This window comes from Paraclostridium sp. MRS3W1 (genome assembly GCF_032465715.1).
GTDB lineage: Bacteria > Bacillota > Clostridia > Peptostreptococcales > Peptostreptococcaceae > Paraclostridium > Paraclostridium dentum.
This window is the reverse complement of sequence record NZ_JAWDJM010000105.1, coordinates 1-48,432: the sequence shown is the minus strand read 5'-3', so window position 1 is coordinate 48,432 and position 48,432 is coordinate 1. Positions and strand designations below refer to the sequence as shown.

47 protein-coding genes, 1 pseudogene and 1 riboswitch are annotated in these 48,432 nt (G+C 28.6%); of the genes and pseudogenes, 41 read left to right on the top strand and 7 right to left on the bottom strand.

What is annotated here, in order from left to right; all coding sequences use genetic code 11:
- Positions 1-273: 273 nt before the first annotated feature.
- Positions 274-1,077 carry a hypothetical protein gene (locus RWY47_RS08555; protein ID WP_168932723.1) on the top strand — a complete coding sequence of 268 codons (804 nt, stop codon included), beginning with the start codon at positions 274-276 and terminating at the stop codon, positions 1,075-1,077.
- 52 nt (positions 1,078-1,129) lie between these two features.
- Here the strand turns inward: RWY47_RS08555 and RWY47_RS08550 are convergent, their stop codons facing one another.
- On the bottom strand, positions 1,130-2,233 hold the full coding sequence (locus RWY47_RS08550; protein ID WP_021428559.1) for a DEAD/DEAH box helicase: 1,104 nt from the start codon (positions 2,231-2,233) through the stop codon (positions 1,130-1,132).
- Between the two features lie 254 nt (positions 2,234-2,487).
- Positions 2,488-3,192: a MurR/RpiR family transcriptional regulator gene (locus RWY47_RS08545; protein ID WP_168932722.1), complete on the bottom strand. Its 705-nt coding sequence runs from the start codon at positions 3,190-3,192 to the stop codon at positions 2,488-2,490.
- Positions 3,193-3,265: 73 nt separating this feature from the next.
- On the opposite strand from RWY47_RS08545, the gene RWY47_RS08540 reads away from it, so the two are divergent.
- Together RWY47_RS08540 and RWY47_RS08535 are read left to right on the top strand one after the other, a co-directional pair.
- Positions 3,266-3,880 carry a mgsA AAA+ ATPase gene (locus RWY47_RS08540; RefSeq protein WP_021428555.1) on the top strand — a complete coding sequence of 205 codons (615 nt, stop codon included), beginning with the start codon at positions 3,266-3,268 and terminating at the stop codon, positions 3,878-3,880.
- Positions 3,881-3,913: 33 nt separating this feature from the next.
- Entirely contained in the window at positions 3,914-5,257 is a 1,344-nt protein-coding gene (locus RWY47_RS08535; protein WP_024620019.1) for a PTS sugar transporter subunit IIC, read from the top strand.
- A gap of 31 nt (positions 5,258-5,288) precedes the next feature.
- On the opposite strand, the gene ytaF is transcribed toward RWY47_RS08535, so the two are convergent.
- Positions 5,289-5,912 (bottom strand): sporulation membrane protein YtaF, encoded by a 624-nt coding sequence (ytaF, locus tag RWY47_RS08530; RefSeq protein WP_021428571.1) that lies wholly within the window; start codon positions 5,910-5,912, stop codon positions 5,289-5,291.
- Positions 5,913-6,013: 101 nt separating this feature from the next.
- A complete protein-coding gene (locus tag RWY47_RS08525; RefSeq protein WP_024620018.1) occupies positions 6,014-6,334 on the bottom strand; it encodes a DUF1540 domain-containing protein in 321 nt (106 codons plus the stop codon).
- Positions 6,335-6,741: 407 nt separating this feature from the next.
- On the opposite strand from RWY47_RS08525, the gene RWY47_RS08520 reads away from it, so the two are divergent.
- The 19 genes and pseudogenes from RWY47_RS08520 to RWY47_RS08430 all read left to right on the top strand — a co-directional run bounded on the left by RWY47_RS08520 (position 6,742) and on the right by RWY47_RS08430 (position 27,971).
- Entirely contained in the window at positions 6,742-8,250 is a 1,509-nt protein-coding gene (locus RWY47_RS08520) for a DUF1846 domain-containing protein (RefSeq protein ID WP_021428561.1), read from the top strand.
- Between the two features lie 73 nt (positions 8,251-8,323).
- Entirely contained in the window at positions 8,324-9,409 is a 1,086-nt protein-coding gene (gene dinB, locus RWY47_RS08515) for a DNA polymerase IV (RefSeq protein ID WP_150841753.1), read from the top strand.
- 139 nt (positions 9,410-9,548) lie between these two features.
- Positions 9,549-10,946 (top strand): MATE family efflux transporter, encoded by a 1,398-nt coding sequence (locus RWY47_RS08510; RefSeq protein WP_150841754.1) that lies wholly within the window; start codon positions 9,549-9,551, stop codon positions 10,944-10,946.
- 119 nt (positions 10,947-11,065) lie between these two features.
- Complete coding sequence (locus RWY47_RS08505) at positions 11,066-11,779, top strand: phosphatase (protein WP_150841755.1); 714 nt, start codon at positions 11,066-11,068, stop codon at positions 11,777-11,779.
- A 101-nt stretch (positions 11,780-11,880) separates the two neighbouring features.
- A complete protein-coding gene (locus tag RWY47_RS08500; protein WP_150886432.1) occupies positions 11,881-13,110 on the top strand; it encodes a 30S ribosomal protein S1 in 1,230 nt (409 codons plus the stop codon).
- 141 nt (positions 13,111-13,251) lie between these two features.
- Positions 13,252-13,363, top strand: a riboswitch (TPP riboswitch).
- Between the two features lie 72 nt (positions 13,364-13,435).
- Positions 13,436-13,630: a sulfur carrier protein ThiS gene (gene thiS / locus RWY47_RS08495; protein ID WP_150841761.1), complete on the top strand. Its 195-nt coding sequence runs from the start codon at positions 13,436-13,438 to the stop codon at positions 13,628-13,630.
- 1 nt (position 13,631) lies between these two features.
- Positions 13,632-14,435, top strand: coding sequence for a sulfur carrier protein ThiS adenylyltransferase ThiF (thiF, locus tag RWY47_RS08490; RefSeq protein WP_150841762.1), 804 nt, complete (start codon positions 13,632-13,634; stop codon positions 14,433-14,435).
- A 12-nt stretch (positions 14,436-14,447) separates the two neighbouring features.
- Complete coding sequence (locus tag RWY47_RS08485) at positions 14,448-15,224, top strand: thiazole synthase (protein ID WP_021428542.1); 777 nt, start codon at positions 14,448-14,450, stop codon at positions 15,222-15,224.
- A 2-nt stretch (positions 15,225-15,226) separates the two neighbouring features.
- The gene (thiH, locus tag RWY47_RS08480; protein WP_150841763.1) at positions 15,227-16,342 is read left to right on the top strand and encodes a 2-iminoacetate synthase ThiH; all 1,116 of its coding nucleotides are present in this window, start codon (positions 15,227-15,229) and stop codon (positions 16,340-16,342) included.
- On the top strand, positions 16,330-16,917 hold the full coding sequence (locus RWY47_RS08475; protein WP_224171063.1) for a thiamine phosphate synthase: 588 nt from the start codon (positions 16,330-16,332) through the stop codon (positions 16,915-16,917). The genes thiH and RWY47_RS08475 overlap by 13 nt, the downstream gene beginning before the upstream one ends.
- Positions 16,918-17,083: 166 nt before the next feature.
- Positions 17,084-18,397 carry an aminotransferase class V-fold PLP-dependent enzyme gene (locus tag RWY47_RS08470; RefSeq protein WP_150841765.1) on the top strand — a complete coding sequence of 438 codons (1,314 nt, stop codon included), beginning with the start codon at positions 17,084-17,086 and terminating at the stop codon, positions 18,395-18,397.
- Between the two features lie 53 nt (positions 18,398-18,450).
- Positions 18,451-18,903 (top strand): DUF2383 domain-containing protein, encoded by a 453-nt coding sequence (locus RWY47_RS08465; RefSeq protein WP_224171064.1) that lies wholly within the window; start codon positions 18,451-18,453, stop codon positions 18,901-18,903.
- A 131-nt stretch (positions 18,904-19,034) separates the two neighbouring features.
- Positions 19,035-20,435, top strand: a pseudogene (locus RWY47_RS08460) (MATE family efflux transporter); the annotation flags it as partial.
- 190 nt (positions 20,436-20,625) lie between these two features.
- Entirely contained in the window at positions 20,626-21,561 is a 936-nt protein-coding gene (locus RWY47_RS08455) for a hypothetical protein (RefSeq protein WP_224171065.1), read from the top strand.
- A 12-nt stretch (positions 21,562-21,573) separates the two neighbouring features.
- Complete coding sequence (locus tag RWY47_RS08450) at positions 21,574-22,218, top strand: hypothetical protein (protein ID WP_224171066.1); 645 nt, start codon at positions 21,574-21,576, stop codon at positions 22,216-22,218.
- A 446-nt stretch (positions 22,219-22,664) separates the two neighbouring features.
- Entirely contained in the window at positions 22,665-24,659 is a 1,995-nt protein-coding gene (locus RWY47_RS08445) for a YgiQ family radical SAM protein (protein WP_021428574.1), read from the top strand.
- A 211-nt stretch (positions 24,660-24,870) separates the two neighbouring features.
- Positions 24,871-25,425, top strand: a complete 555-nt coding sequence (locus RWY47_RS08440; RefSeq protein ID WP_021428534.1) for an ECF-type riboflavin transporter substrate-binding protein — start codon at positions 24,871-24,873, stop codon at positions 25,423-25,425.
- Between the two features lie 12 nt (positions 25,426-25,437).
- Positions 25,438-27,144, top strand: coding sequence for an ABC transporter ATP-binding protein (locus tag RWY47_RS08435; protein WP_142730937.1), 1,707 nt, complete (start codon positions 25,438-25,440; stop codon positions 27,142-27,144).
- Positions 27,141-27,971, top strand: coding sequence for an energy-coupling factor transporter transmembrane component T family protein (locus RWY47_RS08430; RefSeq protein ID WP_024620006.1), 831 nt, complete (start codon positions 27,141-27,143; stop codon positions 27,969-27,971). Before RWY47_RS08435 ends, RWY47_RS08430 begins: the two co-directional genes overlap by 4 nt.
- Positions 27,972-28,068: 97 nt before the next feature.
- On the opposite strand, the gene RWY47_RS08425 is transcribed toward RWY47_RS08430, so the two are convergent.
- Positions 28,069-29,247 (bottom strand): iron-containing alcohol dehydrogenase, encoded by a 1,179-nt coding sequence (locus RWY47_RS08425; RefSeq protein WP_224171067.1) that lies wholly within the window; start codon positions 29,245-29,247, stop codon positions 28,069-28,071.
- A 177-nt stretch (positions 29,248-29,424) separates the two neighbouring features.
- On the opposite strand from RWY47_RS08425, the gene RWY47_RS08420 reads away from it, so the two are divergent.
- Genes RWY47_RS08420 through RWY47_RS08410 form a run of 3 tightly spaced genes read left to right on the top strand, consistent with a single transcriptional unit; the run spans position 29,425 to position 30,975 of the window.
- Entirely contained in the window at positions 29,425-29,796 is a 372-nt protein-coding gene (locus tag RWY47_RS08420; RefSeq protein WP_021428540.1) for a MerR family transcriptional regulator, read from the top strand.
- Between the two features lie 55 nt (positions 29,797-29,851).
- The gene (ybaK, locus tag RWY47_RS08415; RefSeq protein WP_021428545.1) at positions 29,852-30,331 is read left to right on the top strand and encodes a Cys-tRNA(Pro) deacylase; all 480 of its coding nucleotides are present in this window, start codon (positions 29,852-29,854) and stop codon (positions 30,329-30,331) included.
- 29 nt (positions 30,332-30,360) lie between these two features.
- The gene (locus RWY47_RS08410) at positions 30,361-30,975 is read left to right on the top strand and encodes a DNA-3-methyladenine glycosylase (RefSeq protein ID WP_224171068.1); all 615 of its coding nucleotides are present in this window, start codon (positions 30,361-30,363) and stop codon (positions 30,973-30,975) included.
- Positions 30,976-31,032: 57 nt separating this feature from the next.
- Here the strand turns inward: RWY47_RS08410 and RWY47_RS08405 are convergent, their stop codons facing one another.
- Positions 31,033-31,953, bottom strand: a complete 921-nt coding sequence (locus RWY47_RS08405; RefSeq protein WP_224171069.1) for an AEC family transporter — start codon at positions 31,951-31,953, stop codon at positions 31,033-31,035.
- A 351-nt stretch (positions 31,954-32,304) separates the two neighbouring features.
- Here RWY47_RS08405 and RWY47_RS08400 point away from each other — a divergent pair, with 351 nt between their 5' ends.
- From RWY47_RS08400 to RWY47_RS08370, 7 genes are all read left to right on the top strand, one after another.
- The gene (locus tag RWY47_RS08400; protein WP_224171070.1) at positions 32,305-33,144 is read left to right on the top strand and encodes a fumarate hydratase; all 840 of its coding nucleotides are present in this window, start codon (positions 32,305-32,307) and stop codon (positions 33,142-33,144) included.
- Positions 33,145-33,156: 12 nt separating this feature from the next.
- On the top strand, positions 33,157-33,687 hold the full coding sequence (locus tag RWY47_RS08395) for a Fe-S-containing hydro-lyase (protein WP_220797259.1): 531 nt from the start codon (positions 33,157-33,159) through the stop codon (positions 33,685-33,687).
- A 31-nt stretch (positions 33,688-33,718) separates the two neighbouring features.
- Positions 33,719-34,897: an NAD(P)-dependent malic enzyme gene (locus RWY47_RS08390; RefSeq protein WP_224171071.1), complete on the top strand. Its 1,179-nt coding sequence runs from the start codon at positions 33,719-33,721 to the stop codon at positions 34,895-34,897.
- Positions 34,898-35,078: 181 nt separating this feature from the next.
- Positions 35,079-35,783: a GntR family transcriptional regulator gene (locus RWY47_RS08385; protein WP_021428577.1), complete on the top strand. Its 705-nt coding sequence runs from the start codon at positions 35,079-35,081 to the stop codon at positions 35,781-35,783.
- Between the two features lie 252 nt (positions 35,784-36,035).
- Positions 36,036-37,391, top strand: a complete 1,356-nt coding sequence (locus RWY47_RS08380) for a PTS sugar transporter subunit IIC (protein ID WP_224171072.1) — start codon at positions 36,036-36,038, stop codon at positions 37,389-37,391.
- Between the two features lie 23 nt (positions 37,392-37,414).
- A complete protein-coding gene (locus RWY47_RS08375; RefSeq protein ID WP_224171073.1) occupies positions 37,415-38,725 on the top strand; it encodes a 6-phospho-beta-glucosidase in 1,311 nt (436 codons plus the stop codon).
- A gap of 126 nt (positions 38,726-38,851) precedes the next feature.
- On the top strand, positions 38,852-39,229 hold the full coding sequence (locus tag RWY47_RS08370; RefSeq protein WP_224171074.1) for a hypothetical protein: 378 nt from the start codon (positions 38,852-38,854) through the stop codon (positions 39,227-39,229).
- Between the two features lie 30 nt (positions 39,230-39,259).
- Here RWY47_RS08370 and RWY47_RS08365 read toward each other — a convergent pair whose 3' ends face one another.
- The gene (locus tag RWY47_RS08365) at positions 39,260-40,102 is read right to left on the bottom strand and encodes a CvfB family protein (RefSeq protein WP_224171075.1); all 843 of its coding nucleotides are present in this window, start codon (positions 40,100-40,102) and stop codon (positions 39,260-39,262) included.
- Between the two features lie 217 nt (positions 40,103-40,319).
- Between RWY47_RS08365 and RWY47_RS08360 the strand changes: the two genes are divergently transcribed.
- The 9 genes from RWY47_RS08360 (at position 40,320) to RWY47_RS08320 (ending at position 48,298) form a co-directional block, all read left to right on the top strand.
- Positions 40,320-41,054, top strand: a complete 735-nt coding sequence (locus RWY47_RS08360; RefSeq protein ID WP_142730941.1) for a GntR family transcriptional regulator — start codon at positions 40,320-40,322, stop codon at positions 41,052-41,054.
- 11 nt (positions 41,055-41,065) lie between these two features.
- Positions 41,066-42,199 carry an N-acetylglucosamine-6-phosphate deacetylase gene (nagA, locus tag RWY47_RS08355; protein WP_224171076.1) on the top strand — a complete coding sequence of 378 codons (1,134 nt, stop codon included), beginning with the start codon at positions 41,066-41,068 and terminating at the stop codon, positions 42,197-42,199.
- 19 nt (positions 42,200-42,218) lie between these two features.
- A complete protein-coding gene (nagB, locus tag RWY47_RS08350; RefSeq protein WP_021428565.1) occupies positions 42,219-42,968 on the top strand; it encodes a glucosamine-6-phosphate deaminase in 750 nt (249 codons plus the stop codon).
- 307 nt (positions 42,969-43,275) lie between these two features.
- Positions 43,276-43,815 carry a helix-turn-helix domain-containing protein gene (locus tag RWY47_RS08345; protein WP_021428548.1) on the top strand — a complete coding sequence of 180 codons (540 nt, stop codon included), beginning with the start codon at positions 43,276-43,278 and terminating at the stop codon, positions 43,813-43,815.
- An 18-nt stretch (positions 43,816-43,833) separates the two neighbouring features.
- Positions 43,834-44,877 (top strand): spermidine/putrescine ABC transporter ATP-binding protein, encoded by a 1,044-nt coding sequence (gene potA, locus RWY47_RS08340; RefSeq protein WP_035118743.1) that lies wholly within the window; start codon positions 43,834-43,836, stop codon positions 44,875-44,877.
- Between the two features lie 3 nt (positions 44,878-44,880).
- Positions 44,881-45,720, top strand: coding sequence for an ABC transporter permease (locus tag RWY47_RS08335; protein WP_021431830.1), 840 nt, complete (start codon positions 44,881-44,883; stop codon positions 45,718-45,720).
- Between the two features lie 98 nt (positions 45,721-45,818).
- Positions 45,819-46,493 carry an ABC transporter permease gene (locus tag RWY47_RS08330; RefSeq protein ID WP_024619998.1) on the top strand — a complete coding sequence of 225 codons (675 nt, stop codon included), beginning with the start codon at positions 45,819-45,821 and terminating at the stop codon, positions 46,491-46,493.
- Positions 46,494-46,495: 2 nt separating this feature from the next.
- Positions 46,496-47,542, top strand: a complete 1,047-nt coding sequence (locus RWY47_RS08325) for an ABC transporter substrate-binding protein (protein ID WP_024619997.1) — start codon at positions 46,496-46,498, stop codon at positions 47,540-47,542.
- 102 nt (positions 47,543-47,644) lie between these two features.
- The gene (locus tag RWY47_RS08320) at positions 47,645-48,298 is read left to right on the top strand and encodes a glycoside hydrolase family 73 protein (protein WP_224171077.1); all 654 of its coding nucleotides are present in this window, start codon (positions 47,645-47,647) and stop codon (positions 48,296-48,298) included.
- The last annotated feature ends 134 nt before the right edge of the window (positions 48,299-48,432 follow it).

The window sequence follows — 48,432 nt, the reverse complement described above, 5'->3', positions numbered from 1 at the left end:
TTGCGCTTGGGTCATAAAGCTGAGAAGATGCTTTAAATGACCACTTCGCTGCAAATTAAATATCAACCACTTTTTGTTGTGTAAAATATAAAAGAATTACGCTTGTACGGTATGATATAAAGGATAAGAAAAGATGCTTTAAATGACCACTTCGCTGCAAATCAAATATCAACCACTTTTTTTGATGTGTAAAATATAAAAAGATTACGTTTTATTTATATTTTAGAATAAATCACTATTATTAGAATAAATTTTAATAATTATATTAAAATTTTGGAGGGGATTTATATAAAGTATAATGTTGTAATAGCAAATCCTGCGAATAATATAACTATAGTTGTATTGGATGATATTAAAAAAGAAAATTATTTTAGTGTATCAAATGATATTTTAAATAAATCTAATTTGAAAGCTGAACAAGTTGGATTTGTAAAAAGACCTATAATGGATGGAGAAGCTAGATTAGAAATGATGGGTGGAGAATTTTGTGGAAATGCTTTGAGAAGCTTTGGAATGATAATTTCTAAAAATAGATCAATTGAAAAAGGTAATGTTAAAGTTGAAATAAGTGGAAGTAATAAAGCATTACATGTAGAAGTTGATAATGTATATAAAACTGCAAAAGCAGAAATTCCATTACCGAAAAATGTTACTTATGTAAATATTGATAAATATATTAATCTACCTTTAATAATATTTGATGGTATTTGGCATGTTATTGTAGAAAACATTGAGGCTAATAAAGAAAACTTTTTATATATTAAAAATAATATTATTGAAAGTTATGATGTTGAGGCATTAGGGGTTATGTTTCTAAATAGAGAAAAATACTACATTACACCTGTAGTATATGTTAGAGATATAGATACTACTGTTTTTGAAAGTAGCTGTGGAAGTGGAACTATCGCTACGGCTATATATTTAAGTGAATTACATAAAAAGGATATTTTTAATTGTAGAATAAACCAACCAGGTGGAATTATAGAAAGTGAAGTTTATAGAAATAATGGAAAAATTACAAGACTTATGATAGGTGGAAGAGTGGAGCTAAGTGAGATAGTTGAAATTGAAGTATAGCTTATTTACATACTCTAGAATATTTAATTAAATATCCTAGAGTATAATTATATTAGATTTCTCTTCTTGGTATTTCCATTTCGATAGCTTCTTCTATTTCTTTTAGTGTGTTGTGATCTTTAGGATCAACGAACATACAAGTGTAACCTTCTTCACCGGCTCTTCCTGTTCTTCCTATTCTATGGATATATGTTTCAGCGTTTTCGGGAATATCATAATTGTATACATGAGATACCCCACTTATGTCCAGTCCCCTTGATGCAACATCTGTTGCTATTAGATATTGAATATCTGCATTTCTAAATGATTTCATTATTCGTTCTCTATGAGATTGTTTTATATCACTATGAAGTTTAGCACAGTTGTACTTTCTTCTGTGTAAGACCTCTTCAAGTTTATCAACTCTAGCTTTAGTTCTACAGAAAATTATTCCCATGAATGGATTATCTGAATCAAGTACAGAACATAGAGCATCTTGTTTTCCTCTATCTGTAGTTTCAACTACATTTTGCTTTATATTAGTAAGAGTTATCTCTTCCTTTTGAACACTAACTACAGAAGGATTATTCATATATTTATATGCTAATTTCTTAACAGCAGAATCCATTGTTGCAGAGAAACAAAGCATTTGACGATTTTTAGGAGTTTGTCTAAGTATTGTTTCAACTTCAATCCTAAATCCCATAAATAGCATTTGATCTGCCTCATCTAAAACTATTACTTTTAATTTACTAAGGTCAATAGTTTCTCTCTCTATATGGTCTAATAATCTACCAGGAGTAGCTATAACTAAGTGAATATTCTTTTTTAATTTTTTTAATTGTGCACCTATATCTTTTCCACCATACATTGCTAATAAATTTATATCAGTATCTTCACAAAGTTTTTCTGCTTCTTTTGTTATTTGTATAGCAAGTTCTCTAGTAGGAGAAACAATTAAAGCTTGTACATGTCCAAGTTCAGGCGAAATATTTTCTAATATAGGGAGTAAAAATGCTAAAGTTTTACCAGTACCTGTTTGAGCTTCAGCGATTATGTCATTACCAGATTTTATAAGTCCAATACTTTCCTCTTGAATAGGAGTAGGGTTAGTTATTCCCATTATTTTTAATTTTTCTATCGTATTATCATTAATTCCTAATTCTTTAAAATTCATATTATTTACCTCTCAAAATATTGCTAATTTAATTTAAGACAACCTATTAATAATATCATAATAAGGTCATTAATTCTAACTATATTATAAATTATGGTCATAATTTTATGAATATATATGTAAAAGTACAAATAAAAAAGTCCTAAAATTAAGAACTTTTTAATAAAATGTTTTTTATTTGAAAACTTTTTTCTAAACACTTAAAAGATATTTAAAAAAAACTAAAAAAATATTAATATTACTTTAATGCAAAATTAATCAATGTTACTTATGATACATTCAAATAACAATAAAACCTCAGAGAAGAATGTATTAGGTGGATTTTTTAAATTTGGAAATTTTTCAAAGCCTTTTAAAATTATAGGAAAATCAGAAAGTTTAGCAAGCGTAGAATTTTCATTACCAACAAAACTAATTATTTTAATATCATTATTTTTAGCTGTTTGAACTACGTCTAATATGCTAGAGCTTTCACCTGAATTTGATATAGCTATTAGTAAAACATCTTTAGCGTTAGATTTATCTAAAAGTTGCAGATGAGTGTTAGCTATACATTTAAATCCATTTATAACAAAGCGCTCGCTCATATAATTTGCAATCATTTGAGAATATCCGACTCCTAATAACATTATTAATTTGTTTTTAGATTCTTTTAGTGTTTTAGATAAAGGAACTAAATTTAAGTTTAGTTGGTTATATGCATTTGAAAATATATCTACATTAGTATCTGTATCATTAGACTTGCTAGAGTAAGATATATTATAAATCATATCTGAGTAACCTTCAAAACCTAGTTTTTTACAAAGTTTATATATAATAGTTGTTGAAGTAAAGTTGTCCTGAGCAACTTTTCGTATACCTATTTTTTTCAAGTTATCAATATTATCATATAGATATTTTAAAATATTTTGTTCTATTTTAGATAGTTGGTACTTATCACGAAGATATTCAAAATTCATATTTAACCACCTCAAAGGCTATTATATATGAATTTTAAAAAAATATAAATAAAAATATATGGAGGTAGACATCATGGCTGAAAAATTTATAAAAGATCCGTGGGCAAGAATAAAAACTCGTAATGGGCTAAATGGAGATGAGGTAATATCATCACTTCAAAAATCAATAAGAAGAGGGTTAGAGGAGCAAGCTTGTGAGTTTGCATATGAAATGTACATAACATCACCTCAAATGGAAGAGAAACTTTGGAGAAGGTTATTAACTATAACTGTAGAGGATATAGGTATGGGAGATCCTATGGCTTGTACTATAGTTAATAATTTATATGAAATGAGAAAGCAATTTTCTTATGCAGATGGGGATAGACCAATATACTTTATACATGCGATAAGATATTTATGTAAATGTCAAAAAGATCGTTCAAGTGATCTATTAAAAAATATAGTTATAAAGGGATTTGCAATGGGGAAAATACCTGAAATTCCAGATTATGCACTTGATAAGCATACTGTAAGAGGGGCAGAAATGGGAAGAGATTCATTCCACTTTTTAAATGAGGCTAGCAAAGTTATACCTCAAATGGAAGTAGATAATGATTACAAAGAGAGATATGGAAAGATATTAGAGGTATATAAACCAGAAGATGCAGTAGAAAGTGCATTCCAATATAATCCTTGGCAAGAATAAAATCTAGAATTTATAAAAAGGGAGATTGTTTAAATGGGACAAAATAAGCTTTTAGATAAATTAGATAAAGTATTATCTCCTATTGGAGCTAAAATTGGGAGTCAAAGACATTTAAATGCTATTTCAACAGGTATGATGATGACATTACCACTAATAGTAGTTGGATCGTTATTTTTAATAATAGCAAATCCACCTATAAATCCTGAGCTAGTTGATCCTAATAATAGTAATGTATTTATACAGTTCTTACTATCGTGGAAAGAATTTGCAGTTGATAATTACTCGACTATAACAGCTCCATTTGATATGACGATGGGTCTTCTTGGATTAATGTCTGCATTTGCAATAGCGTATACATTAGCTAGTAACTACAAGATGAATGCAGCTATGTCCGGACTTATATCAACAGCACTATTTTTTATGATTTGTGCACCTAGCAATGATGGCAATATACCAATGTCATTTTTAGGGGCAGATGGACTGTTTGTAGCTATTATAATAGGAATTGCGTCGGTTGAAATAAGTAGGTTAGTAGATAAAATGAATTGGAAGTTTAACTTGCCTAGTTCAGTTCCTTCTGCTGTTTCATCTTTTATAAACACATTAATACCTCTTTTATTAAACATAGTTGTATTATATGGTTTAAATGTAATTATAATAGCAAATACAGGAATGAGTTTACCTCAGTCTATAATGAGTATACTTACTCCAGCTCTTAGTGTAGCTGATAATATATGGGGATATTTAATGCTTATTACCTTTGGTAATCTTTTATGGCTATTTGGAGTAAATGGGACATCTATAATATTTCCAATAGCATTTGCATTAGGCCTTAGTAATACAGGACTAAATTCAGATTTAGTAGCAGCAGGACAAGATCCTAATGTTTTAATGAATTTACAAATGTTTAGAATAGCAATTTTAGGTGGAGCAGGAAATACATTGGGGTTAGCTATTTTAATGGCTAAAAGTAAATCTACACACTTAAAATCATTAGGTAGACTATCTATTGTACCTGGTATATGTGGAATAAACGAACCTATAATATTTGGAGGGCCTATAGTATTTAATCCTATACTTGCTATACCATTTATAATAACTCCGATTATATCAGTGTCACTTACTTATTTTGCACAAAAGATAGGAGTTATAACTTGTGGGTATATAGTAGATCCATCATTTACACCATTCTTTGCACAAGCATACTTATCATCTATGGATATTAGAAATGTTATATTTGTATGCGCATTAGTATTAATAAGTGTAGTGACATATTATCCGTTCTTTAAAGTATATGAAGGAAATATGATAAAGAAAGAATTAGAAGAAGCTAATGAAGAGGAAGATTTTAGTTTTGATGAAATAGATTTTGCATAAAAATAAAAAGAGAAGCAATATGCTTCTCTTTTTATATAAAACGAATAAATGCTAAAACAATAAGCATTAATCCAGAAAGCCAAGAAAGATTTAAATCTACTTTCTCTATAAATTTTTTACCTATACGAACGCCTATAAAAAGGCAGCAAGTTCCTATAACGAAAGATAGTATAACAACTTGTAAATGATTTATTGATACCAAACTACTACCGAATCCAACAGCTAAACTATCTAATGAAAGTGCGACAGCTAAATATACAGCTTCTTTAAGTGTAAGAGTTTTGGACTTGTCATAATCAGCCTTAGTTTCATTAGCGTAAATCTCTAAAACAAATTTAAAGTCAAATACTTTAAAAGTCAAAGGTGCACCTGCACTAGAAAATTTTCTAACATAGGTTTTAAAAAAAGATTCAAATAGCCTAAAAAAACCAAGAGATAGTAATAATGCAAAACTTAAAACACTTGCTGTACTTGGAGATAAAAAATCTTTTAAAAATCCACCAAGAGCCAAAGCTATCCCAAGAAATAAGGAACAAACTAAATTTATTACTAAATTAGAATAAAAAGGGATTTTTATTCTATCGGTCCCATAAGCTATACTAGCTACAAAAGTATCTATACATAAAGAAGAAACTAAAATTAACGACTCTATCAACTGAATTCACCCCTAATATATAAAATGATTAATAATATATTATTAAATTAGGGACAAATTAGTGCACAAATATTAAAGGCACCTATGAAAGGTGCCTTTAATTAATATTCATAATTGCTGTTAAAATATCTTTTTATAAATGTTTCGCAAGTATTATTTAAAGAGTTGATTTGAACATCTGAAGACTTACAAGCGCCATTAAAGTTGTATGTACAGTTAGAAGCACTACAAATTATATTTTTAGAAGAAGTTTCGGCTTCACATACGGAATTTGTCATTTTAGCAGAATTATCTGCTTCAACAAATGTTTTACAGTAAGTCTCAGGTGTAATGTCAGCATCGAATCCTTCTATATGAATTACAGACGCAGAGCATACTCCGCTATTATTAAAAGTGCAGTTTGTAGATAAACACTTAATCAAAAAAACACCTCCCACTACAATATAAATATATTATTGAGTCAAGCTGGAAAAAATATACTGAAAATTTAAATAGAAATTAAAAAAACATATTGCAAATAGTTCTTAAATGATTTAGAATAGTAAGTCCTAAGATAAATAGATTAAACATTTAGTAGATATTTTGATTAAACTAACTCATTTGGAGTTAGTTTTTTTTTATTGATTTTAGAAAATACACTAGAAAAATATAAAAATTTATGATATTATTTTACTTTAAATTGGGTTATAGTTATATATGATATGAAATGGATACGTGAAAATTTAAGACTATAATCTATTTATATTATTTTTTTATTTATTTAATTTAATTTTAATTTATTTTTTGAAAAATATCTACTAAATTTACAATTTATCTAGGAGGAAGAACAATGAAAATAGGATTTGATCACAAAAAGTATTTAGAAGAGCAGTCTAAATATATCTTAGAGAGAGTTAATAACTATGATAAGTTATACTTAGAATTCGGTGGGAAGTTAATGTTTGATCTTCACGCTAAAAGAGTTTTACCAGGATTTGATGAAAATGCAAAAATAAAAGTATTACAAAACTTAAAAGATAAACTAGAAGTTGTGATATGTGTTTATGCAGGTGACATAGAAAGAAATAAAATAAGAGGAGACTTTGGTATCACTTATGATATGGAAGTTTTAAGATTAATAGATGATTTAAGAGCATATGAACTAGATGTTAACAGTGTTGTTATAACAAGATTTGAAGGACAACCTGCAACAACAGTTTTTATAAATAAATTAGAGCGTAGAGGTATAAAGGTATATAAACATGCTCCAACAAAAGGATACCCAAGTGATGTAGATACTATAGTTAGTGATGAAGGATATGGAGCTAACCCATATATAGAAACAACTAAACCTATAGTAGTAGTAACAGCACCAGGTCCAAATAGCGGAAAATTAGGAACTTGTTTAAGTCAGTTATACCATGAAAACAAAAGAGGAAATGAAGTTGGATATTCTAAATTTGAAACATTCCCAGTTTGGAATGTGCCATTAAAACATCCTTTAAATATAGCATATGAAGCTGCAACAGTAGATTTAAAAGATGTTAACATGATAGATTCATTCCACCTTGAAAAATATGGACAAATGTCAGTTAACTATAATAGAGATTTAGAATTATTCCCTGTTTTAAAGAAAATAATAGAAAAAATAACAGGAAAAGAATCTGTTTACCAATCTCCAACAGATATGGGTGTTAACAGAGTAGGATATGGAATAGTTGATGATGAAGTAGTTCAAGAAGCTTCAAGACAAGAGATAATAAGAAGATACTTCAAAACAGCTTGTGAATATAAAAAAGGACAAGTTGATAAAGGTGCTTACGATAGAATTAAACTTATAATGGAAGAATTAAATTTAAAGCCAGAAGATAGAAAAGTTGTAATACCAGCTAGAGAATATAGTGCTAAATTAAAGGAAGTTTCAAACACTCCTAACGATATATGTCCAGTAGTTGCATTAGAACTTAATGATGGAACTATACTTACAGGAAAAGCTTCAGAAACTATGAATGCAACAGCTGCAGCAGTTTTAAATGCTATAAAACATTTTGCAAATATAAATGATGATATGCATTTAATATCACCTGTAGTTTTAGAACCAATTATAAACTTAAAAGCAAATACTTTAGGTAATAGAAATGTTGCTTTAAGTTGCGAAGAAATTCTAACAGCATTAAGTATATGTGCAGTTACAAATCCAACAGCTCAAGCAGCTATGGAAAAATTAAGTATGTTAAAAGGTGCTCAAGCACATTCAACTACTATGTTAAGTTTAAATGATGAACAAACATTTAGAAAATTAGGAGTAGATACAACTTCTGATCCAGAATATCCATCAGCTAACTTATATCAAAATTAATTACAGATATATAACCGTATTGTAAAATTACAATGCGGTTTTTTTATGAATATTTCGGCAAGGAGGTGTTTTAGTGGACAGTGAAAGAAAAATAATTCATATAGATATGGATGCATTTTATGCATCTGTAGAGCAAAGAGATAATCCTAAGTTAAAGGGAAAACCAGTTATAGTTGGAGGAAGTCCAGAAGGAAGAGGAGTAGTTGCTACATGCTCATATGAAGCAAGAATATTTGGAATACACTCAGCTATGCCATCTAGTGTAGCTTATGTACGTTGTCCTCATGCAGTTTTTGTACCTCCAAGATTTGAAGTATATCAAAAAATATCGTATCAAATAAGAGAAATATTTAAAAGATATACAGATATAATAGAGCCTTTATCTCTAGATGAGGCATACTTAGATGTAACTATAAATAAAAAAGAAATAAAATATGCTACTACAATTGCAAAACAAATAAAAGAAGATATAAAAAATGAAATAGGAATAACAGCTTCTGCAGGTGTATCTTATAATAAATTTTTAGCCAAAATTGCATCAGATTATAAAAAACCTAATGGACTTACAGTTATAACCCCAGATAAAGCTCAGGAATTTATAGATGATTTACCTATTAATAAATTTTTTGGAATTGGGAAGGTAACTTCTAAAACTTTAAAAATGATGGGTATAAAAAAAGGATATGACCTAAGAAATATGACTTTAATTGAGCTAGAGCAGATCTTTAAGAAAAAAGGATATGATATGTATAATTTTGCTCGAGGTATAGATAATAGACCAGTTCAAATTAGCAGAGAAAGAAAATCCGTAGGAGCAGAAAGTACTTTTATTTCTAATGTATACTTTGACTCCGATGAACTAAACGAACATGTGAAAGATGTTGTAAAAGATGTATGTAAGAGATTAGAGTATACTAATAAATGTGGAAAGACTATAACTATTAAAATAAAATATGCAGACTTCAAACAAGTTACAAAACGAAGCACATTAGAATCTCCAATAAATACATATAATGATATATTAAAAAATACAAATATTTTAATAGAGAAAGTAAAAGATAAAGAAAGGCAAATTAGATTAATTGGAGTAACTATATCTAATTTACTAGACTGTGAAAAAGAAGAATACCATAATATCTCATTGTTTGATAAACTGTAAAATAGGTATATATATACTTGGAAAATATTGATAAATAGCAAATCTGTTAATAAACTTAAATATTTTAAAGTTAAATATTTAAGTTTATTAATGAATATGATATTATATAAAATAATAAATTTAAAAATGGAGGTCGATTATGGGGAAACAAACGACAGATTTAGGTAAAGGTAGCGTTGGAAAATTATTATTTCAATTAGCTTTACCTGCTATAATAGCTCAGCTAGTTAATGTTTTATACAATATAGTTGATAGAATTTTCATAGGTAGAATGCCTAATGGGGAGCTAGCAATGGCTGGTGTTGGAGTAGCATTTCCAATAATAATGATTGTATCAGCATTTAGTGCATTAGTAGGTATGGGAGGAGCTCCATTAGCTGCTATAAAAATGGGGGAAAAAGATAATGATGGTGCAGAAAAAATAATGACTAACAGTTTTTCTACACTAGTAATAATAGCAATTATATTAACTGTATCTCTTTTAATTTTTAAAGAAAACATACTTTGGGCTTTTGGAGCTAGTAAAGACACTATCGGATATGCAAATGATTATATTGGCATATATCTTATAGGAACTTTATTTGTGCAAATTGGTTTAGGGCTAAATCCTTTTATAAATACACAAGGTTTTGCAAAAACAGGTATGATAACAGTATTAATCGGAGCAATAATAAATATAGTACTAGACCCGATTTTAATATTTGGATTTAACATGGGTGTTAAAGGGGCGGCATTAGCAACAATAAGTGCACAGTTTGTTTCTGCAGTATGGGTTTTATTATTCTTAGTTGGAAAGAAAAGTGTCCTTAAGATAAGAAAGAAATATGTAGTTCCAAATTTAAAAGTTATTGGGCCTATTTTACTTTTAGGAATATCACCATTTATAATGCAAGCAACTGAAAGTTTAGTAATTATATCTATGAATAACAATCTTGCTAAATATGGTGGAGATTTAGCTATAGGTGCGATGACTATAATGAGTAGTGTTATGCAAATAATATTACTACCTATGATGGGATTAACTCAAGGTGCACAACCTATAATAAGTTTTAACTATGGAGCGGATAAGTTAGATAGAGTTAGAAAAACATTTAAACTATTATTAGTAAGCTGTTTAGTTTACACAACTATAATGTGGGGAGCTATAATGATATTCCCACAAGTATTTGTATCTATATTTAATAGTAATCCTCAACTTGTAGAAATAACTGTATGGAGTATGAGAATTTACTTTGCGGGAATACTATTATTTGGAGCACAAATTGCTTGTCAGCAGACATTCCTTGCTTTAGGTCAAGCAAAAATATCTATGATATTAGCTTTACTTAGAAAGATAATATTATTGATACCATTAATATTTATATTACCAATATTCTTTGAAAATAAATTACAAGGTGTATTAACAGCAGAGCCAGTTGCAGATATAACTGCAGCAATTGTAACAATAATATGCTTTAGTGTATTCTACAAAAAAACTTTATCTATAGATCATTCAATGCAACCAACAGTAGAAATTGCGAAAACTAAAGATGAGTAATTTAACAAGCTATGGTGAATAAAATTTACCATAGCTTTAAATTTATATAAATTTATTATATACATATAACTAAAGGGTATATAATAATAAGAGATAGTTAAAACATAGGAGGATTAAATATGAATGCAATTATAGATTTACACTGCCATACTATTGCAAGTGGACATGCATATAGCACACTTAAAGAGAATATAGATGAAGCCAAATTAAAAGGGCTAAAGTATGTAGGTGTATCAGACCATGCTCCTAATATGCCTGGAAGTACACATCCTTTTTATTTTGGGAATTTAGGTGTTATAAAAGAAGAAATAAATGGAGTTAAAGTGTTAAAAGGAATAGAAGCTAATATAATGGATTTTGATGGTAATATAGATATTCCAAGTGATGTAGTTGGAAAATTAGACTATGTTATAGCTAGCTTCCATCCACCGTGCATAAATCCTGGAAACATACATGAAAATACAAAAGCAATATTAAATGTAATGGAAAATAAAGAGGTGAAAATAATAGGACATTTAGATGATAGTAGATATCCTGTTGATTATGAAAAAGTTGTAATAAAAGCTAAGGAAACTAATACTTTACTAGAGATAAACAACTCTTCATTAAGAACTAATAGTTTTAGAGTTGGAGCAATAGAAAATGCTAAAGTTTTATTAAATCTTTGCAAAAAACATGATGTTAAGGTTATTTTAGGTAGTGATGCACATATATACTATCAGGTTGGTAATTTTGAAAATTGTACAAAAATACTAGAAGAAGTAAATTTCCCAGGAAATTTAGTGGTGAATTTTAACGAAGAATATATAAAAGAATATTTTTTTGGAAAGTAAAAACAATTAATAATATCAAATAATATATCGTTAGTGATATAATAGTATATGATTAAATACAAAAATTATATAAACGTTTACATAGGAAGGGATGAAGTTTAATGGAGAACAATCAAACTATGCAAGAACTTTTAGAGCAACAAGAAAAAGAAATGAGTAGTATAAAAATAGGTCAGACAGTAAGCGGAAAAATAACTAAAGTATTATATGATGAATTACATTTAGAATTAAATTATGGATTTGAAGGAATTATATCTATATCTGAACTTATATTAGCTAAAGATGAAACAATAGAAGATAAGTATAGTGTTGGACAAGAAATAAGTGGAGAAATAACTAAGATAAATCGTAAAGATGGAACAATGTATTTATCAGCTAAAAAAGCTGTTATTGAAGCTACTAGAAAAGAGCTAAAAGAAGCTTTAGATAACCATACTATACTAACTGTTCATGTAGAAAGAAGTATTGAAAAAGGACTATTTGCAAGTTATAAGACAGAAACTGTATTTATACCGTTATCTCAAATAGATGTTACATTTGTAAACAATACAGCTGCATATGTAGGTCGTGATTTAGAAGTTTATATGATAGAAATGGATTTAAGAAGAAATAGAATAGTTGCATCTCATAGAGAAGTTGCTCATGAAAGAGTAGAAGTTGAAAAGGCAGCTAAAAGAGCAAAAATGAAGGCTGAGAGAGAAGCTGAAAGAGCAAGAGTTAAGCAAGCTAAAGAGGATTTATTTAACTCTCTTGAAATAGGCCAAAAAAGAAGTGGTAAAGTAACTAAAATAATGAATTATGGAGCATTCATAGATTTAGGTGGAATAGAAGGATTAGCACATATAAATGAATTAGCTTGGCATAGAGTAGAATCAGTTGAAGATGTAGTAAAAGAAGGACAAGAAGTAGATGTATATGTTATAAAAATAGACAAAGAAAATAAAAAAGTAGGACTAGCTATAAAAGATATAAACAATGATCCATGGAATTCTGTAAAAGAAGAAATGCAAGTTGGAGATATTGTTAATGTTAAAGTTTTAAAACTTATAGAAAGAGGAGCTTTTGTAGAAGTTAAGCTTGGAGTAGAAGCATTCTTACCAATATCTGAATTAAGTGAAGAAAGAGTTATGAAAGTATCTAATGTTGTTAATGTTGGAGACATAATAGATGTTATGATAATAGATATAAAAAATAAAGATAAGAGAATGGTTGTATCATTAAAAGAAGCTACAAAAGAGCCTGAAGAAGATTACTCTGAATTTTTAGAGGTAGAAGAGTCATTAGGATCATTAGGAGATTTATTTAAAGATAAATTCAAAGATTTAAAATAAAATAGACGAGAGAAAATAGTATCTAGTATTAACTAGATACTATTTTTATTGTCATATTATAAAAGCCTGTATAAAAATATAAGTATTAACTTTTTATTGAATATAGAAAAATACTATGATATACTCAACTTGTAAAAATGAATAAAAGGCTAGGGGAGCTATGATTGGATAGTTGAGAAGTAAAGCCGTAACTTTCAGACCCTAAAAACCTGATCAAGGTAATTCTTGCGTAGGGAAGCTTAATATAGTAAGTAAGCATTATTTTTGATGCATATAAAAGCGTTCTCTAAAAAGAGGACGCTTTTTTGTGCTTAAGGAGGAATATATGAAGGTAAATGGGAAAGCGATTTATTTAAAACCTGGTACTACGATTTTAAACTTACTAGAGGAATTAAAACTTAAAGTTGATAATGTTGTTGTAGAAGTTAATCTAGATATCATTGAAAATCATCAATATAGCACATATATATTAAAGTCAGATGATATCGTAGAAGTTATAAGGTTTGTGGGAGGGGGTTAAAGTGAAACTGTTTATAAATGAAACTTTAGAAACTTTAAATGAGACTGAAGTAAGTATTAATTTGATAAAAGACAGGTTTAAAAAGAATGCAGACGTAGTTATATTAAATGGATATCCTATTTCAGAAAATAAACTTTTAAAAGATGGAGATAGAGTTACCTTAATAAAAAAAGGAGAAATTCCTACATTTGAGGAGCTAGAAAGTTTAATGGTAGCAAGGCATACTCCAAATATCCATGCTAGTTTGAAAAAAGGTAAAGTAGTTGTTTTAGGACTTGGAGGTCTTGGTTCTAATATCGCTATATCACTTGCAAGAATAGGAGTAGGACATCTAATATTAGCAGATTTTGATGTAGTTGAACCATCTAACTTAAATAGGCAACAATACTTTATAAGTGATATAGGCAAGTATAAAACCGATGCAATTAAAAATCATATAAAAAATATAAATCCATTTATAAAAATAGATACTGTAAATAAAATTATAGATTCATCAAATATAAATGAATTTGAGGATGTAGATATTATAATGGAGGCATTTGATAGTCCTAAATATAAAGCTGAAATTGCAAGTTTTGTATTAAAGAATATGAAAAATAAATACCTTATTTCATCATCTGGAATGGCAGGTTTTTATGATTCGAACATGATAAAAACAAGAAAGATAAAAGAGAAATTTTTTATATGTGGAGATGAAGTAAGTGAAGCAAAAGAAGGGGATGGACTTATGGCACCTAGAGTATCTATTTGTGCAAACCATATGGCCAATCTAGCTACTAAGATATTGATAGAATACATAAAATAGAGGGGGATAAAAATGGATAAATTAGTATTAGGGGGACATGAATTTAACAGCAGACTATTAATAGGAACGGGTAAATATGGCTCAAATGAGATTTTGCCAAAAGTTATAGAATCAAGTGAAAGTGAGATTATAACTGTAGCATTAAGAAGAGTTGATTTAGATAATAAAGATGAAAATATTATAAGTCATATTCCTAAAAAAATGACTATACTACCAAATACTTCAGGTGCAACAAATCATGTTGAAGCAGTTAGAATTGCTAGGATAGCTAGAAAAATGGGATGTGGGAATTTCATAAAAATAGAAGTAATAAGTGATTCTAAGTATTTATTACCAGACAACGAAGAAACTATAAAAGCTACTAAAATTTTGGCGGATGAAGGATTTATAGTATTGCCGTATATGACACCAGATTTATATGCAGGAAAAAAACTTGTAGAAGCTGGAGCAGCAGCAGTTATGCCATTAGGAGCACCAATTGGATCTAATAGAGGCCTTAAGATGAAAGAAATGATAAAAATTATGATTGATGAAATAGATATACCTATAATCGTTGATGCAGGAATAGGGAAGCCTTCGCAAGCTATGGAAGCTATGGAAATGGGAGCAGCTGCAGTACTAGTTAATACTGCAATATCTAGTGCTCAAGATTCAATAAAAATGGCAAATGCATTTAAATTAGCTGTTGAAGGTGGAAGAGAAGCATATCTAGCTAAGGCTGGTAGAGTTACAAATTATGCAAATGCATCATCACCTTTAACAGGATTTTTAAGCGAGGTAGGTGTTTAGAATTGAGTTTTTATAAATTTATAGATTCATATAAAGATTTTAATATAGATTCTTATTTGAACAATGTAAGAGATGAAGATGTTTTAAGAAGTCTACAAAAGGATAGTTTAGATGAATATGACTTATTAAATTTACTATCAAAAACAGCAACTAAGTATCTTGAACTAATGGCCCAAAAGGCAAATGAAATAACAAATAGATACTTTGGAAAAACTATACTTTTATATACACCTATGTATATTTCAAATTTCTGTGTAAACAAATGCGTATACTGTGGTTACAATATAGATTCTGATATAAAGAGAAAAAAACTAAATGCAGATGAGATATACAATGAAGGACTAGCTATATCTAAAGATGGATTTAAACATTTATTACTCTTAACAGGAGAAAGTAAAATCCATTCAGATGTAAAATATATAGGAGATGCTGTTTCTGTTTTAAATGATATATTCCCATCTATAACAATAGAGGTTTATCCAATGGATGAGGATGAATATAGATACCTATATGAAAAAGGGGTTGAAGGTATCACTGTATATCAAGAAACATACAATGAAAAAATATATAAAAATGTTCACTTAAAAGGACCTAAATCTAATTATAAATATAGATTAGATGCACCAGAGAGAGCTGCAAAATCTGGAATGAGAAGTATATCTATAGGAGCTTTATTAGGACTTAATGATTTTAGAGAAGAAACTTTTTTTACTTTGATGCATGGAAGATATATAAGAAATAAATATCCTCAAGTTGATGTGTCATACTCAATACCTAGGATAAGACCTTTTAAAGGTTGTTATGAAAATCTTATAGAAGTTAGTGATAAGGATTTAGTACAAGTTATGATAGTTATGAGATTATTTGATAATCAAGGAGGAATAAATTTATCTACTAGAGAAAGTTTAAGTCTAAGAAAAAATTTAATTCCTCTTGGGGTTACAAAACTAAGTGCGGGAGTATCTACTAATGTTGGCGGACATTCATCAGATGGAGAGGGAACAGAACAATTTGAAATAAGTGATGAAAGCAGCGTATTACAAATAAAAAAAATGCTTAATGATATAGGGTATCAACAAATATTTAAAGACTGGGAAAGATTTCAATGTACCTTATAACTAATAGACATTTATGTAATGAGAAAAGATATTTAGAAGTACTAGAAGAAGCATCTTTTAATGGTGTTGAAAACATTATATTAAGAGAAAAAGATTTGAAAAATGATGAGTTAGAAAACCTGTATTTTAAAACTAGAGAACGTGTAAATAAAAAAACTAAAATTATAATAAATGGTAATTATGAAATTTTCAATTCAGTAGATGCTGATGGTATACACATGTCGTTTGATATGTTTAATAAATTTAAAAATAAACTCGAATATAAAGAAAAAATTATTGGAGTATCTACACATAGTATAGAAGAGATTATCGAGGTGAAAAAATATTCAATTTCGTATTTAATATTTTCACATATATATGAAACTAAGTGTAAATTAAATTTAAAGCCAAAAGGAATAAGTTTATTAAAGCAAGCTCAAAGTGAATTAAATGGATATGATATAAAGTTAATAGCACTAGGAGGAATTTTACCAGATAATGCGAAAGAAACTTTAAATTACTGTGATGATATCGCAGTTATGTCTAGTATTATGGAATCGAATAATATAAAAGATACAATTAAAAGTTTTTTATAAAGAGACTATCCTAAAACCATTGAATAAATGGGTATAGGATAGTCTTTTTACGTTTGAAATTTACATGTAATAGATAGAATGAAAGCACATTATGAACTAATTTTGAATACTATTAATGAAGAGTTAATATAAATATTTTTAAATTTGTTTTTTAGGGGGAAAATAAATGTATAGAAAAGAAGTCAATTATAGACCTATGTTTGATGGAGTAGATTTAACCATAAAACTAGGAGATGGAGCATATGCAACACCTATATGCTTTGACAATGGAGCGACAACACCTCCTTTTAAATGTGTAGACAGAGAAATTTTTAAACATATGCAAATGTATGGATCTATAGGTAGAGGTAAGGGGCCAAAATCAGAGTATTCAAACAGAGTTTATGAAAAATGCAGAGATTATGTTAAGGAATATTTTAACTTAAAAGATGATGATCGATATACTGTAATATTTACTAAAAATACAACAGAGGGAATAAACTTGTTAGCAAATGCATTGATAAATAGCAAATATGATAAAGTTATTACTACAAGAATGGAACATCATGCTAATGACCTACCATGGAGGTATAATGCAAATGTTATTTATATAGATGTAGATAATGAAGGAAAATTAAAAGTCGATGATATAGAAGAACAATTAATTAAAAATAGAGGTGAAGTTAAGTTTGTAAGTGTAACTGGAGCATCTAATGTAACAGGATACGTAAATCCAATACATCATATAGCTAAGTTAGCGCATAAGTATGGTGCAAAAATTATTGTTGATGCAGCTCAATTAGCTCCTCACAGAGAAATTAATATGAAAGGAACTGGAAGTGATGATGCTATAGATTTTTTAGCATTATCTGCTCATAAAATGTATGCACCATATGGAACTGGAGTAGTTGTTGGACTTAAAGAAGATTTAGAAGATAAAGAACCATTTTTAAAAGGTGGAGGAGCTGTAGACTTAGTATTTGACTATGATATTTATTGGAGTGAATTACCATCAAAATTTGAAGCTGGAACTCCTAACTATTTAGGTGTTGTAGCTATGTATACAGCTATGAATAAACTAAAAGAAATAGGATTTGATAAAATTCAAGAGCATGAAGAATTACTGAAAAATAGACTTATAAAAGGCCTTGAAGATATTGATAGGGTAGTACTTTATGGAGACTCAAATGACAAAGATAGATTAGGAGTTATTACTTTTAATGTAGACGGTATAAATTTTGATTCAGTAGCTGATAGATTATCATATATTAGAGGAATTGCTGTAAGACAAGGCGCGTTTTGTGCACACACTTATGTAAGAAGATTACTTGGAATAGATGACGCAGAAGCTCAAAAATTATTAAATAGAGATTGTAAAGCAGCTGGTATGGTTAGAGCTAGTTTAGGACTTTACAATACAACTGAAGAAGTTGATGAATTTTTAAATACTATGGAATTTATGATAAATAGATGTAGACACTTTGAAAATAATATATTTTAATTTATGTGAATAATATAAATCTTTGGTAGAAAACTAAGGATGAGGTGATAATTATGGATAAACATGATGAACTTATAAAAGAGCTAAATAAGTTTTTAAGAGGCGTTCATATGGGAGCAGACACATTTAGAGTTTATCAAGATAAAGCTGAAAATAAAGAATTAAAAAGTGAACTTACAAAAAGTATGGTAATATTTAGAGAGCAGGACGAAAAGGTAAGTTCATATATAAAGCAACTTGGCGGAGAGCCTACGACTTCATTAGGTGTAGCTGGAGAAATGGCAAGTATGTTTGAAAAATTAAAGGATATGTTTATAGATAATGACAAAGAATTAATTAAACATACTGTAAATGCTATTGATATGGGAATAGAAGGTGGAAATAATTTGTTGCATTCATATAAAGATGAACACCTAGATAAAAGTATATTCCAACACTTAAATGAAATGGTAAGTCAATATAAGGTTATGAAAAATAAATTTGAAATAATGTACAAATCACTTTAATAAAAAGCTTGATTATATTTTATATAATCAAGCTTTTGTAATTTAAAAGAAAAAATAATATAGCAAAAAAATAAATTAATAGATATTATTATTATGTATAGCTAAATGTCAGAAAATTCTTTAAGAAAAGAGGTGTATGGATGAAAGAAAGGATAGATTTAACAGAAGGTAAAATTACAGAAAAGCTAATAAAGTTAGCACTTCCTATAATGGGTACTTCTTTTATACAAATGGCGTACAATATGATAGATATGATTTGGGTAGGCAAGGCTGGAAGCAGTGCTGTTGCAGCAGTAGGTACAGCAGGATTTTTTCCATGGTTAGGAATGGCACTTATAGCTATATCTAGGGTTGGAGGAGAAGTTCAAGTAGCTCAAAGTATGGGGAAAAATGATATTGAAAGCACTAAGTCGTATATAAAAGCGGCGATAGAAGTTAATATAATATTGGCTATTTTATATACTTTAATATTGCTTGTATTTAAGGATGGACTAATAGGATTTTTTAACCTTGGAGATGCAGATGTTATAAGGATGTCTAAAGAGTATCTTGTTATAGTAGCTATAGGAATGATATTTTATTTTATAAACCCAATATTTACAGCTATATTCAATGGAATGGGTAATAGTAAAACTCCATTTAGAATAAATACCATAGGACTTATAACTAATATTATATTAGATCCATTACTTATAATAGGTTTTGGACCAATACCTAAATTAGGGGTAGCAGGAGCTGCTATAGCTACAGTTTTCTCTCAAGTTGTAGTTACAATGTGTTTTATAGTAATGATTATAAAGCGAAACGACCAGTATTTTAAAATTATGTTTTTTAAGAATATTAACTTTGCATATTATAAGGCATTAGTTAAATTGGGTATGCCAGTAGCGATACAAAGTGGTATGTTTACTATATTTTCAATGCTACTTGGAGTAATTGTAGCATCGTGGGGACCAGTAGCTATTGCAGCTCAAAAGGTTGGTGCTCAGATAGAAGCTATTTCTTGGATGACTGCAGATGGGATAGCTGTGGCGTTTAGTAGCTTTTCGGGTCAAAACTATGGAGCCAACAAATACGACCGAATAAATAAAGGGTTCAAAATAACTCTTATAATTGCTAGTTTACTAGGGATATTAAATACATTAATTTTAATATTTGGAGGGAAATCAATATTTACTATATTTATAAATGAAACTGAAACTATAGCTGAAGGAACAAAATATTTAAAAATATTAGGTTATTCTCAGTTATTTATGTGTGTAGAGATAATAACATCAGGAGCATTTAAGGGTATAGGAAGAACGTATATACCATCTATTGTAGTAACTGTATTAACTGGGGCAAGGGTCCCTATAGCATATTTTTTATCAAGTCCAGAAATTTTAGGTTTAAGTGGAGTTTGGTGGAGCATAACCATAACTAGCATAATAAAAGGAATACTTATGATAAGCGTATACTTATATTTATTGAAATCTAATAAACTGTACAGAGATAATAAACATGATATAAAAACTAAAACAATATTAAGATGATAAAGTTAAAAGTTCTAAATACTACAAAAAACAAGGAATATAATCACTTTTTTAGTGTAATTGAACTTAAACTAAACTAAAAATATAGCTAGTATATTTTTAATTAATATAATAGCAAATTATATTCTAAATAGGTAAAATATGTTAATATATACTATGGAAAAATTATAATTTTAAGGAGACATATTTAATGGGGAGCAAAAAAAGAGTTACATTAGCAAATTTCAATTGTACGTATGGCCTAAATGATGAGCCAATGCTTACATATTTTGAAGAATTAATATTACCAGCTTTTAATGGGGGATTAAAGCGATTCGCTTCAAACGACACTTATTTTTTTGATAGGGTTAAATTAATTGAATATAAACCAGAAGAATATATACTTACAGGGATATTAGTTAAGAGTACTATTTTAGAGATTAAGTCTAGATATTATGCAGAGAGTGGGTTAGTAGATATAGATGATAAAGTAAAAGCTGATCCATATTCAATATTTGCTATATATCTTAAGAATCATAGAATGATATTAGTTCAAAATCAAAAAGGAAGCCCAGATATTAGGAATTTTAGAGCGACAATAAGAGAAACTTTAGAGCAAACTAGAAATGAAATTAATAGAAAAAATAAAAATAAAATTCCTTATGTTAATTTAAATATAGCTAGTATACCATCAAAATATGAAATAAAAAAACAACTGGAATCAGTAAAATCTATACAGAAATTATCTTTAAAATTTTATCCTTTAAATGGTGATGTAGACACATCTTCTACAATAAAATCTCTAAGAAGTCAATTAGATAGTCTTGGAAGTAAAACAGGAACTCTTGATTATAGAAGTCCTAAAAATATAGAAGGTGTAGGAGAATTTATTGAAAATACTAAAGGGACTTCAGACGCTACCCTTTGGACAACATTCGAAGATGGTACTAAAAGAAAAATGGTGAATGATGAATTTTCTGAGAAAATAGAAGTTAAAATAGATGAATCTGCACAATATCCAGATAATATACTCGATGTTGTAGATAAACTTGACGATAAAGAGGAATTAAAAGAATATAGTGAAGAAAATAAGAATATTTATATTAAAGCTCTTAATAAAATAAAAAATATTGCTAGCTTATTATAAAGGACTAAAAATATGAGATATGATGATATTGATAAAATTAAAAAAAATGCTTCTAATGTATTAGATGAAATCGAAAAAGATGATTTTATGCATATATTTTTAAAATCATTTAAGTATTCTTTAAAACGAAAAAATATATTTATATCTATTTTGTTGACTATGTTAATACTAGTAGTAGCTTTAATTAGAATTGGATATTCGGAAGATACAGTTTCAAAGTTTTTATTACTTGTGGAATCCTCAAACACAATTGCGCTAGTTATGTTTGGGGCAGTAATTATGGGATATACTATTTTTCAGGCACTTGCACAAGGGGCTACATTGAAGGAGTTCTTATTGAATAATGATTCGGATAAAAGTCAATTTCATTCATATAATTTGAGCTTTTTTAACACAACCATAGTATATTTATTAATTATAGTGATAAATTATATTCTAATAATTATATTAAAAACTATACCACCTGATTGGCATATAATATATTTTGACAATAGTATTAATAACTTTATAGCAACTATATTGATTTTTATTTATACTTTATTTAACATATATGCGTTTTTAGAGATAAAAAGTTTTATTTTTAACTTATATAAATGTTTTTCAATTAATGCTGTAGCAAACACAATTGAATTTATTAAAGAAGAAAGTGATGAATAATTTAATTAAAATGAAACAACTTATTTAAACTGAGAAGTATAATTTAATATTAAGTGCAATTTGGTATGAATTTATAATTATAGACTTGAAAATTTAACTATGTGCGATAATAACTATAAAATCGTAGTATACCAAATTAGAGGTAGTCTATAGAATAAATATGGTTTTGATAATTATAAATTCTATAGAATGAGCAAATGAACATAAATGTAAAATAATATATAAAGGTGCTAGTTATATAACTAGCACCTTTATATATTTAACTAAAAAACTGTATTCATTTCTTAGTTGTATTACACAAGTAAAAGCAAATTTTTGATGGAAATAAAAAATCATACAAATACTAGCTAAGTTAATGGTATAATAGAAACTTAGGAAGAAAATTTGATTCGAGTTAATAAAAGTAGTTAATAATAAATATAAATGACATATAAGTAGGTGATTAAATGACAAATAAATTTTTACCAATATGCAAACAAGATATGGTAGATAGAGGATGGGAACAGGTAGACTTCGTATTAGTAACAGGAGATGCTTACGTAGACCATCATAGTTTTGGTACAGCTATAATATCTAGAGTTTTAGAAAACGCAGGATTTAAAGTTGGAATAATAGCACAACCAGATTGGAAAACAACAGAAGACTTTATGAAATTAGGAGAGCCTAGACTAGGATTTTTAGTTAACTCTGGAAATATGGACTCTATGGTAAATCATTACTCAGTAAGTAAAAAACATAGAGATAAAGATATGTATTCTCCAGGAGCTAAAATGGGGCTTAGACCGGATAGAGCTGTTATAGTTTACTGTAATAAAATAAGAGAAGCATATAAAGATGCGAAAATAATAATAGGTGGAATTGAAGCTAGTTTAAGAAGATTTGCGCATTATGATTATTGGAGTGATAGAGTAAGAAAATCTATGCTTATAGATAGTCAAGCTGATTTGTTAGTTTACGGTATGAGTGAAAAACAAATCGTAGAAGTTGCAAATGCATTAAATGATGGTTTTGAACCAAAGTATATAAGACATGTAAATGGGACTTGTTATATAGCAGATAGCAAAGATGAAATATATGATGATTATGTAGAGATACCATCATTTAAAGATGTTTCTTCAAGTAAAGAAGAATATGCTAAAGCATTTAAAATTCAGTATGACGAACAAGACCCATATAGAGGTAAGGTTATAATACAAAGACATGGAGATAAGTATTTAGTTCAAAACAAACCTGAAAAACCATTAAATAGAGAAGAGCTAGATGCAGTTTATGCACTTCCTTATGCTAAGGATTATCATCCTATTTATAAAGCTATGGGTGGAATACCAGCAATAGAAGAAGTTAAATTTGGAATCGTAAGTTCTAGAGGATGCTTTGGAAGTTGTTCTTTCTGTGCTATAACATTCCATCAAGGAAGAGCTGTACAAAGTAGAAGCCATGAATCTATATTAGATGAAGCTAAATATATAACTGAACTAGATGATTTTAAAGGATATATACACGATGTTGGTGGACCAACAGCAAACTTTAGAGATGCAGCTTGTAAAAAGCAAATAACTAAAGGTGCTTGTAAAAATAAACAATGTCTACACCCAGAACCATGCAAAAACTTAAAGGTTGATCACACAGATTTCTTAGAACTTTTAAGAAAAGTAAGAAGTTTACCTAAAGTTAAAAAGGTGTTTGTACGTTCAGGAATAAGATATGACTATGTAATGGCAGATAAAAATGATAAGTTCTTTAAAGAACTTGTTGAACATCATGTAAGTGGACAATTAAAAGTTGCACCAGAGCATATAGCTGAAGAAGTTTTAGATCATATGCAAAAGCCAGCAGGTAACACTTATGATAAATTTAGAGATAAATTCTTTAGGTTAAGTGAAAAAGTTGGGAAAAAACAATATATTATACCGTATTTAATGTCTTCGCATCCAGGTTCTACTTTGAACTCAGCAATAGAATTAGCTGAATATTTAAGAGACACTAAATATCAACCAGAACAAGTTCAAGATTTTTATCCAACACCAGGAACTTTATCAACTACAATGTTCTATACAGGTATAGACCCGTTAACTATGAAACCTGTATATGTTCCAAAGTCTAAACATGAAAAAGCTATGCAAAGAGCATTGCTTCAATATAGAGCTCCAAGAAACTATGAATTAGTTCATGCAGCATTAGTTGAAGCTGGAAGAGAAGATTTAATAGGATTTGGTCCAAGATGTTTAATAAAACCTAGAGGTGAACACCCTAGAAATTATAACAATAAAAGCAAAACTAAAAACTCTTCATCTAAATCTTCATCAAGAGGAAATAAAAAAGACGATAGTCGAGGAAAACGCGGAAATAAAGACTCTAGAGATAATAACTCTAGAAATAATAGAAATGAAAAAAACGAAAGAAACAGTAAAACTAATAAGATAAAAAGAAAGAAAAGATAAACATAAAAAAGCCCATTTTTTAAATGGGCTTTTTATTATAATTTAAATTGATGCAAATTGACATTTTTCGATAAAATATTTATAATAAAAGTTATGACAAAATTTAAAATATAAGGATTTAGCAAGTCTTGTGCTTATTAAAATTTAGAATAATACTTGCTTTAAATATTTATAAATTATCCAAAATAAAATAGAAAAGGAGGAAAGATGTATGGGAAATAAGCTTACTATAAAAACTATAGTTGCTATAGGGATAGGGTCTGCAGTATTTATGATATTAGGACGTTTTGGATCTATACCAACAGGAATTCCAAATACTAATATAGAAACTGCATATGCATTTTTAGCATTAATGGCTCTTATGTATGGTCCACTTGCAGGATTTTTAATAGGTTTTATAGGGCACTGTTTAAAGGATTCTATATTTTATGGTTCACCATGGTTTAGTTGGGTTATAGCATCAGCTGTAGTTGGTTTAGTAATTGGTCTTATATCTAAAAAAATTAATATAAGTGGCGGAGAGTTTAATAAAAAAGAAATAATAATTTTTAATATTACTCAGATAATAGCAAATGCCCTTGCATGGTTTGTAGTGGCTCCAACTCTAGATATATTTATTTATGCAGAACCTGCATCTAAAGTATATTTACAAGGTGTTTTAGGAGGAATAGGCAATATAATTACAGTAGCTGTTTTAGGAACTGCCATAATAAAAAGTTATGCTAAGACTAAGATACCAACGGGAAGTTTAGATAAAGAACTATAAAAGGAGATTCGTATGAAAAAGAAAATAATAGAATTTAAAGATTTTACTTTTAAATATAGAGTTCAAGCTAAACCTACATTAAAAAATATCAATCTTACAATTTATGAAGGAGAGAAGGTATTAGTAGTAGGTCCGTCAGGTTCTGGAAAAAGTACTTTAGCTCATTGTATAAATGGTCTTACACCTTTTTATTATCAAGGAAATAGTACGGGTAGCTTGAAAATAATGGGGAAAGAAACTAAAGATATGGGAATATTTGAAATATCTAAAATAGTAGGAACTGTACTCCAAGATCCTGATAGCCAATTTATAGGATTAACAGTTGCTGAGGATATAGCATTTAAGTTAGAAAATGACTGTACCTCTCAAAGTAAAATGAAATCTATGGTGCAAAAAGTTTCGAAATTAGTAGGAATAGATAAACAACTTGATTCAGCTCCTTATAGTTTATCAGGAGGACAAAAGCAGAGAGTTACATTAGCAGGAGTTACTGTTGATGATGTAGATATATTGTTATTTGATGAACCTTTAGCTAGTTTAGACCCAGCTACAGGGAAAAGTGCAATAGAACTTATAGATAGAATAAAAAGTGAAACAAATAAAACAATTCTTATAATAGAGCACAGATTAGAAGATGTTCTTCATTGTGATGTTGATAGAATTATAGTTATGAGTGAAGGTGAAATAGTTGCAGATATGAATGCTGATGAGCTGATATCTTCAGATATTTTAATTGAAAACGGAATAAGAGAACCATTATATGTTACAGCTCTTAAATATGCAGGGGTAGATATAAATCCTGATATGAAACCTGGACATATAAATACTATAGATATAAACAAATGTAGCGATTGTTTAAAGAAATGGGATAGTAATAGTAATATACATGAAGAACAAATCAATGATGATGTATTACTTGAATTAAAAAATGTATCATTTAAATATGAAAAAAATAAGCCTATATTAAAAGATATATCATTTAAAATAAATAAAGGTGAAATGGTTAGTATAGTAGGAAAAAATGGGGCAGGAAAATCTACTATATCTAAATTAGTATGTGGCTTTTATAAACCAACAAGTGGACAAATACTTTTAAATAATAGAGATATAATAGATGATTCTATAAAAGAGCGTGCGGAAAAAATAGGAATTGTAATGCAAAATCCTAATCAAATGATTTCTAAGACTATGATCTTTGATGAAGTTGCATTAGGGCTTAGATTTAGAGGTATTGATGAAGAAACAATAAAGGAAAAAGTATATGAAACATTAAAAGTTTGTGGATTATATGAGTATAGAAATTGGCCTATATCAGCACTTAGTTATGGACAGAAAAAACGTGTAACTATAGCTTCTATATTAGTTTTAAATCCAGAAATAATAATTTTAGATGAGCCTACAGCAGGACAAGATTTTAAACATTATAATGAGATAATGGAATTTTTAGCAGATTTAAATAGAAAAGGTGTAACTATAATAATGATAACTCATGATATGCATTTAATGCTTGAATATACAAATAGAGCGATAGTTATAGCAGATGGTATTAAACTAGATGACGATACAGCAGCTAATGTTTTAACTAATAGTGCAGTTATAAATCATGCAAACCTAAAAGAAACATCTGTTTATGAGTTAGCTATAAAATGTGGGGTAAGTGACCCAAGAAAGTTTGTTAATAAATTTATTGATTATGATAGGAGGATTAGAAGAGTATGAAAACAACAATGCTATCATATATAAAAGAAGATTCGCCTATCCATAATTTAACAGGTGCTACAAAATTAATATTTTTCATGGCTTGGTCAATAGCTTCTATGATAACTTATGATACTAGAGTTCTTGTAGGAATGTTAGTATTAAGTTTAATAATATTTAAAATATCAAAAGTTAAATTTAAAGATGTAGCTTTTGTTATATATTTCATTTTATTCTTTATGGTGTTAAATAATATTGCCATATTTATATTAGGACCGTATCAAGGTGTTGAAATATATGGAACAAGAACGGACTTAATTAAATTAATAGGACCATATACAGTAACAGCTGAGCAGTTATTTTATCAATTAAATTTTAATTTAAAAATATTTGCAACTATACCTATGGCATTACTATTTATAGTTACGACTGACCCAAGTGAATTTGCAGCATCATTAAATAAGCTTGGTATAAATTATAAAATTGCATATTCTGTTGCTATAGCTTTAAGATATATACCAGATATACAAAGAGATTATCATGATATATCATATGCACAACAAGCTAGAGGAATAGATATGTCTAAAAAAGAAAAGCTAGGGAAGCGTATAAAAAATATTTCATCTATACTTATGCCATTAATATTTTCAAGTTTAGAGAGGATAGAAGTTATAAGTTGTGCTATGGAACTTAGAGGATTTGGAAATAAAAGAAAACGTACTTGGTATAATGCAAGAAAGTTTAGAACTAGTGATTACGTAGCGATATTATTAGCTATAGTAATATTATTTGGGTCTTTATATATTACATTTAAAAATGGAAATAGATTCTATAATCCATTTGTATAGTAAAAACAAGTTAATAAGATTACAATAAAATGTAAATACCCATAATAATTCTATATAGAATTATTATGGGTATTTTTAATAGAATAACAATATATGCTTATAAGGCTAAATTATATATAGCTAGAACATCTTCCCAGTTAAGTTTTTTTAGTCCACCAATAAGAATTTCTTTACCATCTTTAAAGTTAGTAGATTTTTTTGCCATTAACTCTAAATTAGACTCGTTGATATTAAGTTCTTTTAAAGTAGTAGGTAATTCAAGTTTTTTATAGAATGATTTTAATTTTTCAATTCCCTCATTTATGATCTCTTCTTGAGATTTAGATGTACTTTCAACACCCATAACATTTATAGCAAATTGCTCAAACATAGGTGGGTTTTCTTTATATACATACTTCATCCAGGCAGGGGTTATGACAGAAAGTCCTGCTCCATGTGCAACATCATATATAGCGCTAAGCTCATGTTCTATTTTATGAGAAGCCCAATCTTGTTCTCTTCCTAAACCAAGTAACCCGTTATGAGCAATATTTCCAGATAAAGCTATTTCAGCCCAAGCATCATAGTTTTTATTATCGTTTATAATGATTAAACCATTTCTCATTATAGTTTTTAATGTGCTTTCACATAAACCATCAATTAAATCTGTATTAGACGTATTAGTAAAGTAACGTTCCATTATATGACTCATCATATCACTAAGTCCATTGGCAATTTGATTTTTTGGTAATGTGAAATAAAGTTCTGGATTAATGATGCTTAATAAAGGTCTAAGCAATTCGCAGCCACAAGATAATTTTAGTTGTTTTTCTTCATTTGTAATAACTGTTCCAGTACTAGATTCACTTCCGGCTGCTGGGATAGTTAGAATAGTTGCAACTGGAATAGCTTCTTTAATTTCTATATCTTTGCAGTAGAAATCCCAAACATCTCCGTTGTAAGGAACTCCGATTGCTATAGCTTTAGCAGAATCTATTACACTTCCTCCACCTACAGCTAAGATAAAGTCTACTTTTTCCTTTCTGCACAGTTCAATTCCCTCGTTAACAAGAGATAAACGAGGATTTGGTTTTACTCCTCCGAGTTCAACAAAGTCTATTTGGTTTTCTAAAAGTGAATTTATTACATCTTCATATACTCCGCTTTTTTTTATGCTTTGACCTCCAAAGTGGAATAAAACTTTATTGGCATAAGGTTTTATTAACTTTCCTATATTTCTATGTTCATTTTTTCCGAAAATTATTCTAGTTCTGTTTTGATAATCAAAGTTTAACAAACTCAATTCCTCCTAAATTTTTATACTTATTTAAATCGGGTAGTTATTTAATAGAATTTTCTTAAGCTAATATTAATACTTAGAGTTAACTCTAAGTCAATAGCTTTTGTTTTAAATATTGACAATTATTTTTATAAGAAGTAATGTATAGCTAAATAAATTATAGGAGGATGAAGAATGAATTATACAATTTCAGAGGTAGCTAAAAAATTTAATTTAACTCAGCATACAATTCGCTACTATGAAAAAGAAAATATAATTTCACCTCATAGAAATAAAAATGGGATACGTTATTTTACAGATGAAGATTTAGACCAAATTGAAATGGTGTGTTGCCTTAAAGCTACGGGAATGTCCATAAAAGATATAAAATCTTATTTTAAACTTTGTTCACAAGGAGATGAAACATTAGAAGAGAGGTTGGACATTTTTAACTCGCATAGGGAACACATATTAAAAGAGTTTGAGCTATTACAAAAACATCTAGATAAAATTGATGATAAAATCAGTTGGTATAAAGGTTTTATGAAATCTAAGAGGTGTGATTGATAAGAAATATATGTTAAATTTAATATATAAGTTATTTTAGGGAGTGTGATTTTTTATGGCTAAAACAAAAGTAAAAACTAACGCAATGAGAATTTTAGATTCTAAAAAAGTAAAATATAATATGCTTTCATATGATGTTTCAGATGATCATGTGGATGGAATATCTGTAGCAAATAAGATTGGAAGAGATGTAAGTGAAGTATATAAAACTTTGGTTACACAAGGAACTAGTAAAGAGTTATATGTATATGTGATACCTGTTAATGAAAATTTAGATTTAAAAAAGGCTGCAAAAGTAGCAGGAGAAAAAAAGGTAGAGATGATACATGTAAGTGATATAAACAAACTTACTGGATATATAAGAGGTGGATGTTCTCCTGTAGGAATGAAAAAACTATATAAAACTTTTATAAATGAAACAGGAAAAGATTTAGAAAATATTATAGTGAGTGCTGGTAAAATAGGATATCAAATAGAACTAAATCCATTTGACTTACAAAAAGTTATAAATAGTAAATTTGAAGATATAATATAAGTAAGTTAAAAAAAGAAAGTTGGGATTAAATGAATGTAGATTTTTTCAGGCAAGATGCAATTGCTTTATCGAAACAATTACTTGGAAAGTATTTAGTGAGAAAATATGATGATAAAGAAATTATAGTTAAAATAGTTGAAACTGAAGCTTATATGGGAATAACGGATAAGGCTGCTCATGTATATGGGGATAGAAGGACAGATAGAACAGCTCCGTTATATGAAGACGGAGGAACCATATATGTTTATTTAATATACGGAATGTATTACTGTTTAAATATTTCTGCAAATATCAAAGATACACCTCAGTGCGTACTTATAAGAGCGGTAGAGCCTATTAAAGGAATTGATGATATTTCAATAAATAGATATGATAAAGTATATGAAGAATTAACTACATATCAAAAGAAAAACATTACCAATGGACCAGGAAAATTATGCAAAGCTCTTAAAATTGAAAAAGGTTTAAATTTTAAAAGCGTATTAGGTAATGAGCTTTCGGTAAAAGATTCTATTGATAATGGTAAGGAAGAAAATTTTGAAATTGTTGAAAGTAAACGTGTAAATATCGATTATGCTCAAGAAGCTAAAGATTATTTATGGAGATATTATATAAAAGATAATAAATATATATCTAAAAAATAGTTGTCTAAAATAATAGACAACTATTTTTGTGCTTAATAACTTAAGTGAGTAAATTTTTTAACTAAGTAAAACTATGCTTATAATAGGAATTGTAACTATAGATATTAACGTAGTTAAAAATACAGCTTGAGATGCAAGTTGATCATTTGCATCATAGCTTTTTGCCATGATTGCTGTATTTGACGCTGCTGGCATTGCAGATATAACTACAGGCACACCTAATAATAACGGGTTTTTAATATAGAAGCTTAATAGAAAATAAACAACAGATGGAACAACTAAAAGTCTTATAAAGGATACTATATATAAATTTTTATTTATAAAAGTTTCTTTAATAGGAGAATTAGCTAGTAAGCTTCCTATAACAATCATTGATAAAGGTGTTGTTATACTTCCAAGCATATTTAAAGTATTAAATATTGGAAGTGGAAGTTTAATTCTTAAAAGGAATAATGAAAGTCCAGTTAAGACCCCTATAATTGGAGGACTTATAATAGATTTAATTGAAAATTTATATTCACTATTATGTTTATTTAACAAATAAGTTCCAACTGTAAATACGAAAAAATTAAAAGGAAGGTTAAAAATTGCTGTAAAAAATATAGCTTCTTTTCCTAAAACAGCTTCGATAACTGGATACCCCATGAACCCAACGTTAGAGAAAACAATTATATATTGATAAAGACCGCAATCTTTATCGCCTTTTATAAAAAATTTAAATAAAAAAGCTATCAATATAGTTGTAGAGTACATTAATATTGAAATTATTATTAAAGATATAATATCGCCTAATAAACTAGGGTTAAATTCCATTTGCATAGCGCTAATTATCATAGACGGTAAAAACAACCCCATTATTAGTTTCGTAAGTCCAGATGTGGTATGTTTATCTATTAACCCCTTAAAGCTAGATATGTATCCAACTAAAATAAGCAAAAATAAAACGGTTATTTGAATAAATATATTATTAAAGTTCAATATATCACCCCCTATAATTATTATATAGAGGATAATGCGAGAATGAATAAGGTTATTAAAAATAAATTGAAAATATTTAAATAAAATGTATATAATTCAAAAAATGGTAAATAATTAAAATATAAGAGATAATTAATCTCCCCCAAAACTTTAAGATATCTCTTACAACCATAAAACTCATATATCCCCCATTAAAGCATATACTTTCGGACAGTATGTGCTTTTGTTTTTTTTGAATAAAATATAATGTAAAGAAAGGATTAAACGAATTTTGTTATTGTTAAAATAATTAAAAAATGATAAAGTTTTATATATAGTCGAATATTAAACTTGAAAATGGGGGATAAGTTCGTGAGAATTATAAAGTCATCACAAATTACAGAGATTGTAAGAGATATGTGTATAAAAGCAAATATATACCTAGGAGAAGATGTTGTAGAATCTTTAAAAGAAAACAAAGAAAAAGAAAATAGCGAACTAGGAAAAAATATATTAAATATATTAATAAAAAATTGTGAAATTGCAAAAGAAAAACAAATGCCTATATGTCAAGATACTGGAATGGCTGTATTTTTTGTAAGTATCGGTCAAGATGTACACGTAGAAGGTAAAAATATAAGCTATGCAATAAATGAAGGTGTAAAGCAAGGTTATGAAGATGGCTTTTTAAGAAAATCAGTTGTAACTCCAATAGATAGAAAAAATACACAAGATAATACACCTGCAATAATTCATTACGATATAGTTGAGGGTGATAAAATAACTATAGAGTTTGCACCAAAGGGATTTGGTAGTGAAAATATGAGCAAGATGAAAATGTTAAAGCCATCTGATGGTATAAAAGGAATACAAAACTTTATTATAGATACAGTTAAAGAAGCTGGTCCAAATCCATGTCCACCTATAGTTGTTGGTGTTGGAATTGGAGGAACTATTGAAAAATGTGCACAGATAGCAAAAAAATCTTTATTAAGGGATATAGGAGAACATAATAAAGATGAAAATATAAAAAATTTAGAAGTACAAATATTAAAAGAAATAAATAACTTAGGAATAGGGCCTCAAGGATTAGGTGGAAATACAACTGCGCTTGCAGTTAACATAGAGACATTTCCAACTCATATAGCTGGGCTTCCTGTAGTAGTAAATATAAACTGTCATGCGGCAAGACATAAAAAGGCTATAATATAAAGGGGGATAAATATGAAAAAAATAACTCTTCCCATAGATAATGAAACAATAAAAGAGCTAAAGTGTGGAGAAATGGTAAGTATAAGTGGTGTAATTTATACAGCTAGAGACGCAGCTCATCAAAGGATGGTTAATTCTATAAAAGAAGGTGAAAAATTGCCTTTTAACGTAGAAGGGCAAGCTATATATTATGTAGGACCAACACCCCATAAAGATGGAGAAGTAATAGGTGCTGCTGGACCTACGACAAGTTATAGAATGGATGACTTAACAGCTCCTTTATTAGATAGAGGATTAAAGTTAATGATAGGTAAAGGAAAGAGAAACGATGTAGTTATCGATTCGATGAAAAAAAATGTATGTGCATATTTAGCTGCTATAGGTGGCGCAGGTGCATATATATCAAACTCTATTAAAAAGGCTGAAGTTATAGCTTATGATGATTTAGGAGCAGAAGCTGTAAGAAGATTAGAGGTTGAGGACTTATTTGCAGTAGTTGCAATCGATTGTTATGGCAATAACATTTATGAAATGAATAAATAACTATAAATCAAAATATGAAAGAGGTTAGGTTATGACTAAAAATTACTCAGAGTTAGCATTAGAAATGCATGAAAAGAATAAAGGAAAAATAACTGTTTGTAGTAAGGTTAAAGTTGAAGATAAAGATGATTTATCTATTGCATATACTCCAGGAGTTGCAGCTCCGTGTGTGGAAATATCTAAAGATGAAGATTTAGCATATAAATATACATCAAAAGGAAATATGGTTGGTGTAGTTAGTGATGGAAGTGCTGTATTAGGTTTAGGTAATATAGGAGCTAGTGCATCAATACCAGTAATGGAAGGAAAAGCAATACTATTTAAGGAATTCGCAAATGTAGATGCATTTCCAATATGTTTAAAGACGAATGATGTAGAGGAAATAGTAAATACTGTAAAATTAATGGAACCTGTATTTGGAGGAATTAACTTAGAAGATATAAGTGCTCCAAGATGTTTTGAAATAGAAGAAAAATTAAAAAAAGAGTTAAACATACCAGTTTTTCATGATGATCAACATGGAACAGCTATAGTTTTATCTGCGGCTATAATAAACTCATTAAAATTAATAAATAAAAAAATAGAAGATCTAGAAATTGTTATAAATGGACCTGGAGCAGCTGGATTAGCAATAGCTAAAATGTTAATCAGCATGGGAGTCAAAAATATTGTGTTATGTGGATTAAATGGAGCTTTAGAAGAAGGTATGGATGATTTAAACTGGGCTCAAGAAGAAATGTTAAAGGTTACTAATATCCATAACGAAAAAGGATTATTAGCTGATGTAATAAAAAATAAAGATGTATTTATAGGAGTTTCAGGACCTAACTGTGTAACAAAAGAAATGGTAGCTACTATGAATGAGAAATCTATAATATTAGCAATGGCAAATCCAACTCCAGAGATAATGCCAGACCAAGCAAAAGAGGGTGGGGCTTACATAGTTGGAACAGGAAGAAGTGATTTTCCAAATCAAGTAAATAATGTGCTTGCATTCCCAGGTATATTCAGAGGTGCATTAGATGTAAGGGCTACTGAAATAAATGAAGAAATGAAAATAGCAGCAGCTAATGCAATTGCAAATTCTATAAAAATAGAAGACTTAAACCCTGATAATATATTACCTAAATCTTTTGATAGAGATGTAGCTAAAAATGTAGCAGAAGCTATAAAAGAAGCGGCTATAAAAACTGGCGTAGCTAGAATATAAAATTATTATATCAAAATAGATGAGACAAAAGGATGGATGTATAAGTGAAAGCTTATGTATTCATCCTTTTATAATTAAATATATGTAGAGATAGAAAAAAATTTTAATATAGTCTATAATTAAATGTATAAATATTAAAAGTAAATATATATACAATTTAACTACAAAAGGGGAAATAAATATGAATGAACCTATTTATAAACAAATAGAAAGTCACATTAAAAATTTAATACAGTCAAAGACTTTAAAGCAAGGAGAATTAATACCCTCTGAAAAACAATTAAGTGAAGAATTTAATGTAACTAGAATGACTGTAAGATCAGCATTAAATAATTTAGTTAAAGATGGATATATAACTAGGCAAAGAGGCGTAGGTAGTATTGTTTTAGCAAATAAAGTATATGACAATATATCTGCGGTAAGCGGTTTCACGGAAGAGATGGAAAATAAGGGGTACAAAGTTTCCAATATATTGGAGGAGCTAAATGTTATTGAAGCTGATGAAGAGCTTATGAATAAATTAAATCTTACTGAAAAAGAAAATGTATGGGAAATCAAAAGAATACGTTTAGCTAATGATAAGAAAATATCATATATGGAGACGTATATGCCTGTAAAATTATTTCCAAATTTAAAAAAATCTCATTGTGAAGGATCTTTATATAACTATGTTGAAGAAGTTTGCGGATATAAGATAGCTATATCTGAACGAGAAGTAAGTTCAGTTTTAGCAAATGATGAGTTAGCTAATTTACTAGACTTAACAAAACCAGAAGCTTTATTATATATAAGTCAGGTTTGTAAATTACACAATAGTGATGTTTTTGAATACTCACATACGTATCATTATGGGTATACACTAACTTTAAGCGCTGTATCTGAATAGTCAGATGCAGTTTTTTTTTGATTGAGGGAATTTTAATAAAGTGAAAAAATTAAAAAGGGAAAATGTTTTTTACAAAAGACTTGAAATGTATATACATTTAAAATATAATATATATAACAATAAAAAGAATATATAAACTTTATGAATCATAAGTTTATATAAACTATGTATTTATAAACATTTTTATTTAGCTAATAAGGATTAATGTGAGTTTTAAGAAAACGATTTCTAAAAATTAAAGGGAGGATTATTATGGGAGCGATAATGAAGTTTATGGATAAGTATATTATCCCAGTAGCTGGAAAGCTAGGAGCACAAAGGCATTTAGTAGCTGTAAGAGATGGATTCGTAGCAATGATACCAATAACTATGATAGGAGCATTAGCAACGCTAGTAAATAATTTACCTATACCAGCTTATCAAAATTTTATGAAAAACACTTTTGGAGAGACTTGGACTACATTAGGTGGAGATTTATGGTGGGGATCAATTGCAACTATGGCGTTATTCTTAGTTGTAGGAGTAGCTTATAATCTTGCAAAATCATATGATGAAGATGGTTTACAAGCAGGACTTATAGCTCTTAGTATATTCTTTGTAATGTCACCTCAAGTAGCTAACATAGTTACTGAAGCAGGAGATAAAGTTAGCGGATGGGGATTTGTCCCAAGTGGATATATTTCAAACTCTGCATTATTTACAGCGATAGTAATAGGATTACTAGCAACTGAAATATTTGTTAAGTTATCTAGGATTAAGAAAATAAATATAAGAATGCCAGATGGAGTACCACCGGCAGTAGCAAGATCTTTTGCTAAGTTAATACCAGGTATGTTAACTATAGCTATATTTGGAGCAATTGGATTATTAATTAAATCATTATCAGGCGGATTATTCTTAAATGATTTATTAAATACTTATCTAGCAGCACCGTTAAAAGGAGCAGCAGACTCATTAGGTTCAACTATGTTAATTACTTTCTTTATACATGCATTATGGACTATAGGTCTTCATGGGGCAAATATAGCGATGCCTATAACAGAAACATTATTGATGGATTTAGGAGCAGAAAATGCAGCATTAGCTCAAGCAGGAGCTACTGAAGGATTCCATACTTTAGCAGGAGCATTCCTTGATGCATTTGTATACTTAGGTGGATCAGGTATGATTCTTGGATTAATAATAGCTTTAATAATAGCTGGAAGAAGACGTAAGGACATGATAGCTTTAGGATTAGCGCCGTCGGTATTCAATATAAGTGAACCTGTAATATTTGGATTACCAATAGTATTAAACCCAATATATATGATACCTTTCGTTTTAGCTCCTGTTGTATGTTCAGCAGTTGCATATTTGGCAATAGATATGGGATTGGTAATGCCTGTAATTGCAGCTAAAATACCTTGGGTAACACCACCTATATTAGGAGGATTTTTAGCAACTGGTCACTGGACTGGAGCAGCATTAGCAGCAGTTAACCTATTGATATCAATAGTTATATATATACCATTTGTAATAGCAGCAGAGAAAATAGACAAAAGAAAAGCTACTTTAGCTACAGATCAAGGAAATGATGACGATTTCAGTTTTGACGATTTAGAATTTTAGAAATAACGATAGGAGATATGACTATGAAAAAAGGACTAAAGATAGTAACTATAGGTGGAGGATCAAGTTATACTCCGGAACTTGTAGAAGGGTTTATAAAAAGATGCAAAGAGTTGCCAGTGAAAGAATTGTGGCTGGTTGATATAGAAGAAGGTAAGCAGAAGTTAGAAATAGTTGGAAATCTAGCTAAAAGAATGGTTAAAAAAGCTGGAATAGATATGGAAATACATCTAACTTTAGATAGAAGAGAAGCATTAAAGGGTGCAGATTTTGTTACTACACAATTAAGGGTAGGATTATTAGAGGCTAGAATAAAAGATGAAAGTATACCTTTATCACATGGAGTAATAGGTCAAGAGACTAATGGAGCAGGAGGGCTTTTTAAAGCATTAAGAACTGTACCTGTTGTTCTTGATATAATAAAAGATGTTGAAGAATTATGTCCTAACGCATGGATAATAAACTTTACAAATCCTACAGGTGTAATAACAGAAGCTGTATTTAGATATACTGATTTTAAAAACTATATAGGATTATGTAATGTTCCTATAGGAATGAGAAATGGAATAGCTAAGCTATTTGAAGTTGAAAATGAAAGAATTCAAATGGATTTTGCTGGACTTAACCATATGGTTTATGGGCTTAATGTATCTTTAGATGGAGAGGATGTTACAGATGAAGCTATAGATAAATTTGTACACTCAAAATTAACAATGCAAAATATAAAAGCTATAGAGTTTAATGCAGATTTCGTTAAAAACTTAGGATTAGTTCCTTGCCCATACCATAGATACTATTACAAAACTAAAGAAATGCTAGAAGAAGAATTAAGTGAATTCGCCAAAGGGAAAGCTAGAGGGCAGGTTGTTAAAGAGCTAGAAGATCAATTATTTGAATTATATAAAGATGAAAATCTAGATATAAAACCACCTCAATTAGAAAAAAGAGGAGGAGCTTATTATAGTGATGCAGCGTGTAATTTAATAAGTTCTATATATAATGATAAAAGAGATATTCAAGTAGTTAATACAATTAATAATGGGGCTATAAGAAACTTTAAAGACAATCAAGCTGTTGAGGTAAGTAGTGTTATAACAAAAAATGGGCCTAAACCATTATCTATAGGATATTTACCAGATGCTGTAGATGGATTAGTAAGCCAAATAAAATCATTTGAAATGTTGGCAGCAAAAGCTGCTGTATATGGAGATTACAATGCAGCATATCTAGCACTATGTATAAATCCATTAATACCTTCTGATGATTTAGCTAAAATTATATTAGATGAAATGATGGAAGCTCACAAAGATTATTTACCACAATTTAATAAGTAGAACTGTTTCGGGGGGATAGGATAAAAAGGGTACTAAATAGTGCCCTTTTTTTATATTTAAAATATATGGTATACTATATTTTAATAAAAAGTTAAATTATATAAAAATATAGTATGGAGAATTTATATGAGTAAAAAAAATATTATAATAGGAATAATCAGCATATTAATAGTTGGTGTGCTAGTTTCAGTTGTTTTTGAAAATAGAAAAAATCCTTTAAATTCAAAGGAAGATCAAATTGAAGTATCTGAAAATAAAGATAAAAATAAGATAGAACCAATCTCAAAAGAAAATGCACTAAAGGTATTGAAGGCTACATATGGAGATGGGGTGTCTAATACGGAAGACGATATAAAGCAAGTGGGTAATAACTATGAAGTTAAAGTTAATGTATCTATAGAAGAAAAAGATGATGAAGGAGAGGTTCATTATCACGAACAAGATATGGGAACTCACAAAATAGATATATATACTGGTGAAATTAAAGATACAAAGGAAAAATAAAAAAAGAGTATGGGTATCCATACTCTTTTTTTATTTTAGACGAGTTCCTTCTTCATCTTGAGATATTAACCCTTTTTTCATAAGAACTCCAAGTGTACGTTTGAAGTTTTTCTTACTACAACCAAATACCGATGCGATATCAGCTGGATCAGATTTATCATTTAAAGGCATGAACCCTCTAGAAGCATTATTTAGATGGTTTATGATTTTACTTTCTAACTCATTTAATTCTTGCTCTCTACCTTGTCTTGGAGTAAGACCTAGTTTACCGTCCTCGTATACTTTTATAACATTTAAATTTAATTTGTCTCCGATGTTAAGTTTTGTAAAGTATTCGTTATGAAGTATAACTCCTTCAAATTTATTATCAACACAAACCATCGCACTATCGTTAGTTTGGAATCCATAAACAACACCTGTAACATTATCTCCTACTTTATACTCAGAGTCAGTAGATAAGTAACCTTCTATTCTAGTAGTAGCAGCTATTCTTTCAGTTTTATCTAAGTATATATAAAATAAATATTTATCACCTTTTTTTAGATCATAATGCTTTGAACTAAAAGGAACTAAAATATCTTTTTCAAGTCCAATATTAATAAAGTAACCTATTTTAGTAGCATCTACAACTTCAAAGTAACCTATTTCCCCAACTTTAGCTAATGGTGGGTTTAAAGTAGCAGCTAATTTATCTTTAGAATCTCTATATACGAATACATTTACTTCATCACCAGGAATTAAAGCCTCATAATTTGTAAATTTTCTATGCATGAAAATATCATCTGAAGTATTTCCTGTTTGCGCGTCTAGGAAAAAACCGAAATCAGCTTTTCTAGCTATTTTTAATTTGTTGAAATCACCTATTTTTATCAAGTACGTTCACCTCTTTAATTTTATATTAAAAATTACATATTCTATTATAATACCATATTTATGGGTATCTTATAAATAAAATATAAAATAACTAAATTAAAAAAAGAAAATGTATATTCTATTGAAGTTCTAGAATAAAAATAGTATAATTGGTATATACCAAAATTGGTATATACCAAAATTGGTATATACCATATAAAAAAGAGTGGTGGTTTATATGAAGCTAGTAAATAAGAATATTGATATCCCTTTGCATATACAACTTATGAAAATAATAAGGGAAATGATTAATTCAGGTGACCTTAAACCAGGGGATTCTATAATTCCAGAAAGAGAACTTTGTAATATTCAAAATGTAAGTAGAATGACAGTAAACAAAGCTATAGTTAATTTGGTAAATGAAGGATTTTTATATAGAGTTCAAGGAAAAGGAACATTCGTTTCTGCCCAAAAAGAAAAAAATAGATTTTCTAGTATGCAAGGATTTACCGAGGTTATGAAGAATAAGGGGATGGATATAAAAACTGATATTTTATCATTTGAGGAAAATGAAAAGGATGAGTATATAAGACAAGTTTTAAAGATAAATAATGAAAATGAAAAGGTATATAGAGTTGAAAGGTTAAGGTATATTGAAAACGAACCTTTTGGAATTGAAATAAGTTATATACCTAAAAGTATTTGCAATAACCTGGAAAACGATTTGAAAGAAAGAAACTCTTTATACAATATAATAAATGAAGTTTATGGGTATAAGATGAAAAAAGCTGAACAGATAATAGAGCCAATGATTTTATCTGAAGAAGAATCAAAACTTTTAAAACAAAGCAAAAATACTTTAGCGCTTAAACTTAAAAGAACTTCGTACGCAGATGGAGATTTACCTGTAGAGTACACTATATCCATATTTAGAAGTGATAAGTACCAATATGAAATAACATTAAATGCATAGGAGGTATAATTATGAAGGCTATAATAAATGGAAAGATTTTATTAAGAAATGAAGTGTTAGAAAATAAGGTTTTAGTATTTGATAAAAAGATTATAGATATAACAGATGAAGTTCCAAGCGGATGTGAAGTTATAGATGTTAAAGGTAAGTTAGTATCTCCAGGGTTAATAGATATACATATACATGGGAATATGGGAAAAGATACGATGGAAGGTACAGATGAGGCTATAGATATTATATCTAAATCAGTAGCAAGACATGGTGTTACGTCATATCTACCTACTACTATGACAATGGATGAAGAATCAATTTTAAAAGCATTAGAATCTATAAGACGAGGTATGAATAGAAATACTGAGGGAGCTAGGGTTATAGGAGCTCATTTAGAAGGGCCGTTTATAAATAAAATATACAAAGGCGCACAAAATGGAAACTATATAACTAATCCTAATTATGAATTAGTGAAAAAATATGAAGATGTAATAAAAGTTATAACTTATGCACCAGAAGAAGATTTAGATTTTACATTTACAAAATCTATAAAAAGTAATACTAATATAGTTTTATCTATAGGTCATAGTGCAGCTACATTTATAGAGGCTAGAGAAGCTATACGATTAGGTGCTAGCAACATAACTCATACATTCAATGGGATGACCGGTTTAAATCATAGGGATCCAGGGGTTGTTGGAGCTGCATTGACAACAGATGCATATTGTGAATTTATATGTGACACTATACACATAACTAAAGATCTATTCCAATTTATATTAGATAGTAAAGGTAAAGAAAGAGTGGTATTAATAACTGACTCTATGGAAGCAGGAGGGTTAGAAAACGGAACGTATAGTTTAGGTGGCCAAGCTGTAATAGTTAAGGATGGAGCAGCTAGATTAGAAAATGGATCTCTTGCAGGAAGTGTTTCAAGCTTAAATAACATGGTTAAGAATTTTTATAAAAATACAAATTTAAATATAAATGAAGCTATACATTTGGCTTCTTTAAATCCAGCTAGTTCACTAGGAATAAGTAATGATAAGGGAAGCTTAGATATAGGAAAAGATGCAGATATAGCTATATTTGATAATGAATTAGATTGTTACATGACTATTGTAGATGGAAATATAGTGTTTAAAAGAAATTAATTATAGGTGGAGGGTTAATATGAGAATACTAGTTTGTAAAAATTATGATGAAATGAGCAAAAAAGCTGCTCAAATAATAGCAAGTCAGGTTACTTTAAAATCAGATTCTATACTAGGGCTAGCAACAGGTAGTACGCCTATAGGAATGTATAAGAATTTAGTGGAAATGTATAATGAAGGTACATTAGACTTTTCTGAGGTAAAATCATTCAATTTAGATGAATATTATCAGTTACCTAGAGAGAATGATCAAAGTTACTATCATTTTATGCATGAAAACTTATTCAATCATATAAATATAAAGGAAGAAAATGTAAATATACCAAATGGTATGACTAAGGATATAAAACTTGAATGTAAACAATATGATGATTCTATCAAAAATATTGGAGGAATAGATATACAGGTTTTAGGTATAGGACTTAACGCACACATAGGATTCAATGAACCATCGAATGTATTTGTAAAAGGAACAAACTTAGTTGACTTAAAAGAATCTACTATAGAGGCAAATGCAAGATTCTTTGAATCTATAGATGAAGTTCCTAAAAAAGCTGTAACTATGGGAATTGGCTCTATATTTAAATCTAAAAAGATAATTTTGTTGGCATCAGGAGAAGGTAAAGCTGAGGCTATACACAATACTGTATATGGAGACATAACTCCTCAAGTTCCATCATCTATACTTCAGCTTCATAGAGATACAATATTAATTTTAGATGAAGGTGCGGCAAGTAAGTTAAAAGAGGAAGACTATAAATTAATATAAATTGTATAAATAGCCTGCTAAACAGCAGGTTATTTGCATTTTATAAACTAAAATTAGGAATAAAATAGCAAAATATAATAAAAAAAATATAATTAGGCATACTAAACTTTATGAATATTAATATAAACTAAAAGAAACGCTAAATCTACAAATCCTTAAAAACACTGGGGTTTAAAGTGGAAATTAATATAAAAAAATATTTAAAAAAGTATTGAAATTTGTAGCTTAATTTTATATAATATGTCTTGTTGTTTAGAAATTTTAAACAAAAGGTTTAGTAAAAATGATTTTAAATAGGAGGTGGACCATGGATATAGGTGAAAAAATTAAACGATTAAGAATAGAAAAACAGTTAACACAAGAAGAGTTAGCAAATAGATGTGAACTTTCTAAGGGATTTATATCTCAATTAGAAAACAATTTAACATCACCATCCATAGCTACACTTATAGATATATTAGAAATTTTGGGAACGAACTTAAAAGAATTTTTTAATGAAATGGATAATGAAAAAATTTGTTTTTCAAAAGAAGATATGTTTGAAACTGAGGATGAAGAATTAAAATATACATTTAAGTGGTTGGTTCCAAACTCTCAGAAAAATGAAATGGAGCCAATATTAATATCTTTATCTCCAGGAGGTCAATATAAAGAAGAAAAGCCTCATGAAGGAGAAGAATTTGGTTATGTATTAGCAGGTTCAATTTACTTACACATAGGAGATAAGAAAAATAAAGTTAGAAAAGGCGAGAGTTTTTACTTTAAGCCGAGAGCAAATCATTATATATCAAATGCTGGGAAAACAGAAGCTAAGGTTATATGGGTGAGTACACCACCATCATTTTAAGAGAAAGAGGTGATATATTTGTTAGAAAACATAATAGAATTAAAAAATCTATCTAAAAGATATGATGACAATCAAGTTTTAGATAACTTGAGTTTAGACATTAAGAAAAATGAATTTTTAACATTATTAGGACCAAGTGGATGTGGAAAAACTACAACGCTTAAGATAATAGCTGGATTTGAGTACGCTGATGAAGGTAAGGTATTATTTGAAGAACGTGATATCACAGATATACCACCTCACGAAAGACAAATAAATACAGTATTCCAAAAATACGCTTTATTTCCTCACATGAATATATATGAAAATATAGCTTTTGGTCTTAAAATAAAAAAACTACCTAAAGACGAAATAGATAAAAAAGTAAAAGAAATGCTTAAATTAGTTGCACTTGATGGTTTTGAAAGAAGACAAGTAGAATCGCTAAGTGGAGGACAACAGCAAAGGGTAGCTATAGCTAGAGCATTAGTAAATGAGCCTAAAGTTTTATTACTAGATGAACCTTTAGGAGCATTAGATTTAAAATTAAGAAAAGAAATGCAAATGGAATTAAAAAAAATACAAAAAAAATTAGGAATAACATTTATTTTTGTAACTCATGACCAAGAAGAGGCTTTAACTATGTCGGATAAAATAATTGTTATGAATAAAGGTAAAATTCAACAAATGGGAACTCCTCAAGATATATACAATGAGCCAGAAAATTCATTTGTTGCTAGATTTATAGGTGAAAGTAATATATTTGATGGAATTATGTTAGAAGACTATTTAGTAGAATTCTGTGGAAAGAAATTCAAGTGTGTAGATAAAGACTTTGAAAAAAATGAAAATATTGAAGTTGTGATAAGACCGGAAGATGTAAAAATGGTTGAACCAGAAAAAGGAATGTTAAAAGGAAAAGTTACATCAGTATTATTTAAAGGTGTTCACTATGAAATTGAAGTTAATGAAAACGGAAGAATGTGGATACTACATAATACACAAAGTGCACAAGTTGGAAGTGAATTAGGGTTAGATATATATCCAGAAGATATCCATATAATGAGAAAAGTGAGCGAATAGATTATGAAGAAAAATAAATCAATTCTTGCTTACCCTTATATAATATGGAGTGCACTATTTATAGTAGTTCCTTTAATTCTTGTGCTGGTTTTCAGTTTTACAGTTGAAAATGGAGATAAGCTAATATTTTCTTTAGAAAATTATAAAAGATTAATTAACCCTATATACTTAAAAGTATTTTTAAGATCTATAGTTTTAGCTGGATCATCAACAATAATATGTTTATTAGTTGGATATCCAGTTGCATATATAATTTCTAAGGCACATATAAGCAAAAGAAATACTTTAATATTATTATTCATACTTCCAATGTGGATGAACTTCCTTTTAAGAACATATGCATGGGTTGCTATTTTAGGTAAAAATGGAATATTAAATTCATTCTTAGGATTATTTGGAATAGAGCCTGTTACATTACTTTATACTAACTTTGCAATATTACTTGGAATGGTATATAACTTTTTACCATTTATGGTACTACCAATATACACATCATTATCAAAAATGGATAATGATTTAATTAATGCAGCTAGAGACTTAGGAGCTAATAGCTTCCAAGTTTTCACTAAAGTTATATTCCCACTTAGTGTACCTGGAGTTATTTCAGGAATAACTATGGTATTTATGCCAGCTGTAACTACATTTGCTATCTCAAGATTATTAGGTGGAGGTAAATTTATGTTACTAGGAGACTTAATAGAGCAACAATTTACAGTAGTTGGAGATTGGAACTTTGGATCTGCGATATCGATATTTATGATGATTGTAATATTAATATCTATGGCAGTTATGTCAAGATTTGAAGATGACAGTGATAAGGAAGGCGGTGGGTTATTATTTTAAAGAAATTAGCATCGAATATTTACTTAACATTAGTGTTTTTATTTCTATATGCACCAATAATGGCGCTAGCAGTATTTTCATTTAATGATTCTAAATCTATGGCCCACTGGAATGGATTTACATTTAAGTGGTATAAGCAACTTATTCATAATGAGAGTATAATGAATGCGTTATATTATACTTTGTTAGTAGCTATAATTTCATCTATAATAGCTACAATAGTAGGAACTATAAGTGCTATAGGAATACATAAAATGAGAGGTAAAAGAAGAAAGTTAATACTTAATATAAACTATCTTCCAGTATTAAATCCAGATATAGTTACAGCAGTAGCATTGATGAGTTTATATGTATTTTTAAAATTAGAATTTGGATTTACGACTATGTTACTATCTCACATAATGTTTAGTATTCCTTATGTAATACTATCAGTGCTTCCTAAAATAAAGCAACTTCCTCAAAATATAGAAGAGGCTGCTATGGACTTAGGCGCAACACCTATGTATGCTTTAAGAAAAGTGGTTTTACCTCAGATAAAACCAGGTATAATATCTGGATTTTTAATTGCGTTTACAATGTCTATAGATGATTTTATAATAAGTTTCTTCAATACTGGAAATGGAGTTAGCAACTTATCTATAGAAATATATGGTATGGCAAGAAGAGGAATAAAACCTGAAATTAATGCACTATCTACAATAATGTTTACAGTTGTATTAATTTTACTTTTAATATCAAATAAGAAACAATCTATAGTAAGGAGTGATAAATAGTTATGAAATTAAGAAAAATATCAATTTTAATTACTATAGGTTTAATGGTTTCAACTATGCTTACTGGATGTGGAGGTACAGATTCAAAAAAAGTTTTGAATGTATATAATGTCGGAGATTATATAGATGAAAATATAATAACTTTATTTGAAGAAAAAACTGGAATTGATGTACAATATGAAACTTATGATACTAATGAAATGATGTATCAAAAAGTTAAAAGTGGAAGTACTAATTATGATTTAATATTCCCATCTGACTATATGGTTGAAAAAATGAAAAGTGAAGGACTTCTTCAAAAAATAGATTTTAAAAACATACCAAATATGAAGTATATAGATAAAAGCTTTTTAAATCCTATATATGATGAAACTAATGAATATAGCGTTCCATATATGTGGGGAACTTTTGGTATATTATATAATAAAAAAATGGTTAAAGAACCAGTTGATAGTTGGAACATACTTTGGAACCCTAAGTATAAAGGTAATATAATGATGTTTGACTCAGTTAGAGATACTATGGGAATATCATTAAAAAGATTAGGCTACAGCATGAATACAACTAATCCTAAAGAAATAAATGAAGCAATGAAAGAGTTAATGAAACAAAAAGACTTAGTATTAGCATATGTAAATGATGAAGGTAAAGATAGACTTCTAGGTGAAGAAGTGGCTATGGGGATTGCTTACTCAGGAGATGCAGTGACTTTAATGGAAGAAAATCCTAATTTAGCTTATGCAATACCTAAAGAAGGTACAAATAAATGGGTAGATGCAATGGCAATACCTAAAAGCGCACAAAATAAAAAGGAAGCTGAAATGTTTATAAACTTTTTATTAGATCCTGAAATTGCAAAGATGAATGCTGAATATATAGGATATTCAACTCCTAATGTAGGGGCTTTAAAGTTATTAGATAAAGAGGTAACTTCAAATCCTGTTGCATATCCGCCTAAATCTGTTATGGATAAGACTGAAACATTTATTGATTTAGGAAACAAATTAAGATTATACGATGAAGCTTGGATAAAGCTTAAATCTAAATAAAAAAAAGCTCATTTAAATGAGCTTTTTTATTTTTTTGCGTAAATTAGCATATAAAAGTTTACAAGATGATATTATAATATAAATTAGAAAGTGGAGGGTAGTATGGGGATAAGAAAAAAAAGAAACTTTAGAAGAAAATTTAAGATTAATAATAAAAAAAATAAAGAGTTGCTTCAAAGTCTTAGTTTGATTTTAGTTTTATCATTTGTTGTTGGAGGAATATACACTGTATATGAAAATAAAAATTACGAAAAAAAAATAGCTAAAATAGAGTCATTGAAAATCGAAGAGGAAAAAATAAAGTTTATTAAAGATATTGAAAAAGAAGCTGAAAGCAGTTATAAGGAATATGGGGTATTGCCATCTATAACTATATCTCAGGCTATACTTGAATCTGGTTGGGGGCAATCAGAATTAACAAAAATCAGTAATAATTTATTTGGAATAAAAGCGGATGAAAGATGGAAAGGTGAGAATGTAGAAGTAGCAACATCAGAAAATTATAGTGATGAAGTAATGGCTAAATTCAGAAAATACAACTCATTAAATGATTCAATAAGAGATCATGCAAAGTTTTTAAAAGAAAATCCAAGATATGCAGAACATGGTTTGTTTAAAGGAAAAGATTATAAATTACAAGCTCAAGCGTTAGAAGATGCAGGTTATAGCACTAAAAAAAATGAACAAGGGGAAGCTATATATGCAGATATGCTAATAGATTTAATAGAAAGATATAACTTAAATTTAATAGATTAATAAAAAAATATAAAAAAGTGTTGACTTCAAAAAAAAAGGATGATATTATTATACATGTGCTCAAGAGAGCATGGATTAAGAACTTTGAAAATTAAACAGTAGGTTAATTATAAAAATTCTTTTTTAAAGAATTA

Excerpts from the sequence above, each read along its gene's own strand:
- RWY47_RS08485 (WP_021428542.1), top strand. The coding sequence starts at position 14,448 with ATGGATAAATTAGTATTAGGGGGACATGAATTTAACAGCAGACTATTA.
- RWY47_RS08445 (WP_021428574.1), top strand. The coding sequence starts at position 22,665 with ATGACAAATAAATTTTTACCAATATGCAAACAAGATATGGTAGATAGA.
- RWY47_RS08435 (WP_142730937.1), top strand. The coding sequence starts at position 25,438 with ATGAAAAAGAAAATAATAGAATTTAAAGATTTTACTTTTAAATATAGA.
- RWY47_RS08540 (WP_021428555.1), top strand. The coding sequence starts at position 3,266 with ATGGCTGAAAAATTTATAAAAGATCCGTGGGCAAGAATAAAAACTCGT.
- RWY47_RS08475 (WP_224171063.1), top strand. The coding sequence starts at position 16,330 with ATGTACCTTATAACTAATAGACATTTATGTAATGAGAAAAGATATTTA.
- RWY47_RS08410 (WP_224171068.1), top strand. The coding sequence starts at position 30,361 with ATGAATGTAGATTTTTTCAGGCAAGATGCAATTGCTTTATCGAAACAA.
- RWY47_RS08390 (WP_224171071.1), top strand. The coding sequence starts at position 33,719 with ATGACTAAAAATTACTCAGAGTTAGCATTAGAAATGCATGAAAAGAAT.
- RWY47_RS08535 (WP_024620019.1), top strand. The coding sequence starts at position 3,914 with ATGGGACAAAATAAGCTTTTAGATAAATTAGATAAAGTATTATCTCCT.
- RWY47_RS08450 (WP_224171066.1), top strand. The coding sequence starts at position 21,574 with ATGAGATATGATGATATTGATAAAATTAAAAAAAATGCTTCTAATGTA.
- RWY47_RS08505 (WP_150841755.1), top strand. The coding sequence starts at position 11,066 with ATGAATGCAATTATAGATTTACACTGCCATACTATTGCAAGTGGACAT.
- RWY47_RS08325 (WP_024619997.1), top strand. The coding sequence starts at position 46,496 with ATGAAATTAAGAAAAATATCAATTTTAATTACTATAGGTTTAATGGTT.
- RWY47_RS08455 (WP_224171065.1), top strand. The coding sequence starts at position 20,626 with ATGGGGAGCAAAAAAAGAGTTACATTAGCAAATTTCAATTGTACGTAT.
- RWY47_RS08380 (WP_224171072.1), top strand. The coding sequence starts at position 36,036 with ATGGGAGCGATAATGAAGTTTATGGATAAGTATATTATCCCAGTAGCT.
- nagB (WP_021428565.1), top strand. The coding sequence starts at position 42,219 with ATGAGAATACTAGTTTGTAAAAATTATGATGAAATGAGCAAAAAAGCT.
- RWY47_RS08440 (WP_021428534.1), top strand. The coding sequence starts at position 24,871 with ATGGGAAATAAGCTTACTATAAAAACTATAGTTGCTATAGGGATAGGG.
- RWY47_RS08470 (WP_150841765.1), top strand. The coding sequence starts at position 17,084 with ATGTATAGAAAAGAAGTCAATTATAGACCTATGTTTGATGGAGTAGAT.
- RWY47_RS08375 (WP_224171073.1), top strand. The coding sequence starts at position 37,415 with ATGAAAAAAGGACTAAAGATAGTAACTATAGGTGGAGGATCAAGTTAT.
- RWY47_RS08370 (WP_224171074.1), top strand. The coding sequence starts at position 38,852 with ATGAGTAAAAAAAATATTATAATAGGAATAATCAGCATATTAATAGTT.
- RWY47_RS08545 (WP_168932722.1), bottom strand. The coding sequence starts at position 3,192 with ATGAATTTTGAATATCTTCGTGATAAGTACCAACTATCTAAAATAGAA.
- RWY47_RS08510 (WP_150841754.1), top strand. The coding sequence starts at position 9,549 with ATGGGGAAACAAACGACAGATTTAGGTAAAGGTAGCGTTGGAAAATTA.
- RWY47_RS08395 (WP_220797259.1), top strand. The coding sequence starts at position 33,157 with ATGAAAAAAATAACTCTTCCCATAGATAATGAAACAATAAAAGAGCTA.
- thiS (WP_150841761.1), top strand. The coding sequence starts at position 13,436 with ATGAAGGTAAATGGGAAAGCGATTTATTTAAAACCTGGTACTACGATT.
- RWY47_RS08420 (WP_021428540.1), top strand. The coding sequence starts at position 29,425 with ATGAATTATACAATTTCAGAGGTAGCTAAAAAATTTAATTTAACTCAG.
- ybaK (WP_021428545.1), top strand. The coding sequence starts at position 29,852 with ATGGCTAAAACAAAAGTAAAAACTAACGCAATGAGAATTTTAGATTCT.
- RWY47_RS08360 (WP_142730941.1), top strand. The coding sequence starts at position 40,320 with ATGAAGCTAGTAAATAAGAATATTGATATCCCTTTGCATATACAACTT.
- RWY47_RS08465 (WP_224171064.1), top strand. The coding sequence starts at position 18,451 with ATGGATAAACATGATGAACTTATAAAAGAGCTAAATAAGTTTTTAAGA.
- RWY47_RS08345 (WP_021428548.1), top strand. The coding sequence starts at position 43,276 with ATGGATATAGGTGAAAAAATTAAACGATTAAGAATAGAAAAACAGTTA.
- nagA (WP_224171076.1), top strand. The coding sequence starts at position 41,066 with ATGAAGGCTATAATAAATGGAAAGATTTTATTAAGAAATGAAGTGTTA.
- RWY47_RS08520 (WP_021428561.1), top strand. The coding sequence starts at position 6,742 with ATGAAAATAGGATTTGATCACAAAAAGTATTTAGAAGAGCAGTCTAAA.
- RWY47_RS08385 (WP_021428577.1), top strand. The coding sequence starts at position 35,079 with ATGAATGAACCTATTTATAAACAAATAGAAAGTCACATTAAAAATTTA.
- RWY47_RS08320 (WP_224171077.1), top strand. The coding sequence starts at position 47,645 with ATGGGGATAAGAAAAAAAAGAAACTTTAGAAGAAAATTTAAGATTAAT.
- RWY47_RS08335 (WP_021431830.1), top strand. The coding sequence starts at position 44,881 with ATGAAGAAAAATAAATCAATTCTTGCTTACCCTTATATAATATGGAGT.
- RWY47_RS08330 (WP_024619998.1), top strand. The coding sequence starts at position 45,819 with ATGGCCCACTGGAATGGATTTACATTTAAGTGGTATAAGCAACTTATT.
- RWY47_RS08550 (WP_021428559.1), bottom strand. The coding sequence starts at position 2,233 with ATGAATTTTAAAGAATTAGGAATTAATGATAATACGATAGAAAAATTA.
- RWY47_RS08500 (WP_150886432.1), top strand. The coding sequence starts at position 11,881 with ATGGAGAACAATCAAACTATGCAAGAACTTTTAGAGCAACAAGAAAAA.
- RWY47_RS08430 (WP_024620006.1), top strand. The coding sequence starts at position 27,141 with ATGAAAACAACAATGCTATCATATATAAAAGAAGATTCGCCTATCCAT.